The organism is Bradyrhizobium icense, assembly GCF_001693385.1.
Lineage (GTDB): Bacteria > Pseudomonadota > Alphaproteobacteria > Rhizobiales > Xanthobacteraceae > Bradyrhizobium > Bradyrhizobium icense.
Map to the genome: position 1 here is coordinate 4291477 of NZ_CP016428.1, position 56959 is coordinate 4348435.

A 56959-nucleotide genomic window follows, 5' to 3' on the forward strand; every position below is an offset into this window, starting at 1 on the left:
CGTCGTGCAGAAGACGTGCCGCACGCGCCTGGCGGGCGATCTCGCGCCGTGGTTCGTCGTCATCGGCTACAATTTCTTCATCCTGATTGCCGGCACCGGCTATCTGCTCGGCGTCACCCAATCCAAGGAGTATGCCGAGCCGGAATGGTACGCGGATCTGTGGCTGACGATCGTCTGGGTGGTCTATCTGCTCGTCTTCCTGGCGACCATCATCAAGCGGAAAGAGCCGCATATCTTCGTCGCCAACTGGTTCTATCTCGCTTTCATTGTCACCATCGCCGTCCTGCATCTGGGCAACAATCCCGCATTGCCGGTGTCGGTGTTCGGCTCGAAGTCCTATATCGCCTGGGGCGGCGTGCAGGACGCCATGTTCCAGTGGTGGTACGGGCATAACGCGGTCGGCTTCTTCCTGACCGCCGGATTCCTTGCCATCATGTACTACTTCATTCCGAAGCGCGCCGAGCGGCCGGTCTATTCCTATCGGCTGTCGATCATCCACTTCTGGGCGCTAATCTTCCTCTACATCTGGGCCGGCCCGCATCATTTGCACTACACGGCGCTGCCGGACTGGGCGCAGACGCTTGGCATGACGTTCTCGATCATGCTGTGGATGCCGTCCTGGGGCGGCATGATCAACGGTCTGATGACGCTCTCGGGCGCTTGGGACAAGCTTCGCACCGATCCCGTGCTGCGCATGCTGGTGGTGTCGGTCGCCTTCTACGGCATGTCGACCTTCGAAGGACCGATGATGTCGATCAAGGTCGTCAATTCACTCAGCCACTATACCGACTGGACCATCGGCCATGTGCATTCCGGTGCGCTGGGTTGGGTCGGCTTCGTATCCTTCGGCGCGCTGTACTGCCTCGTTCCCTGGCTGTGGGATCGCAAGGGCCTTTACAGCCTGAAGCTCGTCAACTGGCACTTCTGGACCGCCACCATCGGCATCGTGCTCTACATCTCCGCGATGTGGGTGTCGGGAATCCTGCAGGGCTTGATGTGGCGCGCCTACACCTCGCTCGGCTTCCTCGAATACTCCTTCATCGAAACCGTGGAAGCGATGCATCCCTTCTACATCATCCGCGCCGCTGGCGGAGCGCTGTTCCTGATCGGGTCGTTGATCATGGCCTATAATCTCTGGATGACGGTGCGCGTCGGCGAAGCGGAAGTGCAATCGCCCGTCGCTCTTCAGCCGGCGGAATGAGGAGCGCTTCAATGTCTTTCTGGTCACGGCATCAAATCTTCGAAAAGAACTCGATCGTCCTGGTCGCGGGAATCCTCGTCGTTATCGCGATCGGCGGCCTCGTCGAAATCACACCGCTGTTCTATCTCAAGAGCACGATCGAAAAGGTCGACGGCGTCAGGCCATACACACCGCTCGAGCTTGCCGGCCGCAACGTCTATGTTCGCGAGGGCTGCTATCTCTGCCACTCGCAGATGGTCAGGCCGCTTCGCGACGAAATCGAACGTTACGGTCACTATTCGCTCGCCGCCGAGAGTATGTACGACCACCCGTTCCAGTGGGGGTCCAAGCGTACCGGGCCCGATCTGGCGCGGGTCGGCGGCAAGTATTCGGACGAATGGCACGTCACGCATCTGAACAATCCGCGCGCGATCGTGCCGCAATCCGTGATGCCCGGTTACGCCTTCCTGTCGCGGACGGAGGTCGACGAGGCCAGCGTCGCGGCTCATCTTCGCACCAACCGCGCGGTCGGCGTGCCCTATTCCGACGACCAGGTCGCCAATGCCGGTGCCGACCTCAAGGCGCAGGCCGATCCCGATAATGCCGGCGTCGACGCGTTCACCAAGCGCTATCCGAAGGCGGTTGCCCGCAACTTCGACAGCAAGGGCGGCGCGCCGACCGAAATGGACGCGCTGGTCGCGTACCTGCAAATGCTCGGCACGCTGGTCGACTTCAAGCTCTACAACGAAAAAGCAAATCTTCGCTGAGCAAATTTCGCTGAGAAAGTAGAACGATGAAAGCAATTCTCACTGTCCACAACATTGCGTCGGACCTCGTCACGACGTTCTGGACGCCGATCTTCGTCGGAATCTTCATCGCCATTCTGACCTACGCCCTTTGGCCGCGCAACAAAGCTGCTTTCGACGAAGCGGCGAAAATGCCCTTGCGCGAGGAGTGAGCCGATCATGACCGAACACAGCGACATCGATCACGTTTCCGGAACGTCTACCACCGGCCACGAGTGGGACGGCATCAGGGAACTCAACACTCCGCTGCCGCGATGGTGGGTGATCACCTTCTATCTGACCATTGTCTGGGCGATCGGCTACTGGATCGTCTATCCCGCGTGGCCGCTGCTCTGGAGCCACACGACCGGCATCTGGAACTACTCCACCCGTGCCGAGGTCGCCACCGAGCTTGCCAATCTGGAAAAGATCCGGGGCGACAAGATGGTGGCACTTGGTGCCGCCCCGCTCGAGGAGATCGAGAAGAATCCCGCCTTGCTGGCACTCGCGCGCGCGCGCGGCAAGACGGTATTCGGCGACAATTGCGCGCCTTGCCACGGCAGCGGCGGGGCAGGCGCGAAGGGGTATCCCAATCTGAACGACGACGAATGGCTTTGGGGCGGGAGCCTCGACCAGATCATGCAGACGATCCAGTTCGGCGCCCGCTCCGGTCATCAGAAGGCACATGAGGGTGCCATGCTGGCGTTCGGCAAGGAGGGGGTCCTCAAGAAAGACGAAATCGTCACCGTCGCCAATTACGTCAGGTCGCTGTCAGGATTGTCGACGGCTGGGGGTTACAACGCTGCCGCCGGCGCGAAGATCTTCGCCGACAACTGCGCCTCGTGCCATGGCGACAACGGCAAGGGGAACCAGGAGCTCGGCGCGCCCAATCTGACCGACAAGATTTGGCTCTATGGGTCGGACGAGGCGACGCTGGTCGAAACCATCAGCAACGGCCGCGCCGGCGTCATGCCTGCCTGGGTCGGTCGTCTCGATCCTTCCACGATCAAGGCGCTGACGGTCTACGTCCACTCGCTCGGCGGAGGCCAATAGCGGCGGGCGGCGCTGCGTCGCCGCTCCATTTGAGGTGGATCAAACGCGGCTGCGAGGCTGGGTCTAGAGTGAACTCCTGAGGCGAGATCAACCCAGCGATGAATAAGACCGTGAACCCGACCGACTTGCAGCTTGACGACGACGGGCCGCTTTATGCGGCCCGCAAGAAAGTCTATCCGCAGAGCGTCTCCGGAACCTTCCGCCGGACCAAATGGGGGCTGATGGCGTTCTGCCTCGGCGTCTATTACCTGTTGCCGTTCGTGCGCTGGAATCGCGGCTTGGGCGCGCCGGACCAGGCGGTGCTGGTCGATCTGCCGAACAGCCGATTCTATTTCTTCTTCATCGAGCTTTGGCCGCAGGAAGTCTATTACTTCACCGGCCTGTTGATCGTTGCGGCACTGACGCTGTTCCTGATGAACGCGGTCGGCGGCCGAATCTGGTGCGGCTATCTCTGCCCTCAGACGGTCTGGACCGATCTGTTCTATGCCGTCGAGCGGTGGGTCGAAGGCGACCGGCGCGAGCGCATGCGCAAGGACGCGGCCAAGGGCACCATCACGCTCCGGCGTGCCGGCGAAATCGCACTGAAGCATTCGATCTGGCTGATGATCGCCTGGTGGACCGGCGGCGCCTGGGTGCTCTATTTCACCGACGCCCCGACGCTGGTGTGGCAGCTCCTCACGTTCCAGGCGCCGATGATCGCCTATATCTGGATCGGCATCCTTACGGCCACCACCTACGTCTTCGCCGGTTGGATGCGCGAACAAGTCTGCGTCTACATGTGCCCGTGGCCGCGCATTCAGGCTGCATTGACCGACGAATGGGCGCTCAACGTCACCTACAAATACGATCGGGGCGAAGCGCGCACGTCTCTGAAGAAGGCGAGCGAGTTGCGCGCGCTCGGCCAGCCCGTCGGCGATTGCATCGATTGCTATCAATGCGTCGCCGTCTGCCCAACCGGAATCGATATCCGCAACGGACCGCAGCTCGACTGCATCCAGTGCGGCCTCTGCATCGATGCCTGCGACACGGTGATGACCAAGATCGGTCGGGAAACCCGCCTGATCGGCTACGACAACGATATCAACATCCACAGGCGGCAGGAAGGTAAGCCGCCGATCTATCGGATCGTTCGGCCGCGCACGATCACCTATGCCGCCATGATTGTCGCCGTCGGCGCCATCATGCTCTATGCGCTGCTGACGCGTTCGCTGCTCGACGTCAACGTGCTGCATGACCGCAATCCGGTTGCGGTAAAACTCTCCGACGGGTCAATCCGTAATGCCTACACCGTGCGCCTCCTGAACAAGCGCGGATTCGACCGCGTCATCGCGATCGATGTGGATGGTCCTATCAACGCCACGCTCCACGTCGTCGGCGCCGATTCCGTAACGCAGGACCGGCCCATGATCATCCTGGCACGCGATACGACCACGGAACTGCGGCTCCTGGTAACGGCGCCTGCGGAGAACAATCCCGAAAAATCCGTTCCGGTTAACTTCCGCGTCACCGACATCGGGCTCGGCGAGGTCGCCTCCGCCACCGATCATTTCGTGTCGCCATGATGTCCCCAAGGAGCGTTCACATGAGCCGTGCGCAACAACCAAGGCCTATCACCGGGCGCATGGTGCTCTTATTGATGGTGGCGTTCTTCGGCGTCGTGATCGGGGTCAACCTCGTCATGATGCGGCTTGCCATCCAGACCTTGCCCGGCACCGAGGTCGACAGCGCCTACAGCGCCAGCCTCGCCTACCAAAAGGAGATCGCCACCGCGCACGCCCAGAGCGCGCGCAACTGGAAGGTCGATGCCCATGTCGAGCGCAGCGGGCAGGGCGGCGCGACGCTGCGGGTCGAGGCACGCGACAATTTCGGCCGGCCTATGTCCGGAATGAAATTCCAGGGCCGGTTCGAGCGGCCGACCGACCGGCGAGCCGACCTGCCGGTAGATCTCGCCGAAGTGGGGGTTGGCATCTATCGCGGAAGCGCGGAGACAATCGCGCCGGGCCAATGGGATCTGGTGCTCGAAGGCGTCGCATCGGGGCAGCGGCTGTTTTTGTCCAGGAACCGCGTGTTGTTGAACTAGAGCACGATCCGGAGAAGCGGAAACCGGTTTCCGAAAAGATCATGCTCAAACAAGAAGGCCGGATCATGCAGGCGACGCGAGACTTTTCACACTATGTCCGGCATCTCGGCTCGGGGCTGTCGCATATCGATCTGGCGGTGGAGGGCGTCAATTGCGCCGGCTGCATGTCGAAGATCGAGCGCGGCCTTTCCGCGATTCCGGACGTGACGCTGGCGCGTGTCAACCTGACCGACCGCCGTGTCGCATTGGAATGGAAGGAGGGTACGCTCGACCCGGCCCGCTTCATCGACCGGCTGGCCGAACTCGGTTACAAGGCTTATCCGTTCGAGCCGGTCCGCGCCGAAGCGGTGGAAACGGAGCATGCGAGCTTTCTGCTCCGCTGCCTCGGCGTCGCCGCCTTTGCCGCGATGAACATCATGATGCTGTCGATCCCGGTGTGGTCCGGCAACGTCAGCGACATGATCCCGGAACAGCGCGACTTCTTCCACTGGCTGTCGGCGCTGATTGCGTTGCCCGCGGCGGCCTATTCCGGGCAGCCGTTCTTCAGATCCGCCTGGGCCGCTTTACGTGCGCGCCGCACCAACATGGATGTACCGATCTCGATCGGCATCGTGCTGGCGCTCGCAATGTCGGTAGCGGAGACGATCCACCACGCCGAACATGCCTATTTCGATGCGGCTCTGATGCTGCTCGCGTTCCTGCTGGCCGGCCGCTATCTCGACCAGAGCATGCGCCGCAAGACGCGGGCGGTTGCTGGAAACCTTGCCGCGCTGAAGGCGGAAACGGCGACCAAGTTCGTCGGCGCCGACGAAATCAGCGTCGTGCCAATCGCGGCGGTGCGGACTGGCGACATCGTCCTGCTGCGTCCGGGCGAGCGCTCTGCCGTCGATGGTGCCGTGATCGAGGGGCAGTCCAAGATCGACCAGAGTCTGATTACCGGCGAAACCTTGCCCGCCAAGGCGGGGCCGGGCACTGCCGTCTATGCGGGTACGCTCAATCTCTCGGGCGCCTTGCGAGTGCGCGTATCGGCGGCATCCGAAGGAACGCTGCTGGCGGAGATCAGCCGGCTGCTCGACAACGCCGTGCAGGCGCGCTCCCGCTACGTGCAGCTCGCCGACCGTGCGTCCCGGCTCTATGCCCCGGTCGTGCATACCGCCGCGCTCCTCACCATGCTTGGTTGGGTGGCGATCGGCGCCACCTGGCACGACGCCATCGTCATCGCGATCTCGGTTCTCATCATCACCTGCCCCTGTGCGTTGGGGCTGGCAATCCCGGCGGTGCAGACCGTTGTCTCGGGCGCCATGTTCCGCACCGGCGTTCTGCTCAATTCCGGCGATGCCATCGAGCGGCTGGCCGAAGTCGACCGTGTCGTGTTTGACAAGACGGGAACGCTGACCTTGCCGGAGCTCGACGTCACCAATGCCGTCGACGTTCCGAAAGACGTGTTCGAACTCGCCGGGCGGCTGGCGCTCGCCAGCCATCATCCCGTCGCCGCTGCGGTGGCTCGCGCCTCCGGAGCAAGGACGCCGTTGGCCGGGATCGAGGAGGTGGCAGGCCAAGGCGTCCGCGGCTTCGTCAACGGGCTCGAAGTCCGGCTGGGCAGGCCGTCCTTTTGCAGCGCCGACCAGATCGCCAACGAGATCCTGTGCAGGGATCCCGAGGCCTCCGTCGTCGCCTTCCGTCACGGCGAGATGCAGCACGTGTTCGCCGTGCGCCAGCGCCTGCGCCCCGATGCGGCCGCCGCCATTGCCACGCTTCTCAAAACCGGAATCGAAGTCGAGATTCTGTCCGGCGATCGCGAGCCTGCGGTACGTCATGCGGCCGAGCAGCTCGGCATTCATGAATGGCGTGCGGGCGTCACGCCGGCGGACAAGATTGCGCGCATCGAGGAATTGAAGCGACAGGGCGTCAAGGTGCTGATGGTCGGCGATGGCATGAACGACGCGCCGGCGCTCGCAGCCGCGCACGTCTCGATGTCGCCGGTCAGCGCGACTCATCTGAGCCAGGCTACCGCCGATCTGGTGTTCCTCGGCGATCGCCTCGCGCCCGTCGTCGCGGCAATCGGCTTCGCGCGGAAAGCGCTGCGATTGATGCGGCAGAACCTTTGGCTGGCTGCAGGCTATAACGTGCTCGCCGTGCCGCTCGCGATTGTCGGCCTTGCAACGCCGCTGGTCGCGGCCGCCGCCATGTCCGGTTCGTCATTGCTGGTGATCTTGAATGCGCTGCGCGCGCATCGCGGCGCGCGGGAGTTTGGCTGATGGAAGTTCTGGTATTTCTCGTGCCGCTGGCACTCACGCTCGGTGCCATCGGCCTGATGGGTTTCCTCTGGTCGCTCAAGAACGGTCAGTACGACGACCTAGAGGGGGCCGGCTGGCGCGCGATTGCCGATGATGAGCCTGTTTCGGAGGAGAGGGTGCCTTCGAGAGGGAGCGGGCGTCACTAGGGCTCGACAGGCGATGACGAACTCGCCGTGCCCGCTGTCGAGGCTCGTCAAACCAGTCTTCCGGCTGATGCACGAGAAGGCTCTGCAAGAGAAGGCGGGGACGGCGCAATGACTACATCCGTGATGCTGCACCCGCACGTAGACGCCGCTCGACGTGTCGCATTCGTCATCGTTGAGGGGGAGCATAATCTTGGCCTTTCGGAAACGCGGCTCCAAGCGCGGTACGTCTGAATTTGGAAACCGCTCGCCCGGAGCTCGCGGATGCGATCAGGGCCTTTCGAGACGCCTATGATGTTCTGGTGACGGCCGACGCGGCTACAAAGGTGGCTTGGGATCTGTTCGGCGAATGAGAAAAGAAAAACCCGCGCCCTGGGGCGCCCCGCGGATACTGAAAGTGGTCACGACGTCACTACAAGTATATGGACGAAATCGGGTATGAGGCTGCTCACGATGCATGGGCGGCGGCGCGGAAGGTATATCACGACGCCCAAATGCGCGTGGCGGAGGTACGGGCGCTCAACTTCGATGAAATTGCGCTCAAGGCGACGGCCTCGATGGCCTTCGAAGGCGGCTTTGGCGACAAGGACCGCCGCCCGCTTCGCGGTGAAAATCAAATGGTGGCCTTCGGAGCAGCGTGGGACGCAGTTCTGCTAGCTGCGAAAGCCTCTGAAGAGGCTGCCGTTCACTAGGCACTCTGCAAAACACTGGACGGCTTCAGGCCCGCCGGTTCACGCTGGCGGGCCTACAGCGGCCCCAGCAACTGCCAGACGACACGGGCCCCTCAGTAGTCGTAGTAGCGGCGACGCGGCCGTGGATAGTCGTCGTCATAGTAGCGGTCGCCGCGATACCTGCGATATTGGTATTGTCGTGCCGCTTGATCCCGAGGAGATAGGGAGCCGGTCGGATAGCACATGCCGTCTCGAGCACTGAGATCCCAACCATGGCCGCACGGCGGAGGACGCCCATAGGCGCGGTATTGGATCGGCTCGACGGGTGGGGTGCCTTCGAGGACCGGCAGGCCCGTTTGAAGGGCTAGCGCGGTGGCTGCAATGGTCAGAAGCATTTGAATGTCCTCTTCCAGGCTGAACAGCAGAGGTTCAATTCTGATGAGGACAATAGCGTTCCGTGCCCCAACGGCGACTGAACGGCAAATTCATGGGGCATTCACAGCAGAAGCCGCCCGCCGCGGTTCATTCCAGAACATCATATTCGAAGGCAACGCCTTCGGGGTCGTTTTCCTCAAACCATTTTTTCCGCAGCATCCACATTGGCGAACACCTTGATGTGCTCGGCATCGCCGACCTGCTTGCTCGTGTTGATGTAGACAAAGACTGTCATTGGTCTCTCTTCAGCTTGCTAGCTCGGCTACGCCCTAGCCCCGCTCACCTCGGTGGGCTCCTCCTGGCGTCTGAGATCTTGCCGGCGATGAAAATAATTGCGAGCCCGATCATGAAAGCGAGGAAGCAGAGGGCGCCCAAATCATCCGAAATACTTTGTACGTTGGATTGTGCGTAAAAATCCAGAAATCAAAAATCGTCAATGTTTTCAACCGATTGTGGCGGAAGGGGTGGGATTCGAACCCACGGTACCCTTGCAGGCACGCCGGTTTTCAAGACCGGTGCCTTAAACCACTCGGCCACCCTTCCTTGCCTTTACGATCAAGCGCTTAGCCGATGCGAAGGTGAAAACACAAGAGAAATTGGAGTTGTTGAACCGGCAGGGCGGGAAGGACGTCGAGACGACGATCGAGACCAGCGCTTTCATCGAATCCTCCTTGTGCGGTTGCCCACCCCAGGGGGAAGTAACGTGGCTCACTTTCACGTTGTACGAACCACCTCACACGCGCCAGGAAATCGTGGGGGCGATGGGGGCATCTGCCGCAATGCGGGCGCTTGCTAAATCTCACGGGGATCGCATCGTCCCGTCGCCGCAATTGGTCCGGCTACTTGTTTAACCGAACACAACGGCCAGCAGGCTCGAGCACAGCAGCACGAAGCTGGCCGTTGTCAGAGCGAGAAATCCGTTGGAGACAATGTCGTGGTTGCGCATGAGACACCTACCACACCAGATGCTCTTCCGAATCTATTAAAGCTTTCCGAATTCCTAACCGGAACCTATCGCCATTTCTCTGTCTGAAGTCCGGGCGGGCTACCCGAACCCCGGCCGTCAAAACTCAAGCTCTGTAACGATAGCCTTCAAATGCATGGGCCAAGAAAATGCCTGCGCTCACCAGGCCCATCACTGCTGTAACCGTCTCGATCATCGCACAAATCCTTTGCGCCCCTGCGATCCACAGAACGACTCCACCGTTGCACAGTCAAAAAGATTCAGGGGCTGGAATCGCAGATCGGTCGTGAGTGATGATTTGGTGCAACAGATTGTCTGAAAGCGGCACAGGAAGGCTACGACCAAGGCGCATACAGTGTGAATCGAAGCGTTGCGCCCGTGGTTCGATGGGTAAGCAAAGCAACCATTCATTCACCACGCGAGACCAGACCCCATTTCCGCCGTGTTCCGGTTGCGATATCTTCATCGCTTGATGCGGAGGTGGGCTGCATCGTGGGGTAAGGCCGCAACGCTTCGACAAAGGCAGTCGGCCGCTGAAAATGGTAATTGGGGTGATGGGGATTCGACGGCCAAAAACGATCGTTCTGGCGGTTCGTGGTACTGTTGCCGTGGCAACATGCCTTGTCCTTGCCAACTGCGCCTCGTCGGACAAATTCGCCAGGCGCATCGATCCCAAATACGGCGTCTCCTCCAGCCCCCGCGTGGTGGGGTTCGGAGAGCCCGTGCCGAAGGGCGGGGGAACTTACCGCGTCGGCAAGCCCTACACCGTCGCCGGCCGGGTCTATGTGCCGGAAGAGGACCCGAACTATCGTGCCGAGGGAATGGCCTCCTGGTATGGCGACGATTTCCACGGCCGGCTGACCGCCAATGGCGAGGTTTTCGACATGACCTCGCTGACGGCGGCCCATCCGACCCTGCCGATCCCGAGCTATGCCCGCGTCACCAATGTCCGGAATGGCAAGTCGCTGATCGTGCGCGTCAACGATCGCGGCCCGTACCACGGCAACCGCCTCATCGACGTCTCGAACAAGGCCGCAGAACTGCTTGACTTCAAAGCAAATGGCGTCGCTCGGGTGCGGGTTGAGTATGTCGGCCGGGCCCCGCTGGAGGGTTCCGACGACCGCCAGCTCCTGGCGACGCTGCGGACCGGCGAGCCCGCGCCGTCCCCAGCCACCGTTCGGGTCGCTTCGGCCCGCCCGTTCGTTCCCGAGATGCCGTCGTCCGCGGGCCGAATCCGGGGCGAGGTTCCGATGCCGGAGGGGCGGCCCTATAGCCTCGGCAATAGCTCGGCGGACCATGCCTCGATCAACGCGACCGCGGAAATGTCGGCTTCCAGCCGCTCGCGCGGCCGTGTCGCGGACCATCCGCGCGCCGTGTCCTACGAGAACGAGGCCAGCTACGTGGCAGCAAGCCGGGCTTACCTGCCGGTCGATCCACGTGGTCCGAGCGAAGTGCTCAGCGGGCGAGGGCTGTATTAGTCCTTCAGGAAGGCGATCAGGGCGGCGTTGACCTCTTCGGGCCGCTCCTGCTGAATCCAGTGACCGGCCCCATCGAGAATGAGCTTTTGCCGCAAGTTCGGCAGCACGCGCTCCATCTCCTTGACCTGCTTGGCGCCGATCAGCCCGGTAATGACGCCATCCTTCGATCCCGCGATGAACAGCGACGGCTGGTGGATTTGCGCGCCTTGCCAGGGTGCGGTCAGTTCCCAATTGCGGTCGATGTTGCGATACCAATTCAGCCCGCCGCGAAAGCCGGACTCTTGATAGACAGCAGCGAAATAGGCGAGGTCAGCCTCCGTCAGCCAGTTCGGCAGCGGCCGATTCGGATCGGCGCCAGCAAGGAATCCCTTGCCCTCCTGAACAAACTGATGGGCGGCCGGATCGGAGAATCCGCGCCCGGCCAGCACGATTCGCATGGTCGCTGCGACATCGCGCTCGAGTTCGGCCTCGGCCACGCCCGGCCCCTGAAAATACTGCCAGTAGAAATTGGTGATGCCGTTGTTTCGCAAGGTCTCAAGCGGCAGGCCGCGTCCACGGGAGGGGGGCGGAACGCTGAGGCCCGCGACCTTGGTGAAGATATCGGGCCGGAACATCGCCGCGTGCCAGGCAACCGGCGCACCCCAGTCGTGGCCGACGATGACGGCCTGCCTTTCGCCAAGCGCCGCCACCAGCGCGACCATGTCGCCGACATTGTGGAAGATGGTGTAGGCACCAACGTCCGCCGGCGCGCTGGTCCGGCCGAAGCCACGCATGTCGGGGGCAACGACATGGAAACCGGCCCCCGCGATCGCTCCGACCTGGTGCCGCCAGGAGTAGGATAATTCCGGCCAGCCATGGCATAGCAGCACCAGCGGACCCTGGCCCTGTTCGACAACAAAGAACTCGAGCCCGTTGACGGAAATGGTGCGTGAGGCTGGCATCGCGTTTCCGCCCTGTTTTTCGTATGTTGTCGGGAACCTGCAGCATCGGCACGATACGTTTCTTCGTTCGGCGCCGCAATCCGATCGACACGGCGGCAAGCCCAAAACCTGTGTTGTTTGCGATACTTCCAACTGTTAGAACGCACGGATTCAGGACATCGCCGATGGCAGCAGAGACTTCCGTTTCCCGCGAACCCGACAGGGCGGCCATCATTCCATGGCGCGGCCTGATGGCCGCTGTCCTTGCGGTCGCGGTCGGCTGGGGCGGCATCGCGTATGCCGCCAACAACAGCGTGCAGGGCGCGGCGAAGAAGGAAGACGGCGGCTTTGACGGCGATGCGCCGACCGCGATCCTGGTCGAGGCTTCCAGCGGCAGCGTCCTGTTCGAGAAGAACGCCGACGAATTGCGGGCGCCGTCCAGCATGATGAAGCTGATGACGGTCGAGGTGGTGTTCGACGCCATCAAGCAGGGCAAGGTCAAACCGACAGACGAATACCGGATCAGCGAGAACGCCTGGCGCAGGGGCGGCGCGCCGGCTGGCGGCTCGACCATGTTTGCCATTCTCAACAGCAAGGTGTCGGTGGACGACCTGTTGAAGGGCGCGATCATCCAGAGCGGCAATGATTCCTGCATGGCGCTGGCCGAAGGCATGGCCGGCAACGAGCGGATTTTTGCCGCCGACTTCATGACCAAACGGGCGCGCGAACTCGGCCTGACGAAGTCGACATTCGGAAATTCCAGCGGGCTGCCGGACCCCGCAAACAAGATGACGGTGCGCGAATTGGCAAAGCTCGCCCGCCACCTGATCCTGACCTATCCCGACATGTACAAATTGTTCGGCGAGAGGGAATTCACCTGGAACAAGATCCGGCAACAGAACCGCAATCCGCTGCTGAACACGCTCAACGGCGCCGACGGGCTGAAGACCGGCTACACCAAGGAGGGCGGCTACGGCATGGTCGGCTCCGCCGTGCAGAACGACACGCGGCTGATCGTCGTGATCAACGGACTGGAGGATGCCGACGATCGTGCTTCAGAGGCCAAGAAGATGCTGGAATGGGGTTTTCGCAACTTCGAGACGCGCACGCTGTTCGCGGCCAACCAGCAGGTCGGCTATGCCAAGGTGTTTGGCGGCGAAAGCCGCTCGGTGAAGCTTGCCAGCCCCGAGCCGATCAAGGTGATGGTGCCGAAGAACGGCAGCGAGAAACTGATCGCGCGCATAGTCTATAACGGCCCGGTTCGTGCGCCGATCGAGTCCGGCCAACCGGTCGGCCTCGTAAAGGTTTGGCGGGGCCGCAACATCGCCGTGGAGGCGCCGGTCTATGCGGCTGAATCGGTCGGCACCGGCTCGACCGTGCGCCGCGCAATCGACGGCGTCAGCGAGCTCGTCATCGGCATGTTCCGCGCGAGCGCAGAGAAGCTCTGAGCATGACCCAGGTAACGCTGCAGCGGCCTTCCGGACGCGGGAAGTTCATTACGTTTGAAGGCGGCGAGGGCTCGGGCAAGTCCACGCAGATCAATAAGCTGGCCGAACGTCTCGCGGCAGCAAAGCTGCGCGCCATCGCCACCCGCGAGCCCGGCGGGTCGCCCGGCGCTGAAATCATGCGGCATCTCGTGCTGTCGGGAATGGGCAAGCTGCTCGGACCGGACGCCGAGACGTTGCTGTTCGCCGCCGCACGCGACGATCACGTTCGCACCGTCATCCAGCCTGCGCTCAGCCAGGGAACATGGGTGCTGTGCGATCGCTTCTCGGATTCGACCCGCGCCTACCAGGGCAGCCTGGGCCAGGTCTCGCCGATCGTGCTCAACGCCATGCAGCGCGTCACAATCGGCGATCTGAAGCCGGACCTCACGATCATTCTGGACATCCCGGTTGAAGTTGGCTTGCAGCGCGCGGCAGCTCGCCGCGGCAGCGGCGCGCCTGACCGGTTCGAGTCCGAAGACCTGCAATTCCATCAGGACCTGCGCGACGCCTACAGGCAAATCGCCGCGGAAGACCCGCAGCGCTGCGTGCTGATCGACGCCAATGCCGATGCCGACACGGTTGCTGCCCGGGTCTGGACGGCGCTGCGCGACCATGTGTTCGCGATCCCGAGCCAAGCGGGGACGACATGAGCGCGCGCAAGACCGAGCAAGAGACGGCAGTCAGGCATCCCCGCGAAACGGCCGATCTTTTCGGCCACCGCGAGGCCGAGACGGCGTTGCTGAATGCCTATCGCAGCGGCCGCATTCCGCATGCCTGGTTGATCGGCGGCCCGCAGGGCATCGGCAAAGCGACGCTGGCCTATCGCATGGCCCGTTTCGTGCTCGCCCACCCCAATCCGATTTCGCCTTCCGTGCAGTGCGCCGAGACGCTTGCGCTCGATCCGAACGATCCCGTCGCGCGTCAGATCACCGCCGGCGCGCATGGCGGACTGTTGGTGCTGGAACGCGGCCTCAACGATCGCGGCGTGATGCGGACCGTCATCACCGTCGACGAGACGCGGGAGACGATTTCGTTTTTCGGTTCGACGGCGGCGGTCGACGGCTGGCGGGTTTGCATTGTCGACACGGTCGACGAGCTCAATCCGAACGCCGCCAATGCGCTGCTCAAGATCCTCGAGGAGCCGCCGCACCGATCGCTGTTCCTGCTCGTCAGCCATTCGCCGGCGCGGGCCCTGCCGACGATCCTGTCCCGCTGCCGAAAGCTGCCGCTGCGGCCGCTTGCGACGGACGACGTCGTGCGCGCGGCGGCGCGGGCCACCGACATCGCACCCGATGATCCGGCGTTATCGGAAGCTGCCGACGCGTCGGAGGGGAGCGTATCCCGAGCGCTGACACTGCTTGGCGGCGACGCACTGAAGCTGCAGCACCGGACCGCGGCGCTGCTGGGGATGCTGCCGCAGGTCGACCCGCGCGAGCTGCATGCGCTCGGCGATGCGCTGGGCACCAGCGACCGGGTGGCGCTGGCTGCTTTCATCGACGGCATCGATCGCTGGATCAGCGAAAAGCTGCGCGTCGAGGATGCCAACGCGAATCTGCCCCGCCTTGCACGGCTGGCGGAGGTATGGGAAAAGATCGTCCGCGCCGCGCGCGACACCGAATCGTACAATTTAGAGCGAAAACCGCTGGTTTTCTCGGTGTTCGGGATGCTCGCGGATGCGACGCGGTAACCTTCCGCCGGATATCAATCCCGAGAATCTATGAGCAATAAAGGAATTCGTGGTGGCGACGGCTGCAAAGAAAGCTTCGAAAAAGCGCAAGGCGAAGAAGGCTCGCAAGTCGCCGCCTGCCAGCGTCAGCAAGAAGGCGGCGGCGAAAAAGCGTGCGGCCAGGAAAGCTGCGACCAAGAGCAAGCGCGTCGTGAAGAAGGCCAGCAAGGCTTCGAAGAAGGTTTCGAAGAAAGCGGCGAAGAAGTCGACCAAAAAGGTTGCGAAGAAAGCCGTCAAGAAATCGGCGAAGAAATCCGTTACGACAACTCCGTCAAAGAAGCGTGCGGTAACGCCGCAAGAAGCGAGCCCTGCCGTTGAAGCGGCGGCAGAAAGTCCGAAGCCCGCCGCGCCACACGCGAAGCCGGCTGCCGCTGCCAAGCCGGCAGCGGCCGCCGAACGCGACACCTATTTCATCACGACTGCGATCGCCTATCCGAACGGCATTCCGCATATCGGCCACGCCTATGAGGCAATTGCGACCGATGCGCTCGCGCGGTTTCAGCGGCTCAACGGCAAGGACGTGTTCTTCCTCACCGGCACCGACGAGCACGGCCTGAAGATGGTGCAAACCGCTGAAGCCGAAGGAATGGGCGTTGCTGAACTGGCCGCGCGCAATGCCGGCCGGTTCAAGGAGATGGACGAGCGGCTGAAAGTCTCGTTCGACCGCTTCATCCGCACCACGGAGCCTGACCATCATCGCTCGGTTCAGGTGGTCTGGGATCGGATGCAGCAGAATGGCGATATCTATATCGATACCTATTCCGGCTGGTATTCGGTGCGCGACGAAGCCTATTACGCCGAGGAGGAAACCGTCCTCGGCGACGACAATGTGCGCCGTGGCCCACAGGGCTCGCCGGTCGAGTGGGTCGAGGAGAAGAGCTACTTCTTCAAGCTATCCGCCTATCAGGACCGTTTGCTGCAGCTCTACGAAAGCCAGCCGGATTTCATCGGCCCGGATTCGCGCCGCAACGAGGTCATCAGTTTCGTAAAGAGCGGTCTGAAGGATCTGTCGATTTCGCGCACGACGTTCGATTGGGGCGTCAAGGTGCCAAACGACCCCGAACACGTGATGTATGTCTGGGTCGATGCCCTGACCAACTACATCACCGGCGTCGGCTTTCCCGACGAGAGCGATCCGAACTGGCGCTACTGGCCGGCGGACGTCCACGTCATCGGCAAAGACATTATTCGCTTTCACGCGGTGTACTGGCCGGCGTTCCTGATGTCGGCCGGCATTCCCGTGCAGAAGCGGGTTTACGCGCACGGCTTCCTGTTCAGCAGAGGCGAGAAGATGTCGAAGTCGGTCGGCAACGTCGTCGATCCCTTCAATCTGGCCGATCAATATGGGGTCGACCAGATGCGCTATTTCTTCCTGCGCGAGGTGCCGTTCGGACAGGACGGCAACTACAGCCATGAAGCCATCGTCGCGCGCATCAACGCCGACCTCGCCAACGATCTCGGCAATCTGGCGCAGCGTTCGCTGTCGATGATCGCAAAGCAACTCGGCGGCGTGCTGCCGGAGCCCGGCGAATTCACCGACAACGACAAGGCGATCCTGACGCTGGCCGACGCCATGCTGGAAACCTCGCGAACCGCGATGGGGACCCAGCAGATTCATCTATGGCTGAACGCGGTATGGGCCGTGGTCGCAGAAGCCAACCGCTATTTCGCGGGCGAGGCGCCGTGGGCGCTAGCCAAGACCGATCCCGACAGGCAGAAAACCGTGCTCTATGTGACCGCAGAGGTCGTACGTCAGGTCGCCATCCTGACGCAGCCGGTGATGCCGGATGCGTCCAGCAAGCTGCTGGATAGTCTAGGCATCCCCGATGACAAGGAAGCGCGCAACTTTGCGGCGCTCGCCGCGCGGATCAAGGCCGGAACGACATTGCCGCCGCCGGTCGGCGTATTTCCGCGCTACGTCGAACCAAAGCCAGATTAGGCCGTTTGCAAGCCATGCTCGTCGACAGCCACTGCCATCTGGACTTTCCGGATTTTGCCGAGGACCTCGACGCCATCGTCGCGCGCGCCGAGGCCGCCGGCATCGGCCGTATCGTCACCATTTCGACGCGGGTCAGGCGTCTCGACGGACTGCTCGCCATCGCCGAGCGGTTCCCCAACGTCTATTGCTCGGTAGGCACCCATCCGCATAACGCCGACGAAGAGGACGGCATTTCCGCGAGCGAACTTATCGAGCTGACCAAGCACCCGAAGGTAGTGGCACTGGGGGAGGCGGGGCTGGATTACTTTTACGAGCACGGCTCTCGCGAGGTGCAGGAGCGCGGCTTTCGCGCGCATATCGCGGCAGCACGGGCGACGGGTCTGCCGCTCGTCATTCATACGCGCGAAGCGGATGACGACTGCGGCCGCATCCTCGAAGATGAAGTGGCCAAAGGGCCGTTCAGCGCGGTGCTGCATTGCTACACCGGCGGACGCGAACTGGCGATGAAGGCGATTGGTCTTGGCCTTTCGATTTCGTTCACGGGTATCCTGACCTTCAAGAAGTCCGAGGCATTGCGCGAACTCGCCGCTGAACTGCCGGCCGACCGCATCATGGTGGAGACCGACTCGCCGTATCTGGCGCCCGGCAAATTTCGCGGCAAGCGCAACGAGCCGTCTCACGTGGTCGAAGTAGCCAAAGTGCTGGCGGAAACGCGCGGCGTCTCGCTGGAAGAGATTTCGCGGCAGACGACCGAAAACTTCTTCCGCCTGTTCTCGAAGGCGCCGAAGGTTGCGGCATGATGCTGACGCTGACGATCCTCGGCTGCGGCTCCTCGGCCGGTGTGCCCCGCCCGGCGCTCGGCTGGGGTGCCTGCGATCCCAACAATCCGAAGAACCGTCGTCGCCGCTGCTCGCTCCTGGTCGAGCGCAATGGCGCCCACGGCACCACGCGGATCGTGATCGACACCTCACCCGACCTGCGCGAGCAGTTGATCGACGCCGAGGTCGATCACATCGACGCGGTGTTCCTGACGCATGAGCACGCCGACCAGACTCACGGTATCGACGATTTGCGTTCGGTCGTGCTGCACCAGCGCCGCCGCATTCCCGTCTACTTCAACCAGTCGACCGCCAAAGACATCATGGCGCGCTTCTCCTATTGCTTCATCGCGCCGGAGGGCAGCGACTATCCGCCGATCCTGACGCGCCACTCGATCGAAGCCGGCGAGAGCCACACCACGGAGGGGAAGGGCGGTCCGCTGAAACTCTCTGCGTTCCTGGTTCACCACGGCAAGATTCCCGCGCTCGGTTTCCGCATCGGGGCCGCCGCCTACACGCCCGACCTCCACGACATTCCCGAAGAGAGCTGGCCGGCCCTGCAAAACCTCGATCTCTGGATCGTCGACGGGCTGCGCTATGCCGGGCATCCCAGCCATTTCAGCGTCAATGACGCGCTGTCCTGGATCGAGCGCTTCAAGCCGAAGCAGGCCGTCGTCACCAACATGCATTCCGATCTCGACTACGAGGTATTGCGCCAGAGCCTGCCGCCGGGAGTGATCCCGGCCTATGATGGCTTGCGGCTGACGCTGAACAGCGCAGGCTGAGCCTGCGGCGCGAGCCTTTCTCGCCGGACGCGGAGGTACGTCTATGATTGGTCTGTTCTTTGAAGTCCAGACAAGGCCCGGGCACCGCGATCAATATCTCGATCTTGCCGCCTCGCTGAAGCCCGAGCTTGAAGCAATGGGCGGCTGCCTCTTCATCGATCGCTTCAGGAGTTTGACACGGGAGAACCTGCTGTTGTCCTACCAGATCTGGCAGGACGAGGGGGCCTTAACGGCCTGGCGGGCCCATGCTCGTCATCATGCTGTCCAGACGGTCGGCCGCGAGCGGGTCTTTTCGGACTATCGCATCCGGGTCGCCCAGGTGATCCACGAAGCAAGACCAGGGCAACCTGTCTGGCAGCCCGAGCGGCGCACGCCTTACAACGATCCCGCAAGGCGCAAGCCGACTTATGTGCTGGTGGCTGAATCGAAGAACGCCACGCTTCCGGCAGAAACGGGATGGCGCCGTGACGCTTTCGCAAGCGTCTATCGCGAGGGGCGCTTCGCGCATTTGATCGATCTGCCTGACGATCAATCCGGCATCGAATTCGGCCCCCGCCTGTTCGCCGATCCGACAACCGAGTATTTCCGCGTGTTCGAGGTCATGCGCGATTACGGCATGTTCGAGCGCACTGAGGCGCCGCAATACTACCCGCCGATCAAGAGAGAACACGCGTAGCGGCGGACTACGCCGATATCGCCTTCGCCGAGTCCACCTGATTGCGCAGCATGAATTTCTGGATCTTACCCGTGGACGTCTTCGGGATCGGGCCAAACACGACGGCCTTCGGCGTCTTGAAGCCAGACATGTGACTGCGGCAGAAGGCGATGATCTCGGCCTCCGTCGCCTTGGCGCCTTCCTTCAGCTCGACGAAGGCGCAGGGCACTTCGCCCCATTTGGAATCGGGCTTTGCGACTACGGCCGCAAACAGCACGGCAGGATGCTTGTAGAGGACGTCCTCGACCTCGACGGAGGAGATATTCTCGCCACCGGAGATGATGATGTCCTTGGAGCGATCCTTGATGATGACGTAGCCATGCTGGTCGAGCACGCCGAGATCACCGGTGTGAAACCAGCCGCCGGCGAAGGCTTCCTGCGTCGCCTTCTCGTTCTTGAGGTACCCCTTCATCACGATATTGCCGCGGAACATCACCTCACCGATAGTTTCGCCATCGCGCGGCACCTCCTGCATGGTCTGGGGGTCGAGCACTGTTACGGCTTCTTCCAGCGGGTAGGGTACGCCCTGCCGGCGCTTCATCTGCGCGCGCTGATCGGCGGGCAGTTCGTCCCAGCCCGGCTGCTCGGCGCAGACGGAGGCGGGGCCATAGACTTCGGTCAGGCCGTAGACATGCGTCAGCTTGATGCCGATGCTCTCAGCGCCCTCGAGCACCGCTACCGGCGGTGCTGCGCCGGCGATCAACCCGACCACGCTGCGCGCCTTGTCGCCCTTGGGCGCACCGGGCGCGTTGATCAGCGTGTTGTAGACGATCGGCGCGCCGCACATGTGGGTGACGCCGTGCTTTGGAATCAGCTCGAAGATTTTTGCCGGATCGACCTTGCGCAGACAGACATTGATGCCCGCAGAGGCCGCCACCGTCCAAGAAAAGCACCAGCCGTTGCAGTGGAACATCGGCAGCGTCCACAGATAGACCGGATGCTGGCCGAGATTCCCGGCGAGGATGTTACTGACGGCGTTGAGATAGGCGCCGCGGTGATGGGTCACGACCCCCTTGGGGTTGCCCGTGGTGCCCGAGGTATAGCTGAGCGCAATTGCATCCCATTCGTCGGCCGGAAGCCTTGCGACGAAGCCGGGATCGCCCGCTGCGACCGCCGCCTCATACTCGAGTTCGCCGATCCGCTTGCCACCGGCAAAGGCCGCGTCGTCGACATCGACCACAAACGGTTTCGGTCCCTTCATTAGCGTCAGCGCTTCAGAAATTACGCCTGAAAACTCCGGATCGACGAGAATGATTTTCGCGCCGCCATGATCGAGCTGGAAAGCGATCGAGGGCGCATCGAGCCGGATGTTCAGCGCGTTCAGGACGGCACCGGCCATCGGCACGGCAAAGTGCAGCTCGTTCATGGCCGGGACATTCGGCAGCATCGCCGCGACCGTGTCGCCGACGCCAATGCCGCGACCGGCGAGCCAGGACGCAAAGCGCCGGCAGCGTTCATAGGTCTCGGCCCAGGTAAAGCTGCGGCCTTCATAGACCGTGCTGAGATGATCGGGATAGACGGCGGCGCTGCGGGCGAGGAAACTCAGCGGCGTCAGCGGCACGTAATTCGCCGGGGTCTTGTCCAACCCGATGGAATACTGGTTCTGGGCTGCGCTCATTGGCTATGTCCCATCTACAAAAGTTTGACCTTACAAGAACCCGATGGAAATCCACGGGAAGATCGCCACGATAATCAGGCCGACCATCAGCGCCAACAGGTAACCCCAGATCGGCCGGATACCCTCGGCCGGGTCGACGCGCCCGATGGCGCAGGCCGCATAATAGCCCACTCCGAAGGGCGGCGCGAATAGCCCGATACCCATCGCGAGAATAACGATCATCGCATAATGGACCTCGTGCACGCCGACGGCCCGTGCAATCGGAAACAATAACGGCCCGAACAGCACGATCGCCGGAATCCCCTCGAGCACACTGCCCAGGATCACGAAGGCCACGATCGAGACGGCGATGAACGTCGCCGAGCCACCGGGCAGACCGGTCATGGCGGCCGCCAGCGTCCGCGAAAAGCCGGACTGTGTGAGGCCCCAGGCCATGCCGGTGGCGCAGCCGATGATCAGCAAGATCGCGCCCGACAGGCACGCGGTCTCGATCAACATTGGCACAATCCGGCGCCAGTCGAAATTGCGGTAGATCAAGAGGCCGTAAATCAGAAATCCGACGATGAAGGCATAGACGATGCCAATGGTGGAGACCTCGGTGGCGGTCGCAATGCCCTCGACTACGGCGTAGCGGATCACGAACGGCAGCGCGATGGCGGGCAGGGCGATGGCAAACGCGCGGACGATCTCGGTGACACTCGCCCGCGTGATGTGCCGCAGGTCCTCGCCCCGGTAGCGCCACCACACCAGTGCCGACAGCGTGATCGCCAGCACCAGACCGGGCAGCAGGCCGCCGGTGAACAGCGCCGCGATGGAGACGCCGGTGACCGAGCCGATGGTGATCAGCACGAGGCTCGGCGGAATGGTTTCGGTCTGCGCGCCCGTGGCAGAGAGGAGGGCGACCAGATCGCCCGGCCTGGCGCCTCGCGCTTTCATTTCCGGAAATAGCACCGGCGCCACGGCAGCCATGTCGGCGGCCTTGGAGCCTGAGATACCCGATACCAGATACATCGCCCCGACCAGCACGTAATGCAGCCCGCCACGGACATGGCCGAGCAAGCTTGCGAGGAAAGCCACCATGGCACGCGCCATGCCCGTCATTTCAATCAGCAGGCCCAGGAACACGAAAAGCGGCACCGAAAGCAGGATGAGGTGGCTCATGCCCTCGTCCATGCGGCCGACCAGCACCATCAGCGGCGTGCCCGTGGTCAGCGCCAGATAGCCATAGGTCGCGAGCCCAAAGCCGAATGCGATCGGCACGCCGGCAAACACGCAGAAGCCGGCGATGCCAACAAAGAAGATGATCAGATTGAGGTTGCCGAGCGGCTTGAGCGAGCCCCTGAGCAGCCAGAATATCCCGATGACAAGCGCGACCGACAGCACCGCGCCGAGTACCGTGCGAACCTTGCTGGCGCGGGCGAGCCGCAGGAACGCGAACAGCGCCATCAGGGCAATGCCGACCGGTAGCGCCGCGGCACGCCAACTGTTGAGGATCTGCAGCGCCGGCGTGGTGATGTAGCTTTCCTCGTAGGCGTATTCGTAGGCCGGCCAGGCGATCAGGATCAGAAACGCCAGCGCGGCCGAGGTCGCCACCAGATCGAGATAGGCGCGCATGGCGGGCTTCGCGTTGGCGACGAGCGCCGTCATGCGCATGTGCTCGGCGCGTCGGAACGCAACGGCAGCACCCAGCATGGCGAGCCACAGGAACAGAATTGAAGCGAGCTCGTCCGACCAGATCAGCGGCCGGTGCAGCGCGTAGCGCGCCACCACGCCAGCGAATAGGATGACGATTTCGGCAACCACCAGAAGCGCTGCCGGAATCTCGACCAGCATTCCCAGGACATGCTCGATCGATGCCAGCAACGAACGGCGGCGAGGGGGCTGAGCCACCTCACCGCCAATCACTTCACTCAGTTCGGCATGAGCCACGACGGCCCCTCGCGTGCGCTTAGGACAGCTTGCCGACGGACTTTTCGAGCAGCTCCCACGCCTGGTCGCCGTATTTACCTTTCCATTCCGCATAGAAACCCGCAGCGCGGAGCTTGTCACGGAACGGTGTCACGTTGGGCTGGTTGAACGTGACGCCCTTGCCGGCCAGTTCCTGCTGCAGCCCGGCATTCAGCTTGGCAACGTCCTCGCGCTCCTTGATCGCCGCCGCATTGACGTTCTTGGCGACGATGGTCCTGACATCCGCAGGCAGCTTTTCCCAGGCGCGGCGGTTCGCCAGGAACCAGAAGCCGTCCCACATGTGGTTGGTCAGCGAGCAGAACTTCTGCACTTCGTACAGTTTTGCAGTCGAGATGATCGCCAGCGGGTTTTCCTGGCCCTCGACGATCCTGAGAGTTATTGTTCTTGAGGTCCCGAGATACGGACCTGCGGTCCACGGGATCATCAGCGATCGCCGCATTCGCGCGCTTATTGCAGCGTCAGCAAGTATCGGCAATAGGAATGGCCGGGACGCTGCAGATCTGGACTATCATGGCCAGCCAAGAGCAAGCCATTTCGACGCCAGAGCTAACTGGGTTTGCCAGCATATCCGACTAAATATCTGATTTAATTGTAGATATAGATATTCCATAATATACCTTATGCGAATTCAGCGTGTCTGACTCCGTCCGCTCGATCGCCTCTGTTGGGTTTCATGCTCTGTCTCCGGACCAGCCGTGGAGAACACGGAGTGATCGGCCATGGGCTGCTCGACGGGCTGCGATCCGGTTGTTAAGCCCGCCTCCCTTTAGGGAGACGTTGAGTCGAGACATGACCATTGCGATCGATATGGGACACACGACGGCAGGCGCCCCCGCGACTCTGGACCTTGAGGAACTGCTTGCGACCCGCTTGCTGGTCCAAGGCAATTCAGGCTCCGGCAAATCCCATCTGCTGCGCCGGCTGCTGGAACAGAGTGCCCCTTGGGTACAGCAAACCATCATCGACCCCGAAGGCGACTTCGTGGCGCTTTGCGACCGTTTCGGCCACCTCCTGATCGATGCCGAGGACCACACCGAGCGGGGTCTGCAGGTCGCCGGCGAGCGAGCGCGCATCCATCGCGTCTCCACGGTGCTCAATCTCGAGGGGCTCGACGCCGAGAACCAGATGCGGCGCGCCGCCGGCTTCCTCAGCGGGCTTTTCGAAGTCGCCCGCGACCACTGGTACCCGATGCTGGTGGTGGTGGATGAGGCGCAGCTCTTCGCACCGGCAGTTGCCGGCGAGGTTTCGGACGAAGCGCGCAAACTCTCGCTCGGCGCCATGACGAACCTTATGTGCCGTGGCCGCAAACGCGGGCTTGCGGGAGTTATCGCCACGCAGCGACTGGCGAAGCTCGCCAAGAACGTCGCGGCCGAGGCGTCCAATTTCCTCATGGGTCGAACTTTTCTGGATATCGACATGGCGCGCGCCGCCGACCTTCTTGGCATGGAACGGCGACAGGCAGAGGCTTTCCGGGATCTGGAGCGCGGGCAATTCATGGCGCTGGGACCGGCCCTCTCCCGCCGTCCGCTCGGGCTTCGCATTGGTCCAACCGATACCGCGCCGCGAAACGCGACCCCGCGCCTGATGCCTCTGCCGGAAAAGACACTGGACGCACGCGCCATCATTCTGGCAGCGCCGCCGCCCGAGAATAATCGGCCCCAGCGCCGGTCGTCGCCAGACCTCCTCGCCCAGCTCATGGCGGCGAAAACCGCGGCGCAGGAGATCCGTCCCGAAGCCGTGGAGCAGCCACTCGACGCTGAGGAACTGGCGGAGCGGCGTGAACGAGTGGACCGTATTCTGCGCGCCATCATGGCGGAACCCGAGGCCGGATTCCGGGCAATCGGCGTGCTCTATCAGGAGTTCGTGGTCCGCTGCCGAATAGAGGGCCTCGGTTCGGCCGTGCCGGACCTGGGTGACTTCCGTCGCATGCTGACGCGCGCCCGCGCCGGGCTCGGCTCCGATATGGCAGAGGATGACGGGTGGCAGGACGTCTCGGTGCGCGCCTCCCTTCTGCCGGAGGATATGCAAGGCGTCTTCATGATGATCGCCCGCGCCGCAAAGGAAGGTTGGCCCTGCCCGGGCGATGCAGCGATTGCGCGCGCCTATGGCTCACATTCGTTGCGCCGTGCACGGCGTCTGCTGACCTACATCGAGGAACAGGGCCTCATTGTTTGCCAGCTTGACGGTGCCGGTCGGCGGATCGTGACGCTCGTCGAACTGGCCTGGGCGACGGCGCCGGGTGACCCCAATGCCGAGGAACTGCCGGCCGAGCATGGCTGCAGCAGTTCGGCTCTATGATGCGATGATCGAGCGCGTAGTCAGACAATACCCCACCTCAGCCCCGTGGGTGTCTGCAACAGGTGTCCGCCGACCCCTCCGCCGAATTTGAGCGTTCGTCAATCTGCATTGGAGCGTGCCGATGTCATCGCTGGTACGAACCCCCGCTTCCCCACCCACAATGCGGTTTCCGAGCGAAACACAATGCCCGGAGGCCGGTTGGTTCAAACCAGCCGCAACGGAGGTCTCATCATGCAAGAACGCGTCAGCCGTCCGACCGAATCTCGCGCCATTCCATTCGATACCGCCAAGCTCGATTCTTTGATGGAAGCGGCTGGACTCGACATCCTGGTCGCGACCTCCAAGCACAATGTCCAGTACCTGCTCGACGCCGAGCGAGCGATCTTCTTCGATTACATGGACGCGCTCGGCGTCAGCCGTTACTTGCCCGTCCTGATCTACCCGAAGGGCGCACCCGACAAGGCGGCCTATATCGGGCACCGGCTGGAAACCCATCAGCGGGCCGTGGCGCCGCTATGGGTTCCGCAGGTCCGAACCGAGGGCAACGGTTCGGTCGACGCCATTTCGCTCGCGGCACGCCTGATCAAGGAGGCAGGTATGCCAACGAAGCGGATCGGGGTCGAGATGCCGTTCCTGCCGATGGATGCCGGCAGGGCCCTTTCGGACGCCCTGCCCGATAGCGAGATCAAGGATGCGCTGCTGGTGCTGGAGCGCCTGCGTGCCGTGAAATCGCCGACGGAACTGGGCAGGCTGAAGAAAGCCTCCGAACTGGTCATCGAATCCATGAACGAGGTGATCGCAAACCACGGCCCGGGCACCACCAAGCAGCAACTTTTCGACGCACTGAGGATCGCAGAGGTCAAGCGCGGATTGACTTTCGAATATTGCCTGCTGGCTTGCGGCGCCAGCCACAACCGGGCGCCTTCCGCCGACCGCTGGGAAACCGGTGACGTGCTGTCGCTGGATTCCGGTGGCAACTACCGCGGCTATATCGGCGACCTCGCGCGCATGGCCGTGCTGGGCGAACCGGACAGTGAATTGAAGGACCTGCTGGCCGAAATCGAAGCCGTCCAGCGGGCTGCGTTCGCCGCGGTGCGGCCGGGCACGATGGGTGGCGAAATCTATGCCGCGGCGGAAATGCGGCTCGCGCAGTCCAGCCGGCGCGACTGCACCGACTTCCTGGCGCATGGCATGGGGCTGGTCAGCCACGAGGCCCCTCGCCTGACGGCCAAGGGCCCTATTCCCTACGATGACCCGGACGCGCGCCGGCCCTTGGAGCCCGGCATGGTGGTGTCGATCGAAACGACGATGAAGCACCCGCGCCGTGGCTTCATTAAGCTGGAGGACACGGTTGCAGTGACCGCAACCGGCTACGAGATCTTCGGCGAAGGCAGCCGCGGCTGGAATATCGGCGGCAGCGCATTGGCGCAGTGAGGCCTCAAGACCATTTGGCTGGAGGCGACAGCGGTCGCAACGCGCTATCGCCTCAGCCTTTTTCTACCTCTCCGCCCGCGTCCAGCCAGCCCTTGAAGCCGCCGAGATTGCGCACGTTGGTGTAACCCATTTCCTTGAGCGTCTTGCCAACGAGCGCCGAACGTCCACCCGAAGCGCAATACGCGATCACCGTTTTGGCCCGGTCAAAGGCCGCATCGTGCATCGCCGAGCCAGGATCGGCGCGGAATTCCACGAGACCTCGCGGCACGGCAAGGGCGCCCGGCACCTTGCCCGACGTTGCCACCTCCGCTGGCTCTCGGACGTCGAGAAACAGCACGTCAACCCTACCCAGCAATCCCTTGGCCTCGTCCGGACTGATACGCGGCACTTCGGCCTCAGCTTCAGCCAGCATCGCTTGGACTGTTTTCATTAGGTCTTCTCCTGTGGCTCGCCACGAGCGGTGGTCGTTGATCTAATCACTGGCAAAGGCCAGACAATGTCACCGACACTGCAGGTTCATCGCAATGCGCAGCAGCACGCTATAGCCCGCGTGGTTTGATGTCGATCATGCGATCGCAGGACAATCGGGGTCGATTGAGCGCCAGGGGGAGCGCCCGCCGGGATCGTTTTGGCGCGCGGCCTCGCGCGAATCTACCGCCCCTTGAACCGCGGCTTGCGGCGACCGAGGAACGCCTCAACACCTTCCTTGTGGTCTTCGGTCATGCTCGCCAGCGCAAACTGGTCGACGTCCATATGGCTGGCGAGATCATCGAGCGCATGCGCCAGGCGATTGACCGTCAGCTTGGTCATGGCGACCGACAGCGGTGGCTGGGCGGCGATTTTGGCGGCGAGCGCCATCGCCGCGTCGAACGCCTTGCCCGGTTCTGCCACCTCCTCCACCAGGCGCCATTCGTAGGCCTCGGCTGCCGAGATACGCTGGTCGGCCAGGATCACGGCCTGCTTGGTGCGGGCTGGTCCCATGAGGTGCAGCATCCGCGGCACGCTCTGCCAGCTCATGTTCATGCCGAGGCCGATCTCGGGCACGCGCATGTGGGCGTCGCGCGCCATCACCCGAAAGTCCAGCGCAACCGCCAGCGCCACGCCGCCGCCCACGCAAAAGCCCTCGATGGCGCCGATGGTGATCTGCTCCATGTCCTGCCAGGCCCGGGTCAGCCGCGGCCCGAGCTTTAAGTGCCGGCGCAAGGCGCCGAGATCCATGGTCTTGCGCGAGCGGCCTTCGGGGTCCTTCAGATCAAAGCCGGCGCTGAACGATTTTGCGCCGCCGGTCAGCACCACGACCGAGGTATCGCCATCGTCCTCAAAGCTGCGGGCGGCGTCGGTAAGCTGACGCAGCGCTTCCGGCGACAACGCATTGATGCCGTCGCCGCGATCGAAGCGCACCACTGCGATACGGCCCTCCGGCCCGAGGCCGTTTTCAATCGTCACAAACCCGGTCAATGCATCGCTCCCTATCAGTCTTTTTCGAAAGTTTAGACCAGAAAGAATTCCGGCGAACCTGAATCCTTCGTCGGTTCCTGTTCGTCTTGTTCGCGAAACCATCGCATCTGCTGGGCGCGGATCGGGGCCCCGGCCTCGACATAGCCCGGATTTTGCGCCTATCCTCACGGCATGAGCGACCATGATCACGACCACGACCACCACGGCCATCACCACCACGACCACTCCGAACTCTCGGAGACCGAGCTGCGCGTCCGCGCGCTGGAATCGATCCTGACCGAGAAAGGCTATGTCGATCCGGCCTCCCTCGACCTCCTGATCGATCTCTATGAAACGAAAATCGGACCGCGCAACGGCGTTCGCGTGGTGGCCAAGGCGTGGAGCGATCCCGCTTATCGCGAACGCCTGCTAAAGGACGCGAGCGCGGCAATTGCCGAACTCGATTATTCCGGCCGCCAGGGCGAGCACATGGTCGTCGTGGAGAACTCGCCCGAGCAGCACAACATGGTAGTGTGCACGCTGTGCTCCTGCTACCCGCATCCCGTGCTTGGGCTGCCGCCGGTCTGGTACAAATCCGCGCCCTATCGCTCGCGCGCTGTGTCCGACCCGCGCGGCGTGCTCAGGGATTTCGGCGTGACGCTGCCGGACACCACCAAAATCCGGGTCTGGGATTCCACGGCCGAAATCCGCTACCTCGTACTGCCGATGCGCCCTGAGGGTACCGAGGGCTGGAGCGCCGAACAGCTCGCCGAGCTCGTCACCCGCGACAGCATGATCGGCACCGGTTTGCCCAAACAGCCCGGTGAGGCCGCCTGATGGACGGCGCGCATGACATGGGCGGTGCCAAGGGCTTTGGGCCGGTCGTACCCGAGCCGAACGAGCCGGTCTTTCACGGCGACTGGGAGCGCCGCGCCTTTGCCCTGACGGTCGCCATGGCGCGTCCGGGCGGTTGGAACATCGATATGTCGCGGTTTGCGCGCGAGAACCGTCCGCCCGAGGATTACCTCAGCAAGAGCTATTTCGAGATCTGGCTGGCCGGGCTGGAAACGCTGATGATCGAGCGCGGGCTGGTGACGCGCGAGGAAATCGAGGCCGGCAAGGTGTTGTCGCCGCCCAAGCCTGGCGTCAAGCCGATCGCTCCAAATGAAGTCACGCCGGCAATCCGCCGCGGCGGCCCAACCGAACGCGAGGCGAAAGCACCCGCGATGTTTGCAATCGGCGACATTGTGCGGATGAAAGACATCCATCCGGTGACGCATACGCGGCTGCCGCAATATGTCCGTGGCCGTCTCGGCACCATCGAGCTCAATCACGGCTGCCACGTCTTCCCCGACACCAACTCGCTCGGCCAGGGCGAAGACCCGCAATGGCTCTACACCGTGCGGTTCGACGGACCGGAACTGTGGGGCAAGGACGGCGACCCGACGCTCAGAGTCTCCGTCGACGCCTGGGAATCCTATCTGGAGCGCGTGTGATGGACTTGACCCCGCAACAGGCCATGCGCGCCGCGGTCGCCGTTCCCGGCGTGCCACGCGACGAAGACGGCCCGGTGTTTCGGGAGCCATGGGAGGCGCGCGCCTTTGCCATGGCGCTGGCGTTGCATGAGGCCGGCGTGTTCACCTGGAAGGAATGGGCGGAGACGCTGGGGGCGCAAATCAAGCGCGCGCAGGCCGAAGGCGATCCCGATACGGGCGAGACGTATTACCGGCATTGGCTGGCGACGCTGGAGACACTGGTCGCCGCCAAGGGCGTTGCGACGTCCGACCTCCTGCATCGCTACCGTGACGCCTGGGATCACGCCGCCGACCGCACCCCGCACGGCGCGCCGATCGAGTTGAGGGCGGAGGATTTCGGCCGCTAGGACAGCGCCGCATATTCCCGCCAGCCCTTCGCTCGCAATGTGCAGGCCGGGCATTCGCCGCAGCCATAGCCCCAATCGTGCTGCGCGCCGCGCTCGCCGAGATAGCAGGTGTGGGACTGCTCGCGGATAAGATCGACCAGCCCTGCCCCACCAAGCTCATGCGCGAGCTTCCAGGTGGCAGCCTTGTCGAGCCACATCAGCGGCGTATGCAGCTCAAAATTTTTGGCCATGCCGAGATTGAGCGCGGACTGCAGCGCCTTGATGGTGTGGTCTCGGCAATCCGGATAGCCGGAGTAATCCGTCTCGCACATGCCGCCGACGATGTGACCGATGCCGCGCCGGTACGCCAGCGCCGCGGCGAAGGTGAGAAACACCAGATTGCGGCCGGGAACGAAGGTATTGGGCAGGCCGTCAGCGCCCATGGCAATAGCCACATCGCGCGTCAGAGCGGTATCCGAAATTTCCGCCAGTGTCGGGATTTCCAGCGTGTGGCTCTCGCCGAGCTTTGCCGCCCAATCCGGTCGCAACGATTTGATACCCGCCAGCAGGCGGTCGCGGCATTCCAGCTCGATCGCGTGGCGCTGGCCGTAGCTGAAGCCGAGCATTTCGACGCGCGCAAAGCGCCGCAAGGCCCAGGCCAGGCAGGTGGTGGAATCCTGCCCGCCGGAGAACAGCACCAGCGCGGTTTCGGACGATGATCGGTCGCTCATGACGGGCAATTAGCACTCCCTCGCCTCAAGGCCAACCGGTGGAAATTGCCTCGATTTCGGCGCGTTCCGCTGGGATCGGTCGACCGCTTGCGGCATAAAGCGGCCTGTCTCCCCCAAGCGACGGAAATCCCATGACCCCTTCCCGCGATATTTCCCGCCTCATCGAGATCATGGCGGCGCTGCGCACGCCGGTCACGGGCTGTCCATGGGACCTCGAACAGAATTTTTCGACCATCGCGCCCTACACCATCGAAGAAGCCTATGAGGTGGCCGACGCGATCACACGCGGCGATTTCGACGATCTGCGCGAGGAACTCGGCGATCTCCTGCTGCAGGTCGTCTATCACGCGCGCATGGCGGAAGAGCAAAGCGCGTTTGCCTTCGGCGACGTGGTCGAGGCGATCACAGGCAAGTTGATACGCCGTCATCCGCACGTGTTCGCCGACAAGGACGGCAATATCGCTCCCGCCGGCGTCAAGAGCGCCTGGGAGCGTATCAAGGCCGAGGAAAAGGCCGAGCGCGCGGCGCGGCGGCCGCCGGAAGAGACCACGCACAAATCACTGCTTGCAACCGTCAAGGCCGGCCAGCCGGCGTTGACGCGCGCGATGGAATTGCAGCGCAAGGCCTCCACCGTCGGCTTCGATTGGAACGATCCCCGTGCAGTGCTCAGCAAGATTCGCGAAGAGGCCGACGAAATCGAAGCAGCGCTCGACCGCAAGAATGTCGAAGAGCTTGCGGAAGAAACCGGTGACCTCCTGTTTGCCCTGGTCAATCTGGCCCGCCATGTTGGCGCCGATCCGGAATCTGCGCTACGGGGCACCAATGCCAAATTCGAACGCCGCTTTGCCTACATCGAGCGCGTGCTGGCGGCCAAAGGCCGCTCGCTTGAGGACGCAACACTCGCCGAAATGGATGCGTTGTGGAACGAGGCCAAGGGAGCCGAACAGCCGGCCGCATCAGCCGCAGCGCGGAGCGATCGGAGATAAAACGCAGGTTTGCGCGATAATCACGCCACGCGCGGTACGGCATCAAAGCGCGACACCACGATGTCGCGCTTGGTCTCGTCGACCCGCACCGTCATGTCGAAGCGCCCGTCGCGAAGCTCCTTGTTGAGCACTTCGGCATTGCGATGCAGCCAACTGATTCCGGCACCGTCGGAAGCGTCGATGGAGAGGTCGAGCGTCGTGCGCGTCGCCGCCAAGCGATCCTCAATCGCGGTCAGCAACGCATCGATCCCCTCGCCCGACGCGGCGGAGACCAGGAAGCATGGCCGTTCCGGCGGACGGCGCGCGGCGATGTTGCGCAGGTTCTCGCGTTCCTCGGGATCGAAGCAATCGATCTTGTTCCAGACCTCGAGGATACGTGCACCGGCATCCGGATCGATGCCGAGCTGACGCAGCACGGCGTCAACGTCACGCTCCTGCGCCTCCGCATCTTCATGCGAGATGTCGCGAACGTGGAGAATGATATCGGCCTCCAGCACCTCTTCCAGCGTGGCTCGGAAGGCGGCCACGAGCTGCGTCGGCAGGTTGGAGATGAAGCCGACGGTATCGGAGAGCATCGCCTTGCCGCCATGCGGCAGGCTCAGCGCGCGCAAGGTTGGGTCCAGTGTCGCAAACAGCATATCGGCCGCCTGCACCTCGGCACGCGTGAGCCGGTTGAACAGCGTCGACTTGCCGGCATTGGTGTAGCCTACCAGCGCGACCACGCGATACGGCACCCGCTGCCGGCCGGCACGATGGAGCCGCCGCGTCGCCTGCACCTTCTTCAGTTCGTTTTCCAACCGCGTGATGCGGTCGCCGATCAGACGACGGTCGGCCTCGATCTGGGTTTCGCCGGGGCCGCCCATGAATCCGAAACCGCCGCGCTGGCGCTCCAGATGGGTCCAGGATCGCACCAGGCGGCTGCGTTGATAATTGAGATGCGCGAGCTCGACCTGCAGCGCACCTTCCTTGGTCTTGGCGCGACGTCCGAAGATTTCCAGGATCAGTCCGGTGCGGTCGAGCACCTTGGTGTTCCAGGCCTTCTCGAGGTTGCGCTGCTGGATCGGCGACAGCGCGCAATCCATCACCACCAGTTCAATGTCATGGCCCGCGATCAGGCCGGTGATCTCCTCGACCTTGCCCTTGCCGAGATAGGTCGCAGGCCTGATCTGGCTGACGGGCGCAATCAGCGCGTCGGCGATCGTGAGATCGATGGCGCGCGCCAGCCCCGTCGCTTCCTCGAGCCGGGCCTCGGAGTCGCGCGCAGCCTCGTTCGTCTGCGCATCGGCATCGCCGCGGCGCATACGCAAATAGGGCCCGATGACGATCACCCGCCCGCTTTGTTTGGCCCCCGCCGACCGCGGACGGTCGGCGCTCCCTTCACGGTCGAAGGGTTCCAATCAGTTCACTCTCAAGCCGGAGCATCCTCGCCGCCCTCGAACAACTGGATCGGAGCGCCGGGCATGATGGTCGAGATCGCATGCTTGTAGACTAGCTGCGAGTGACCGTCGCGCCGAAGCAGCAAGCAGAAATTGTCGAACCAGGTGACTATCCCCTGCAGCTTTACTCCGTTGACCAGAAAGATCGTCAGTGGCGTTTTTGTCTTACGAACGTGATTTAGGAAGGTGTCTTGTAGATTTTGTGCGCGGTCTGCCGCCATTGTTTTTATCCCGCCGTCTTGTGCTTCTTTTTATTAAGCCGGTTGTTGCTCTCTCACGGAGCCCGCCCCGACCTGCCGGCCTGCCCTGAGATCCCCCTCCGGCAAGTTCGGCAATGACGATTAGAGGGTACGCGCGGTTTTTAGGCAAGCCGCTTCAGGCGCCACCGGTGCGGAACCCAGTGGCCATTCTCCGCAAGTGTCCGGAAAGAGATAAATATTCCCAAGCAGATGCATGGATCGGAGAGACCCCATTGGGTTGGCCGCGCGTTCGATTCGTATCGCTTGAGCGATTCAATCAGCTTTAGCCAACGCCGAGCGCCTTCAGCTTGCGATGCAAGGCCGAACGCTCCATGCCGACGAATTCGGCCGTACGCGAAATGTTGCCCGAGAACCGGCTGATCTGCGCGATCAGGTAGTCACGCTCGAACACTTCCCGCGCCTCGCGCAGCGGCAGCCCCATGATGTGCTCGCCATTGTTGCTGGTCGGCATCGCCGGCACCATCGAGCCGACATCCTGAGGCAGCATATCGGCTGTGATGATCGCTTCCGGACCGCCACCCGCCAGAATCATCACGCGCTCGACGTTGTTACGGAGCTGTCGGACGTTGCCCGGCCAGACATGGGACTGCAATACCGCCATTGCGTCCTGGCCGATCTGCCGCTTCGGCAAGCCGGTCGCCGCCGATATCTGATCCATGAAATAGTCGATCAGTTCGGGGATGTCCTCGCGGCGTTCCGACAACGGGGGAACGCGGATCGGCACCACTGACAGTCGATGGTAGAGGTCTTCCCGGAATCGCCCTTCCGCGATCTCTTCCTCCAGGTTGCGCGCGGTCGAGGAGATGATTCGGACGTCGACATGAATCTTGGCGGTGCCGCCCGAGCGCTGAAAGGTCTGATCGACCAGCACGCGCAGGATCTTGTTCTGGGTTTCGCGCGGCATGTCGGCGATTTCGTCGATGAATAGCGTGCCGCCGTGTGCCTCTTCCAACGCGCCGGGCTTGCGCGGCTGCTCGCCGTTGGTCTGCTCGATGCCGAACAGCTCGACTTCCATCCGCTCCGGGGTGATCGCCGCGGCGTTGATGACGACGAACGGGCCCTCTGCCCGGCTCGATGCATTGTGCAGCGTGCGCGCTGCCAGCTCCTTGCCCGAACCGGAAGGGCCGACGATGAGGATACGGCTATTGGCCTTGGCCGCGCGATCGATGGTCTGGCGCAGCTGGTTCATGCAGGCTGAGCGCCCGGTCAGGACGCTGGCTGTGGGAGCCAGTTGCTTGAGTTCCTTCACTTCACGTTTGAGACGCGAGGTCTCCAGCGCCCTTGTCGCCACCAGAATCAGCCGGTCCGATTTGAACGGCTTTTCGATGAAGTCATAGGCGCCGCGCTTGATGGCCGCGACCGCGGTCTCGATGTTGCCGTGGCCGGAGATCATCACGATGGGGACGTCGGCGTGATCCTTCTTGATCTGCTCGAGCAATTGCAGGCCATCGAGCTTGGAGCCCTGCAGCCAGATATCGAGAAACACCAGATGCGGGCGGCGGTTGGCGATCTCGGCCAACGCCGAATCGCTGTCGCGCGCAGTACGGGTATTGAAACCTTCGTCTTCCAGAATGCCCGCAACGAGGTCACGAATATCGGCTTCGTCGTCGACAATCAGAATGTCACTGGCCATGGGTTACACCTGTCTTGTCATTGCGGCTTCGGTTTTTGCTTGGTCATTGGTCGCGGACGCGGCCTCATTGGTTTCGCCGGGCGGCGCTTTTGTTTGATCGCCCTGCTGTTTTTCTTCCGGAGACGGCCCCCTCGCGTCCGCTTTCGACGCATGGCCGCTGACGGCGAACCGCAACCTCATCCAGGCGCCACGCTGCCCGGGCCGGAAATCCGAGGCATCCTTGAGTTCGATGCGGCCGCCATGGTCTTCGAGCACGCGTCCGACGATGGCGAGCCCGAGCCCGGTGCCCTTCTGGCGCGTCGTCACATAGGGCTCCAGCAAACGGGCGCGGCTCACTTTTGGCAGGCCAATACCATTGTCGATCACGTCGATCACGATGTCGTCGTGTTCGCGCGCGGCGATCACGTCAATGCGGCCCCTGCCGAGTTCTTCCGGCGGGACCTGCTCGATCGCTTCAGTCGCGTTCTTGATGATGTTGGTCAGCGCCTGCGAGATCAGCCGGCGGTCGAACTGCGCCCGCATCGGATCCTGCTTGATATCGGCTTCGATATCGAGATCGGGATGGCCGACCTTCATCAGGAATACCGCCTGGCGCACGGTGTCGGCGACGTCCTCGCCTTCCATGACCGGCTTGGGCATCCGCGCAAAACGGGAGAATTCATCGACCATCCGTCTGATGTCGTCGACCTGTCGCACGATGGTATCGGTACACTGTTCGAAGATGTTCCTGTCTTCGGTGATGACCTTGCCGAATTTGCGGCGGATGCGTTCGGCCGAAAGCTGGATCGGCGTCAGCGGATTCTTGATCTCATGGGCGATGCGGCGCGCCACGTCGCCCCATGCCGAGGTACGTTGCGCGGAGACCAGATCCGTGATGTCGTCGAGCGTGATGATGTAGCTGTCGCGCGACTGGCTGGTCTGCTCGGCACTGACGCGAACCGACAGATTGCGCTCATGCCCATCGCGGGTAATCGTGATCTGGCCCTGCACCAGGCGTTGCGTGCCCTCGCGGGCCGTCTTCATCATGTCGTCGAGCTCGGGCAGCACGTCCGAAAGCGGATGGTCCAGCGTCTCGGATTCGGCATGGCCGATAAGTTTCTCGGCCGAGCGGTTCAGAATGCCGACGCTGCCGGAGGCATCGACGCCGATGATGCCGGCGCTGGCCGACGACAGCACGGCCTCGATGAATCGACGGCGGCTGTCGATCAGGTCTGAAGCGTTGACCAGTTCGTCACGCTGGGTACGCAATTCGGCCGTCATCTTGTTGAAGGTCTCGCCCAATTGTGCGAGGTCGCCTTCAGACTTGTGCACCGGCACCTGGACGTGCAGATCGCCCGTCGAAACGATGTTGGCCGCACTCATCAGGTTGCGGATCGGCGCCACCAGCCAATTGGCAAAATTCAGCCCGATCAGCACCGATGCCATCAGAATTGTGAGCGCGATCACCGCGAACATCAAAGCGAAAGCGACCTGGATGCCGAGCCGGCGGGCTTCGATCTGGGCATATTCGGCGACACTCGCTTCGGTCTGCTTGAGCTGCGCGACCACGCGAGGGTCGAGCAGCCGCGCCACGTAAAGGAACGTGTCATTGAAGGTGCGCAGCCGGATCACCGCGGCCACATAATTCGCTTCAGGGAAGACCGCGATCTGCGGTTCCTCTTCATTGACGTTGCTGAGAAAATCCTGTGGCGGCGTCGTGAATTCCCGTTTGATGCCGGTCTGAGCTTCCGCCAGGACGTTGCGATCCTTGTCGATCAGCATGGCCCCCGGCAAATTGCGGGAGGCGGCGCTGGCCGTCAGCAGTTCGCGAAACGACTGCCGGTCCTGTTCGAACAACGGCCGGGCGCGCGCAATGTCGTTGGCCATGCCCAGGATGTCGCCACGGATGAGTTGCGCGTGTTCGTAGGTGTAGGCCCGGGCGACGATCAGCGAGTTCTCCATCACCTCGCGCGTCGGGCCCGAGAACAGTCGGTCGAGGCCGCGGTCGATGGTCACGTTGGCGACGACCGCTACCAGCACCGCCGGCAAGACGGCGATGACGGAGAAAAGGCTGACAATCTGGACATGCAGCCGTGCCGCCGCCCTGCCGCGTCGCCGGGCCTGAATCACCAGCCAGACTTCGCGGATGATGATCCCGACCAGCAGCAGGATGGTTGCCGCGTTGATCAGCAGGAACGAATAGACGACCTGGCGGGTGGGCTCGATCGGCGTCAGGCCACTGAGCACCACGAAGGTCAGGAATGCCGACAGCAGCGCGATCCCGACCGCAAACGGAGCCACCCACTTCCGCAGGATTCCCCCTGTGGATTCGGTATGCGACGGGTCGAACGGTGGTGCCGAGGTCTCTGCGGTGGTCATTCCGGCAATCGGTGAGCTGAAAGGCTGTTGCCCGCCTTCCGCGGACTGATGCATTCATATCACAATGTTGCCGAAATGCGGCATCACTAAGATGCTCGTGTTATCAACAGCTTACGAGTATTCTTTTCAGGTAAGTGGTAAAATTACCAAAACGCCGAATCACGAATGCGGTCCTCGCGAAGCCATTAGCCGCAACGCGACGGGCAACCATCGGGGAAGCTGCCATCGGCAAGCTTTGTCGCAGAATCGGACAAGGCATGGGGGATTCGGGAAAGACGCCCAAGCTGTCCTGGGCCAGAAACGTGCACCAACGTTCGAACCCGAGGTCCCATCCTGCCCAAGTTCCCGCGCGGCCCTGCCAGCCCCGCATCCATCGTCGCCGCTATGAAGAGGGTTGCCGGTCTTCCGCCAAAGGCACGTGCCAGCTTTGCCAGAGGTCGATGTGTTCGCGGCACCTATGCCCCATCCGATCAGGCAAAGGAGATCACGAAATCCTGCAGCTTCACCAAGCCATCGCGCGTGCTGGCGCGTTTCTCGGTGGAAGGCGGCCTCGACACCAACGACACGTTGCTGCGCGGCTTCAGCTTCCGGCTCGGTAGCGATCGCCAGCGCTCAGAAGTTTGCACACAGAGCGCCCCGGTTCATTTCGCGAGGACGCTTGACCAGATGTTGGCCTTCCTCCGAGCGCGCATTCCAGGATCCGACGGTAAGCCGGACGTGGAAAAGGTCGAGGCATTCTCACTTGCCAATCCCGAGACACTGCATCAGGCAAGCTACATGGCCGCGCATCCGCCGCCCGCGAGCTTTGCTTGCACAACCTATTGGGGCGTGCACGCTTTTCCCGCGACGAATTCAAAGGGCGAGACCAGGTTCATCAAGTTCAAGGTCACGCCAGTTGGCGAACAGGCGACCGAGCCCAAGGTCAAGGTAAAGCCTGCCGAGTTGCTGCACGACGACCTCGAAACCCGGATCGCGGCTCGCGATATCAGGTTCAGCGTAATGGCGCTGCTGGATCGTCCCGGTGACCCCGTCATGGACGTGACCGTCCGATGGCCCGATGAGGACGGACGCGAGGCGGTCCGGCTGGGAACGATCGTGATCACCGGTATTGAAGCAAGCGATGCGTGCGACGAGCCCGTCTTCAATCCGGCAACTCTGGCCGAAGGCATCGGTCATCCGCCGGACGAGATGTTTGCGGCCCGCCGCGCCGCCTACACTATCTCACAGACAAGGCGTCGCTGAGCGGACGAGGCTGCTGCCGTGCTCCGATCACGTTTCACTTTCCGGCGCGCCCTGCATTTCGCGACGCCACACTCCCGGGCTGACGCCGATCACGGAGGTAAACACCCGCGTAAAGTGGCTCTGATTGGCGAACCCCGCCGCCACCGCAATTTCCGCCAGCGGCAGGTCGCGAACGGTCATAAGCTGCCTGGCCGCCTTCACGCGCTGGCGAAGCAGCCACTGGTGTGGCGGCAGGCCGGTGGAGATGCGAAAGGCGCGCGAGAAGTGGCTGACAGAGAGATCGAATTCTGCCGCGATCTGTTGCAACGAAAGTGTCCCGCCGAGGTCGGCCTCCAGTCTTTCACACGCGCGCTTGACCTGCCAGGGCGCAAGGCCGCCGCGGGCCAGTTCGGTATTGCGCCGCAGTCCGCCATAGGTCTGAGCAACGTGCGCGGTGAGCGCGAGCATCATGTGATCGATGAAAAGCTGGTTGGCCTCGGACGGCCGCCGCAATCCTTCCAGGAACGAGGCGCCGATATGACGGACGACCGTGTCGTCGTGGCCGACGCCGAGCTCACACGCAAGATCGCCAATGCGCGGTGCGCCTGACTGTTCAGCGATGCCGTCGAGTGCCGAGCGTGGAAGATGGAAGAACAGCGAATGAAATGGCTTGTCGATCACATAGCGCGGATCGCACTTGAGATCGTACAGATAGGTTGCGCCGGCCCGGACATCCCTCTTCATGATGCACTTGCCGCGCTCCCAAAGCTCGCAGTCCGGATAATCGTGAAGCTTCAGGCTGACGAGAAAGGCGTCCTCCGGTGTCAGCGCGCCGGAAAGGCCGGGTATCGGATTATCATCGCGCGTTTCGGTGACCGCTAGTTCAACGCCGCGCAGCGAACGTGTGACCAGCGACGGCGGCGCATCTTTCAGGTGCAGGAATCGCCCGAGCCTCGCTCCGAAGGCGCCCGCCTGTGCCATATGCGTTATCTCGCTTTTGAAGTTGGAAGGGCTGGTCATCGCGCGTCAGCGAAATGAATGCATAGTATCTGCTTTCCGAGCGCGGCCGTCTACTCTGTTTGGCCGAGGCCGCCATCTCATCAGTTTTGTGACACAAGGCGTGGCAGCTTGCTTTGGAACGGCAGCGCTGTTGTCCGTTTGCAACACAAGCACACGCAGTGGTAGCAGCCCCTTCCCTCATGCGATGGCAGAGGCCGCCCCCTGCGCAACCGCTGAGCGACTTTGGTCACAAACGCTTGATGACCGCTTGCAGCAAGATCAGGCAAAGCACCGCCGCTTTGGGAAAGACCCTGCAGTTCTGCGCGCCTAGAACGCGCACCGAGCTCTCGACGCTTGGCGGCATCAGTACGGGCAGACAGGAAGCAACAGCTTCGCGTCAGCACGGCGAGTCAGGCCTGGCGGCGCGAGCGAAAGGCCCCCTTCAAGCGAGCAACTGCCATGAGCAAGCCAATCCTGCGCAATTCTTCGCAAGTGAATTCCCACACCGCGTCGGATGCGGATGCTTCGCCGAGCGCCGAGTCCCGTGCTGCCGATGCGGAGATGGCACGCGTGCTCCACACCAAACCACTCCGCATGGCCTTGGACACCTCCGGGGCCGGGATTGCCCACTGGAAGCACGACCCATTGCACGACGTCGTCGAACCCATGACCCACCACGTTATCATGGCTTACAATGGCTCGGTTCAGCGCATGGAGCGGCGGTCAGGAAGATCGGTTGCCATTGGAACGTTTCGTCCCGGGGTTCTGATAATCATTCCGGAAGGATCAAGCTCCCGATGGGATATTCCGAAACCTGTTGATGTCGTACAGCTCTATCTTCCTCACACAACGCTGAAGCGGGTTGCCAACGAAGCCTACATCGCCGCATCGACCAATCTCGTGGAGCGAACGGCGCATCCCGACCCCATTACATCCCGATTGCTCCTGAGCGCCTCGGATGTCCTGGAGGGCAATGAGGCCTTGGATACGCTCTTCAGGCAGCAACTGACGGACCTCCTGGCCACGCGTCTGCTGGCTGCGCACACCGGCGCGCCAACCACGATCCAGCCGGTCATGGGCGGATTGTCGCCGAGGGTGCTCGGCCGCGCTATCGAGCGTTTGCGTTCGGATGCCGACGCGGATGTCTCGCTCGCGGCGCTCGCTTCCGATGCTGGCTTGTCGCGCTTCCATTTCTGCCGCGCCTTCAGGGAAAGTACGGGGCTTTCGCCGCATGCCTGGCTACGCCAGCACCAACTCGAGCAGGCCATGAACATGCTGCGGGACACGGACGCGTCGGTCGCCTCGGTCGCAGCCGCGCTTGGCTATTCCTCCCAGACCGCCTTCGCTGCGGCGTTCAGGAAGCTGACCGGAGAGACACCGAGCGATTGGCGGCGACGCATTCGGTAACAGCAATCGCTCTACAGGTACGGCAATCGCTCTGGGGCAGTCGCAAAGCTAATTCGCTAAATCAACGTTACGCCCAACGCCAACACCGGATGGAGACAAACGATGGCCTGGATGAACGTCGTTAACCCCTTTGCAATCGCACCGCGGCGGAGAGTCGTCGCGACCGCACTCATGTACGGACTTTCGTTGAGCGTTCGCTTCACCTCGGCAGCGGGCGAGGAAACGGAAGTTCCGGCACATGCCGTCCAAACCGCCAACCCTGTCAGTTCCATCATCTTCTACAAGGACTGGCCCGCGAAGCCCGCTCCGTTGATGGCCTTTCAACGCGGCTCGCTCTTGGGATCCGGAGGCTGCCGAGCGGCATGTGAACGCCCCATGCCAATGTCGCTCATGCTGGACTGCCCCGCACCGTAACGGCCGGGATTCGTTTCACATCATCTTAGGCGTCATCGATGGCAAGAGGTTTACCGCCAATGCAGAGCGGCGGCGATGACGCGCGTACGTCCGAGAGAATCTAACCAGAGGAGAAAACTATGCGACTTGTCATCCTAGGCGCCGGCTTCGCCGGCATGTATGCCGCCCTTTCCGCTGCCCGCCTGCGCGACATCCAGGGCGTTTCGCCTGACGAGCTCGAGATCGCACTCGTTGCACCAGAGCCGACGCTGGTCGTCCGCCCGCGGCTCTACGAACCGAAGCCCGAAACCCTGACGGCGCCTCTGCTGCACGTGCTCAAGGCCATCGACGTCGTCTACGTGCAAGGCAGCGCCGAGACGATCGACACCAAGTCCCGCATGGTGCAGATCGCAACGGCCAAAGGCACGCGAAAGACGCTCTCCTACGACCGCCTGGTCGTCGCCACCGGCAGCCGGCTGTTCCGTCCGAATATTCCGGGCCTCGCCGAGCACGGCTTCAGCGTCGACCAGCTCGATGACGCGATCGCGCTCGATAAGCATCTGCATGCCCTCGCCGACCGGCCGGCAATGAATGGGCGCGACACGGTTGTCGTCGCCGGCGGCGGCTTCACCGGCATCGAGGCGGCAACCGAAATGCCGGCGCGGCTGCGCGAGATCCTCGGCAAGAAAGCCAAGCCGCGCGTCATCATCGTCGACCGCAACCCCGCGATCGCTCCCGATATGGGCGAAGGCCCCCGTCCTGTCATCGAGGACGCGCTGCGCAAGCTCGGCGTTGAGACCCGGCTCGGTGCCGGCGTCGCGTCGCTCGACAAATCCGGCGTCACGCTTTCCGATGGCGAACGCATTGAAGCCGAGACCGTGATCTGGGCGGCGGGCATTCGTGCCGCCCCGTTGACCCAGCAGATTCCCGCCGAGCGCGACAATTTCGGCCGGCTGCTTGTCGACCGGGATTTGCGCGTGCCGTCGGTGGATGGCGTCTTTGCCACCGGTGACGCCGCTCGCGCAGCATGTGACGATATCGGCAACTACGCGCTGATGTCGTGCCAGCACGCCACGCGGATGGGTGCCTTTGCCGGCAACAACGCTGCGGCAGAACTGTTGGGCGTTCCGACCAAGCCCTACCACCAGAAGGGCTACGTCACCTGCCTGGATCTCGGCGAGGCCGGTGCGCTGTTCACGACCGGCTGGGAGCGCAAGGTGGCGATGGTCGGCGACGTCGGCAAGAAGACCAAGCAGGAAATCAACACTGTCTGGATCTATCCGCCGCGTGCCGAGCGCGCTGCCGCGCTGGCCTCTGCCGATCCGGAGCGTGTGACTGACGTGAGTGGCTTCTTTTAGATCCTTCACGCGAAACGGGCCGCGCTTCTCGCTGGCTGCGCGGCCTGCTCAACCGAGACCAGCCAGTAATCTTGAACATGAAACAGGAGACGAACATGGACGTAGACACGAGCCTAGCCAACACCTCACATCCCGGTGGACCGGGGTCCAACGAATTGGTTCCATCGCGCTACGCGGTGCAGGTCGGCGACATTGACGTGCTGGTGGTCAGCGATGGCGTGCTACCGCTCCCAACGGCAATGTTGGCACACAACATCGATCCGGCCGTCCGGGCGACCTGGCTGAAAGACATGTTCCTGCCGCCGGACGCTTACGATTGGGCGCTGAACGTGGTCGTGGTGCGTAGCGGCGACCGGACCATACTCGTCGATGCTGGGCTTGGTCTCGACCCGGACTTGCACTTGCCGCGCGCCGGGCAATTGATCAAGCGACTGGAGGCCGCCGGCATCGATCTTGCGTCCGTGACCGACGTGGTGCTGACCCACATGCACATGGACCACATTGGCGGGCTGCTCGTCGAAGGGGTCAAGGAACGGCTACGTCCGGACCTGCGGATCCACGTGGCGGCCGCCGAGGTCAAGTTCTGGGAGGCGCCCGATTTCTCCCACGTCTCCATGCCGCCGGGGTTTCCGGACGCGCTTCGATCGACCGCCAAGCGGTTCGTGAAAGAGTACCGCAGCCAGCTGCGGCCGTTCGAGGAGGAGTACGAGGTGGCACCGGGAGTGGTCGTTACTCGCACCGGCGGCCACACCCCCGGGCACAGCGTGGTCCGCGTGGCGTCCGGCGGCGACCGGCTGACGTTCGCCGGAGACCTCGTGTTCGCGGTCGGGTTCGAGCACCCCGAGTGGTACAACGGCTTCGAACACGACCCCGAGGAGTCGGCCCGCGTTCGTATCAGTCTTTTGCGGGAATTGGCTGAGACCGGTGGGCTGCTGGTGGCCACTCACCTGCCGTTCCCATCCGTCGGCCATGTGGCAGTCGACGGCGACGCCTTTCGCTGGGTGCCGGTCTTCTGGGACTACTGACCGCACGAACGAGAGGCGCCTCGTAAGCGCTTCATTCGATACGGGCCGCGTTACCAGCGCCGGAGCGCGGCCCGCTCACCCAAAATCCTTTTGGAGCTCGACCTCGATGAAACACGAGACCGTGCGCGCCTCGCAGCTCAACGGCTGCGTCTTCTGCGTGAACATGCATGTCAAGGAAGCCACCCTCCACGGCGAGTGCGCGCTCCCGCTGATGACCCGGGCGCTACCTGAGTGTCCGCGCAAAGATGCTGCTGGCTTCACCGACCAAACCACTCCGCACGGCGATCACGCTTCGAAGCCGCGCGATGGGAGGGTGTGATGAACGTCGTTGTCTTTGGTCCAACAGGGTCGACAGGACGGCTCGTCGTTGAGTCCGCCTTGTCCGCGGGTCACGTCGTCACTGCCTTTGTCCGTGACCCAAAGCGCATGCCCTTGACGCATCCGAATCTCAGGATCGTCAAGGGCGATGCAATGGATGCAGCCTCGGTGGCATCTGCGGTCCAAGGTGCGGATGCGGTGATCTGCACGTTGGGGATGGTACCTCAGGCTAAAGAAGATTTGGGTCGACGCCAGCCCGGTGTCCCGGTTTGCTCGGTGGGAACCAAGAACATTCTGGCCGCCATGCCTCTAGGCCGACTCATCGTTGAGAGTTCGGTGAGTGTCGGTGAGAGCTACCACACCGGGAGTTTCGGCGCAGGCTTCATGGTCAAGCTCGCACTAAAGGAGGTGATGGCAGACAAGGAGGAGCAGGAGGCAGCTATTCGGGAGAGTGACTGCGATTGGACGATCGTTCGACCGGCGACGCTGACATTCAAGCGTGCTCGCGGAAACCTGAAGGCCGGGACCGATCTGCGCTGGAATATCACCTCAACAGCCACCCGCGCGGACGTGGCCGAGTATATGGTCAAGATCCTCGATGACCCGGCGACATACAAGAAGGCCATAACGGTGCGCAACTAGGTTTGGCGGCGAACTGCGGTGAAACCGCAATTTCCGTCGATTCCGGCTGGACCGCACGGTAACGCGAGTGAATGGGCGTTGGTGTCAGCGACAATAACCGCTTTAGGAGGGCGTTATGGCGCATCTCAACAAGAAAAAGATGATCGGCTTACTACTGTGCCTCGGCGCGGTCGTGGTCGTGGCTGGCGGATGGGTCTATGCCCACTCAAACGAGACCTTCACCGACAACGCCTATATTCGCGGGGACATGACCTCGCTCGCGCCAAAGGTTGCAGGCTATGTCACGGCCGTGGAGGTTCAGGATAACCAGGCCGTTCGTGCAGGCGACGTCCTATTCCGGATCGACGATCGGGACTACCGCGCACGCCTTGCGCAAGCCGAGGCCAATGTCGAAGCCGCCCAAGCCCGCCTCCGCAATGTCGATGCGGAGACCCAACTCCAGCACGCCCTGATACGGCAGGCCGAAGCTCAAAGACTTGCGAGCGTGGCCGAGATGAATCTGGCTCGCAAGGCCTCCGATCGCCGCCGTGAGCTGATCCGCACCAACGCCGTCAGCCAGGCACAGGTCGATGAAAGCGATGCGGCGCTATCGAGAACCGAGGCGGGCGTGTCGGCGGCGTCGGCAACTGTGGAGGCCCAGCGGCAACGCATCGCCGTCCTTGCCAGCCAGCGCGAAGCTGCGGTTGCTGCCGTGGCGCAGGCGCACGCCGCTCGCGATCTCGCCCAGGTCGATCTCGACCACACCGTGGTGCATGCGCCGGTCGACGGCGTCGTCGGCAATCGCCAGGTCCGCGTCGGCCGGCTTGTTGCGCCGGGTACCTCCTTGCTCGACATCGTTCCGGTCAAGGACGTGTGGGTGGTCGCGAACTTCAAGGAAAGCCAGATCGAACATATCCGACCCGGACAGCGCGCACGCATCACCGTGGACGGCTATCCGAACCAGACGATTGAGGGCGTGGTGGACAGCTTTGCGCCCGGCAGCGGGTCTGCGTTCACCCTGCTCCCGACTGACAATGCGACGGGGAACTTCATTCGTGTCGTTCAACGCGTGCCTGTGAAAATCCGCTTCGCCAGAAATCCATTGCCCGGCCGCGTCGTGCCCGGCCTGTCCGCGCGTGTCGAGATAGATCGAGAAAGCGGCACATGACCGTGATCGCCGACGACACACCAAGCTATGACAGGCGCGCGGCAGGAAGTATTCTTGTCGCAGGCATCGTGCTCGCCACTCTGACGGAGGCGATCGCAAGCACCGTCCTGTCGCTCGGACGCAGCGACATCATTGGCGACACCCATGCGACTCCCGACGAGTTCGCCTGGCTGGACATCGGATACACTGCAACGAAGCTGATCGGGTTCATGGCCACGTCCTGGCTCATGACGCGCACCAGTCCGCGCCGCCTGATCATCGGTTCGACGCTGGTCATGGGCACGGCCTGCGCCATCGCCGCCATCACAGATCGGTTGGACCTGCTGGTCGCACTCCGCATGATACAGGGCTTCTCCGGCGGCGTTTTGCTTGTCGCCGGGCAGTCGATCATTTTTCTCGCCTATCCGCGATCCTGCCAGCCGATCCTGCAGGCGCTGTTTGCGATGGGATCCGTCGTCGCTCCTGCGACCATTGCCCCGGCACTGCAGGGATGGTTGATCGACAGCCAGTCGTGGGCATGGATTTTCTTCGGCGTTGTTCCGGTGGCCCTCGCCGCCATCGGACTTCTGTTGATAACGGAGGGCCCGAGGCAGTTTACGACCGCGCGATTTCCGTGCGACTGGGTTGGCTTCTTGCTGATCTCAGTCGCATTTTTCTGCCTCACCTATGTCTTGAATCAGGGCAGCCGATGGCGATGGTTCGAGGAACCTCGCATCGTGTGGCTGACCCTGATCGGCGCAGCCGCTCTGCTGGCGTTTCTCGGCCAACAGATGATGGCAAAAAGGCAAGGCCTTCTCGATCTCACGCTGTTCCGGTCGAGCGATTTTTCCTTCGCTTTCATCGTCAGCTTCGTTGCCGGTGCCGCGTTGTTCGGGAGCGCGTTCCTGATCCCGTCATTTGCCGTGTCCGTCCTCGGGTTCACGCCTACCGATGCCGGCCAGCTCTTGTTGCCAAGCGGCGCGCTTTTCGTCGGCTCGCTCCTCATTGCTGCCTTTCTCATGCAGGTCAGAGGCGTTCCCCCTATCGCCACGGTGCCGTTCGGAATCCTGATGATCATGGCCGCGATGTGGATGCTGTCCGGCTCGACCAGCGAAAGTGGCGCCGACGACATGATGGCCGCCATCCTGCTACGCGGATTTGGACTTGGCTTCCTCTTCCTGTCGATCACCCTTATCGCTTTCAGCGACCTCAACAACCGCAATCGAGCGTCCGGCATCGGTCTTTTCAACGCGGGGCGCCAACTTGGTGGTCTCATGGGAGTCGCCGGGCTCCAGACAATGATCGACCACAATGTCACTGCCAATGCCACGGTGCTCGGCGCCAGTGTCACCGCAGGCCTTCCTGCGGTCAGCGAGCGGCTGACGACGATGAGTGCCATGCTCGCGGCACGAGGGATGGACAGCGTGGCCGCCGGCCGGGCTGCGATGGGTCTGTTGGGTCGAGCCCTCACTGGTCAATCCACGGTGATCGCTTTCGACACCGCGTTCGCTGCAGTCGCTCTTCTTTTCGTCATCGCTGCGCCCGTGCTGGTGACCATCAAGATCGCGTTCGCCCTGCAAGCGAAGATGCGCGTAGCGCAGTTACCTCAGACAGAGGAGCCGTACATGAGACAACCCACGCCAAATCCCGTTCGACAAGACAATGCTGCATCGAAGCCAGGCGCTCGCACGGACATCGTGCTGGCGATCAGCGAGGCTCTCGCTGATCCGAGTGGCACGCCTGCTGATCTCAATAGTATCTTGGATCGAAGTGGATACTCGAGGAAGGATGTTCTATCGGCGTTCGAGAGCATCGACGATCTCATCGTCGCGATCGCCGAACATAAAGCCTTCCTCATATCTCAGCCATTGGTAAGGAGAGCGCGCCCTGGCACCGCAGACGATGCCCGCGAAACCCTCATCGCGTTCGGACGCGTTGCCTGGAAGGAATATTCGACCACCCTGGTCGGGTTCATTCGGATGATGATGACCGAAGGTGCACGCAATCCTGCACTCAAGAAGCGAGTGTACGAGGCGGGACAGGCGACTGTCACACTGAAGCTGCGGGAGTTTCTGGCGGCAGCAAATGAAAGAGGACTCCTTTCGATATCGGACGCTCAGCTATACGCGGAGCAATTGCTAGGACTGTTGAGGGAGCCGCTCTACCAGGCGCTTATGCTGAGCCCTGCACCGAGCCAGGAGGGAGCAGCCGCCGACCGCGTCAGAGCCAGCATCGAAAGGTTCGCCCATGGATGCGCGAGCGCGAGGAACATTACCCGATGACCGCGGCTAATGAAATTGTCCAATCGAGATGGTTCCGACTGAGGCGAAATTGCGAGAGCCCTTCAGGATTGAAGGTCGTCGGTGATGTCCCGCCGGACCTGGCGAACAGCATCGACGAGCATGGATCGCTGGTGACGGTCGATCCCGCCGACTGGATCGTCTGTTTCGTACCCGGCCTTCGACGGCAATGGTGGCATCGGTTCGTCCATCATAGGCATAAGCACGTCTTTGCCATGCGACCCACGAGCACGGGGAGTTGGCTGCTCGTGGAGCCGTGGTGGACGCGTATGATGGTGACGATCTTGCCGCCAGCCGACGCCGTCAGGTTTCTCCGGTGGGGTGCAACGGGCGATATCCTTCGAATCCGCGAAGCGGTCCCGGGTAAAGCAAGCCAGATTCGTGGCTGGTCCAACTGCGCTGTTCTCTCGGCGTTCTTGCTGGGCCGACCGAGCTGGACATGGACGCCGCACGGTCTCTACCGGCAGCTAATCCGCGAAAGATCAACGCGGCGCGAGAACGTGCAGCAACTTCTCGTCGACCAGTTCACCAAAGTCGTCAGCCATTGCTCGTCCAACGCACTGAGTGTCAGTGCCGACCAACTTTCTTTGCCACTAAGGGAACTGCTCATCATCATTGGACGCAATCTTCTCGAGACGATGATGACACCGTCGTTGCTGGAGGTCTGTTACACAGCCATCCTCGAAGCGGACCGCTACCCCGATGCGACACGGGCCTACGCGCAACATGGCCCTACGCCGGCCATCGCGGTCCTTACGAAGATTCTTGAAAGAGCGAAGCAGGCCGGTGAAGTCGACCTCGCGGATTGCGAAGCCGGCGCTCGCCAATTTCTCGGGATGCTCCATGGAGACGTTCATCTGGAAGCTGTGCTTCAGCTCCGCGAGATACCAACGCTTTCCGAGATCGATTTGCGCGCCCGCAACGCGGTGAAAGTCTTTCTCGACGGCGCCGAGCCTGACGAGGCATCAATCCTCGCACGAGGAGCCTTAACGGCGTGAGAATCATCGCGCAATGAACATGCCGCGCGACACTGACGCACCGGTCGCGACGGCGCTTGGTATGCCTCGCAGAGCCTTCACCACGGCGTCCAGGCGGCTGACCGGCGAAACCCCGCAATTGACGACGGTGCGCGCTAGCTAGCCGGCCGATGCAATCCTATCCGCCACTCCGGTAGACCTGGATGTCGAGATCCCTGATCTTCTTGCGCAGCGTATTGCGGTTGAGGCCGAGCAGGTCGGCCGCACGGATCTGGTTGCCGCGCGTGGCCGCCAGCGCCGCAGTGAGCAGCGGTACCTCGATTTCCTTGAGGATGCGGTGGTAGAGGCCCGGCGGCGGCACGCCGTTCGGAAAGCCCGAGAAATGCGAGGACAGGTAGGCCTCGACCGCACCCCCGAGGTTTTCCACGCCAATCGGGGCGTTGCCGCCCGAGGTGACTGCCGGCGGCGCCAGCTCGCCATCGATCACCGAGGCTGTAATGACGTCCTGCGGGTAAAGCGCCGCCAGCCGGCGCGCGAGGTTTTCGAGCTCGCGCACGTTGCCGGGCCAACGGTGCTGCTTGAGCCGTTCCAGCGCCAGCGTGTCGAGCTTCTTCGGCGGCAAACCGTCCTTTTCGGCGAGCGAAAAGAAGTGCCGGATAAGATCGGGCAGATCCTCGATCCGCTCACGCAACGGCGGCAGGCGCAGAGGCACTACGTTCAGGCGGAAGAACAAGTCTTCCCGGAACAGGCCCTGCTGGATCAGGATGCGCAAATCCTTATTGCTGGCCGCGACAATCCGCACATCGGTCTTGATCGGGGTACGGCCGCCGACAGTGGTGTACTCGCCCTGCTGCAGCACGCGCAGCAGCCGCGTCTGGGCCTCCATCGGCATGTCGCCGATTTCGTCGAGGAACAGCGTGCCGCCCTCGGCCTGTTCGAAGCGGCCGGAAGCGCGGGTATTGGCGCCGGTGAACGCACCGCGTTCGTGGCCGAACAATTCGGATTCGATGAGGTCGCGCGGGATCGCCGCCATGTTGACGGCGACGAACGGACCGTTGCGGCGCTTGCCGTAGTCGTGCAGCGCGCGGGCGACCAGTTCCTTGCCGGTGCCGGACTCGCCGGAGATCATCACCGTCAGGTCGGTCTGCATCAGCCGCGCCAGCACCCGGTAGATTTCCTGCATCGCCGGCGAACGGCCGACCAGGGGGATCGAATCGAATTCACCCTCGTCCGCCGCGCTCGCCACCCGCTCCTTCGGCTCGGCCAGCGCGCGGCCGACGATGGTGATGAGTTCCTTGAGGTCGAACGGCTTCGGCAGATACTCATAGGCACCGCGTTCCGAGGCTCGGATCGCCGTCATGAAGGTGTTTTGGGCACTCATGACGATGACGGGAAGGTTCGGCCGCATCTTCTTGATACGTGGCAGGAGGTCGAACGCGTTCTCGTCCGGCATCACCACATCGGTGATGACGAGATCGCCCTCGCCCTGACTCACCCAGCGCCACAGCGTTGCGGCGTTCCCGGTCAGGCGTACTTCATATCCGGCGCGCGAAAGAGCCTGGTTCAGAACCGTGCGGATGGCGGTGTCGTCATCGGCAACGAGTATGCTACCTGCGGGCATTGGTATTCCTCATCTTGCGTCCTGTGAGGCAGGCGGCAGCGTACCCGGAACGCCGTCGCGGTTGCTTTGGTCGAACTGTTTGGTTGGATTGAACATCGGCATCAGCACGCGGAACGTGGTCTTCCGCGGCTGCGATTCGCATTCGATGATGCCGCCATGATCGCCGACGATCTTGGCAACCAGCGCGAGGCCCAGCCCGCTCCCGGTCTGCTTGGTCGTCACGAAGGGATCGAACAGATTCGGCAACAGGTCTTCCGGCACGCCGGAACCGTTGTCCTTGACGCAGAATTCCAGCGGCAGCGACACCCGCGATTTCTTCCCCGGCACCGATAAGCGGACGCCCGGGCGGAACGCGGTGGTAAGTTGGATTTCCGCATCGCTGCCGAGATCGGCAACCGCTTCGGCGGCGTTCTTCACGAGGTTGAGGAAGACCTGAATGAGCTGGTCCTGATTGGCCAGCACTGGCGGCAATGACGGATCGTATTCCTCGATGAAGCGGATGTTGCGAGCGAAGCCGGATTGCGCCAGCCGCTTCACGTGATCGAGCACGGAATGGATGTTGACCGCCCCGCGCGCCACCGGGCGGTCGTCGCCGAACACTTCCATGCGGTCGACCAGGGTGACGATTCGGTCGGCTTCATCGCAGATCAGCCGCGTCAGCATGCGGTCCTCGGATGAGGCCTGCTGCTCCAGCAATTGTGCCGCGCCGCGGATGCCGGACAACGGGTTCTTGATTTCGTGCGCCAGCATCGCGGCCAGCGCGATTACCGAGCGCGCTGCGCTCCGATGCGTCAATTGTCGGTCCATCTTGTCGGCGATGGTGCGCTCCTGCAGCATCACGACGATATGGCCGGGCCGTTCGGTGAGCGGGGCGACGTGCAGATCGACCTGGCGATCGCCGCCGATGCGAGGCGTGCCGAGATCGACCTTGTACTCGTTGACGGGCGAGCCGCTCGATCGCACCTGGTCGATAAGCGCCAGCAACGGACTGCCGAATGGCACCAGCTCTTTCAGGGATTGCCGACGCAGGAACTGCGTCGAAATCTCGAAGAAGGATTCGGCGGCGATGTTGGCGTCGACGATGCGGCCGTCCGGCGCCACCAGCAGCACCGGGTTGGGCAGCGCGTTGAGGATGGCTTCGCTCTCGGAGGGCACGGGGCGGCGATGTTCTGCAACCGAATTCATGCAGCAGCACTCCATGCGAAATCGTCGAACGCGTCCTGCAGAGATTGGTGCACGCGGTACGGATCCTCCGACGTCAGAATCCTTTGCCGCCAGCCCTTCAGCGTCTCCGCCGGGGCGCGGCTGCATTGCGCCGCGACCTCCAGCGCCCAGCCGAGATGCTTGCGTGCGTGCTTGAGCCCGATGCGCAGCCCGTAATGGCTACAGACTTCATCGTAGAGTGCGCGCATATGCGCGAGTTGTTCGGCCAGCGACGGCATCGCCTCCGCCTTCCCGGTTTCGAGCCGACGTCCGATTTGGCCCGGCAGCCAGGGTTGACCCTGCGCGCCGCGCCCGATCATCACGGCGTCCGCCCCTGATGCATCCAACGCCTGCACCGCTTTGTCGAATGAGGTGATGTCGCCGTTGACGACGAGCGGCACGGAAACCGCGTGCCTGACCGCGCGCACGGCGGCCCAATCGGCGACGCCCTTGTAAAACTGGCAACGCGTGCGCCCATGCACGGTGATCATCTGCACCCCGGCGGCTTCCGCGCGGTGCGCCAGCTCGGGCGCATTGAGCGAGCGGTCGTCCCAGCCGAGCCGCATCTTCAGCGTCACCGGCACCTTGACCGCCGCGATCGTGGCCTCGATCAGCTTGAGCGCATGATCGAGATCGCGCATCAGCGCCGAGCCGGACTGGCCGCCGGTGACATGACGCGCCGGGCAGCCCATGTTGATATCGATGATGTCGGCGCCCGCCGCTTCGGCAACCCTTGCCCCCTCCGCCATCCAGTGCGCCTCGCAGCCCGCGAGCTGAACGACGTGCGGCCCGACGCCGGCCGTCTCGCAGCGCAGAAGCGACATCGGCCTGCCGTGCACGAGTTCGTCGCTGGCGGTCATCTCGGAGACGACCAGTCCGGCGCCGAGATTGGCGGCAAGGCGTCGAAAGGGGGCATCGGTGACGCCGGACATCGGCGCCAGGAGAACCCGGTTGGCGACAGCAATTTCGCCTATTTTCAACGGCTTAGAACGTGAACTTTCCGGGCCGGTCACGGCGTTCTCATGGTTGGGGCGGCGGCTTCATTGCAACCGTCGACGCATATTGTGAGCACAAATCTTGGGCAGTCAAGCTTCTTGCCTACACTTTAGACAGAACTATCATTTGTGCAAGTGCACTGCAACAAAAACTGCTTTTCCCACAGCTAGCGGGAATCGCTCTGTTTTTCCCTATTCAGCGTGGTAAGGGCTGTGCGCCAGCGCACCCGCCCCTCACCACCCCGATTCATTCGTATTTGAGTCCAGATGCCCAGACCCGAGCGCACCGCAGCCATTCTCGTCGCAGCCGGACGCGGGCTTCGCGCCGGCGCCGGGGGTCCAAAGCAATATCGCGAGATCGGTGGGCAGACGGTGATCTTCCGCGCCATGCAAGCGTTCAGCAAGCATCCAGATATCTTCGCCGTGCAACCGGTGGTGAATCCCGATGACGCCGCCGTTTTCAGTGAAGCCGTCGCGGGACTGCGCCATCAACCTCCAACGAATGGCGGCGCGACACGTCAGGCCTCGGTGCATGCCGGACTCGAGGCGCTGGCTGCGGAGAAGCCCGACATCGTTCTGATCCACGATGCCGCGCGGCCCTTCGTGACCTCGGCGGTAATTTCGCGCGCGATCGATGCTGCGGGTCGGACGGGCGCCGCTGTTCCGACAATTCCCGTTACCGACACGATCAAGCAGGTCGGTGATGCCGGTCACGTCGAGGCGACGCCCGAACGCGCATGGTTGCGTATCGCGCAAACGCCGCAAGCGTTTCGCTTCGATGTCATTCTCGATGCCCATCGCCGCGCCGCGCGCGATGGCCGCAGCGATTTCACCGACGATGCGGCGCTCGCGGAGTGGGCGGGATTGACGGTGGCGACCTTTGAAGGCGATCCTGCAAACATGAAACTGACGACGCCAGAAGATTTCATCCGCGAGGAAGCCCGCCTCGCCGCCCAGCTCGGCGACATCAGGACCGGCACAGGCTACGACGTGCACGCCTTCGGCGACGGCGATCATCTTATGCTCTGCGGCGTTCGCGTGCCGCACACCCGCGGCTTTCTCGCCCATTCCGATGGCGACGTCGGCCTGCATGCTCTGGTCGACGCCATCCTCGGCGCGCTGGCCGACGGCGATATCGGCTCGCACTTTCCACCGAGCGACCCGCAGTGGAAGGGTGCTGCGTCGGACAAATTCCTCAAATATGCCGTCGAGCGCGTCGCCGCGCGCGGCGGACGAATCGCCAATCTCGAGGTCACGATGATCTGCGAGCGCCCGAAGATCGGGCCGCTGCGCGATACCATGCGCGCCCGCATTGCCGAGATCACCGGGCTCAATATTTCCCGCGTTGCGGTGAAGGCGACCACCAGCGAACGGCTCGGCTTTACCGGCCGCGAGGAAGGCATCGCCGCGACCGCGAGCGCCACCATCCGCCTGCCTTGGGACGATAAGGGTTGGAGCGAGTAAGATGAGCGGCAGCGACGCCCGCGCCCTCGCCCGCTCGCTGCTTGATTTGTGCCGGATGCGCAAGCTGACGATTGCCACCGCAGAATCCTGCACGGGCGGCCTGGTCGCCGGTGCGCTGACCGATATTCCGGGCTCTTCGGACGTGATCGACCGCGGTTTCGTCACCTATTCCAATGAAGCCAAGCGCGCGATGCTCGGCGTCAAAGCCTCGACGCTGACAACCTTCGGCGCAGTCAGCAAGGAAACCGCGACTGCAATGGCGGTCGGCGCGCTGGAAAAGGCCGGCGTGGATCTCGCGGTATCCATCACCGGCATTGCAGGTCCGGGCGGAGCCACACCGGGCAAGCCGGTCGGCCTCGTGCATTTCGCCGTTGCGTCACGCGATGGCAAGATCCTGCACCGCGAATTCCGTTTTGGCGCCATTGGCCGCACCACCGTGCGCCAGCGCTCGGTCGTGGAAGCGCTGCGTATGCTGATGGAATTGGCGCGCGGACCGCAGCCGCCTGCCAAGTCGCGCCGGGAAGCCGTGAGCCGGTTACGGCCGCGGGTGGCGCGCAGCCCGCGCCGGAGCGCCGTCAAGCGGCGCCGGCCGCCGCGGACTTAATCAGATCAGGCCAGCGCAGCCAACGCCTTGGCGCGCGTCTCGCTCAGCGAGCTTGTCGGCGTCAAAGCTTCCGGGCTGATCGAAAGCTCGATGATGGCCGGCAGTCCGCTTGCCACCGCTTCGTCGAAAGCGCTGGCAAAGTCCTCAGTGCGCTCAACGTGGGCGCCAAATCCGCCACAAGCGCGGGCCAGCGCCGCGAAATCGGGATTGGCCAGATCAGTGCCGGAGACACGGCCGGGATAGGTCCGCTCCTGGTGCATGCGGATCGTTCCATACATGCCGTTGTTGCAAACGATCACGATCAGCGGCAGCCGGTGTTCGACCGCCGTCATGAACTCCAGCCCGGTCATCTGGAAGCAGCCGTCGCCGGCAAATGCAATGACGGTGCGCTCGGGATGCATCAGCTTGGCGGCCACGGCCGCGGGCAGGCCATATCCCATCGATCCCGACGTCGGCGCCAGTTCGGTGCGAAATTGCCGATAGCGCCAGAAGCGGTGCACCCAGACGGCATAGTTGCCGGCGCCATTGCAGATGATGGTGTCATGGGGCAAGCGATCGCTCAAACTGCGCACGATCTGCGAGAGCTGCACGTCGCCGGGCGACCGCGTCGGCTCGGTGAAGGCGAGATAGTCGGCATGCGCCGCCTTGAGATAGTCGGCGCGCGATTGATGTTTCGGCTCCAGCCGCTTGATCGCAACTGCAAAGGCCGCGCCGCTCGCGACCACGCCGAGCGTCGGCGAATAGACGCGTCCGATCTCTTCCGGGTCGGGATAGATATGAACCAGCGGCTGCTTCGGTTTCGGAACATCGAACAACGTATAGCCGGATGTGGTGGCCTCCCCCAGCCTCGCGCCAAGCGCGATCACCAGATCGCTGGTTCGGATCCGGTCGGCGATTTTTGCGTCGAGACCGATGCCGACATGGCCGCCATAGGCCGGATGCAGATTGTCGAAATAGTCCTGGCATCGGAACGAAACGCCGACTGGAACCTCGTGCGCAGCGGCAAACGTTTCGAGATCGCGACGAGCCTGATCGCTCCATCCGCCGCCGCCGACGATCAGGAACGGCCTCTTCGCCTCCGACAGCAGCGCATGGAATTGCCGCAAGGCGCCGTCATCGGGCGCGACCGGAATCGGATTGTAGGGCGGCGCATCCGCCACCTCGGCGGTGTCGGTGAGCATGTCCTCGGGCAGCGCCAGCACGACCGGACCGGGACGGCCCGATGTCGCGGTGAAGAAGGCGCGCGAAATGAACTCGGGAATCCGCCGCGCATCGTCGATCTGGGCGACCCATTTCGCCATCGGCCCGAACATCTGGCGATAATCGATTTCCTGGAACGCCTCGCGTTCCATCATGTCGCGTCCAACCTGGCCAAGCAGCAGGATCAGCGGCGTCGAGTCCTGGAACGCGACATGGACGCCGGAGGAAGCATTGGTGGCGCCGGGGCCGCGGGTGGCGAACACGATGCCGGGCCGTCCCGTCAGCTTGCCATAGGCCTCCGCCATCATGGCAGCGCCCCCCTCCTGCCGCGCGTTGATGAAACGCACGCGCTGGCTCTGGTACATGCCGTCGAGAGCTGCCAGGAAGCTTTCCCCGGGCACGCCGAACACGGTGTCGGCGCCGTGCAAGGCCAGTTGCTCGATGAGAATATGGCCACCGGTTCGAAGATTTGCGTCCATCGGCTCGTCCCTCAGTTGCCTTGTTGTTGCTCTTTCGGTCCTACCCGCGCGGCCACGCCCGTCACGGCCTCGTAGGCCTTGATGACGGCAGTGCAGGATTCGCCGTCGTGCCCGAGCAGCGCCGCCTGCCG

52 protein-coding genes, 1 tRNA gene and 2 pseudogenes (2 of these 55 running past the window's edge) are annotated in these 56959 nt (G+C 63.0%); 36 read left to right on the forward strand and 19 right to left on the reverse strand.

Features of this window, described 5'->3' with window-relative positions; genetic code table 11:
- From ccoN to LMTR13_RS20285, 9 genes are all read left to right on the forward strand, one after another.
- Positions 1-1201: the 3' portion of a cytochrome-c oxidase, cbb3-type subunit I gene (ccoN, locus tag LMTR13_RS20245; protein ID WP_065729365.1), read on the forward strand. It extends 449 nt beyond the left edge of the window; 1201 of the gene's 1650 nt are visible here — the last part of the coding sequence; its start codon lies off the left edge, out of view; the stop codon is at positions 1199-1201.
- Positions 1202-1212: 11 nt separating this feature from the next.
- The gene (gene ccoO / locus LMTR13_RS20250) at positions 1213-1947 is read left to right on the forward strand and encodes a cytochrome-c oxidase, cbb3-type subunit II (RefSeq protein ID WP_065729366.1); all 735 of its coding nucleotides are present in this window, start codon (positions 1213-1215) and stop codon (positions 1945-1947) included.
- A 26-nt stretch (positions 1948-1973) separates the two neighbouring features.
- Positions 1974-2138 (forward strand): cbb3-type cytochrome c oxidase subunit 3, encoded by a 165-nt coding sequence (locus tag LMTR13_RS20255; RefSeq protein ID WP_065729367.1) that lies wholly within the window; start codon positions 1974-1976, stop codon positions 2136-2138.
- 7 nt (positions 2139-2145) lie between these two features.
- Positions 2146-3018, forward strand: a complete 873-nt coding sequence (gene ccoP / locus LMTR13_RS20260; RefSeq protein ID WP_065729368.1) for a cytochrome-c oxidase, cbb3-type subunit III — start codon at positions 2146-2148, stop codon at positions 3016-3018.
- Between the two features lie 98 nt (positions 3019-3116).
- The gene (ccoG, locus tag LMTR13_RS20265) at positions 3117-4580 is read left to right on the forward strand and encodes a cytochrome c oxidase accessory protein CcoG (protein WP_065729369.1); all 1464 of its coding nucleotides are present in this window, start codon (positions 3117-3119) and stop codon (positions 4578-4580) included.
- A gap of 20 nt (positions 4581-4600) precedes the next feature.
- Positions 4601-5098: a FixH family protein gene (locus LMTR13_RS20270; RefSeq protein ID WP_065729370.1), complete on the forward strand. Its 498-nt coding sequence runs from the start codon at positions 4601-4603 to the stop codon at positions 5096-5098.
- A gap of 65 nt (positions 5099-5163) precedes the next feature.
- Positions 5164-7356, forward strand: a complete 2193-nt coding sequence (locus LMTR13_RS20275; RefSeq protein WP_065732835.1) for a heavy metal translocating P-type ATPase — start codon at positions 5164-5166, stop codon at positions 7354-7356.
- Positions 7356-7541, forward strand: a complete 186-nt coding sequence (gene ccoS / locus LMTR13_RS20280) for a cbb3-type cytochrome oxidase assembly protein CcoS (protein WP_065729371.1) — start codon at positions 7356-7358, stop codon at positions 7539-7541. Before LMTR13_RS20275 ends, ccoS begins: the two co-directional genes overlap by 1 nt.
- Before the next feature lie 419 nt (positions 7542-7960).
- Positions 7961-8230 carry a hypothetical protein gene (locus LMTR13_RS20285; protein WP_065729372.1) on the forward strand — a complete coding sequence of 90 codons (270 nt, stop codon included), beginning with the start codon at positions 7961-7963 and terminating at the stop codon, positions 8228-8230.
- Positions 8231-8322: 92 nt separating this feature from the next.
- On the opposite strand, the gene LMTR13_RS40880 is transcribed toward LMTR13_RS20285, so the two are convergent.
- Both LMTR13_RS40880 and LMTR13_RS20290 read right to left on the reverse strand, forming a co-directional pair.
- Positions 8323-8604, reverse strand: coding sequence for a hypothetical protein (locus LMTR13_RS40880; RefSeq protein ID WP_156795689.1), 282 nt, complete (start codon positions 8602-8604; stop codon positions 8323-8325).
- A gap of 493 nt (positions 8605-9097) precedes the next feature.
- Positions 9098-9187 (reverse strand) — tRNA-Ser (locus LMTR13_RS20290).
- A 975-nt stretch (positions 9188-10162) separates the two neighbouring features.
- Here LMTR13_RS20290 and LMTR13_RS20295 point away from each other — a divergent pair.
- Positions 10163-11086 carry a septal ring lytic transglycosylase RlpA family protein gene (locus LMTR13_RS20295; RefSeq protein WP_065729373.1) on the forward strand — a complete coding sequence of 308 codons (924 nt, stop codon included), beginning with the start codon at positions 10163-10165 and terminating at the stop codon, positions 11084-11086.
- Here the strand turns inward: LMTR13_RS20295 and LMTR13_RS20300 are convergent.
- Positions 11083-12027: an alpha/beta fold hydrolase gene (locus LMTR13_RS20300; protein ID WP_065729374.1), complete on the reverse strand. Its 945-nt coding sequence runs from the start codon at positions 12025-12027 to the stop codon at positions 11083-11085. The genes LMTR13_RS20295 and LMTR13_RS20300 overlap by 4 nt on opposite strands.
- Before the next feature lie 164 nt (positions 12028-12191).
- Between LMTR13_RS20300 and LMTR13_RS20305 the strand changes: the two genes are divergently transcribed.
- Genes LMTR13_RS20305 through LMTR13_RS20335 form a run of 7 tightly spaced genes read left to right on the forward strand, consistent with a single transcriptional unit; the run spans position 12192 to position 19437 of the window.
- Positions 12192-13454 (forward strand): D-alanyl-D-alanine carboxypeptidase family protein, encoded by a 1263-nt coding sequence (locus tag LMTR13_RS20305; protein ID WP_065729375.1) that lies wholly within the window; start codon positions 12192-12194, stop codon positions 13452-13454.
- 2 nt (positions 13455-13456) lie between these two features.
- Complete coding sequence (gene tmk, locus LMTR13_RS20310) at positions 13457-14143, forward strand: dTMP kinase (RefSeq protein ID WP_065729376.1); 687 nt, start codon at positions 13457-13459, stop codon at positions 14141-14143.
- Positions 14140-15180: a DNA polymerase III subunit delta' gene (locus LMTR13_RS20315; protein ID WP_065729377.1), complete on the forward strand. Its 1041-nt coding sequence runs from the start codon at positions 14140-14142 to the stop codon at positions 15178-15180. Before tmk ends, LMTR13_RS20315 begins: the two co-directional genes overlap by 4 nt.
- 52 nt (positions 15181-15232) lie before the next feature.
- The gene (gene metG / locus LMTR13_RS20320) at positions 15233-17158 is read left to right on the forward strand and encodes a methionine--tRNA ligase (protein WP_083219101.1); all 1926 of its coding nucleotides are present in this window, start codon (positions 15233-15235) and stop codon (positions 17156-17158) included.
- Between the two features lie 14 nt (positions 17159-17172).
- Entirely contained in the window at positions 17173-17958 is a 786-nt protein-coding gene (locus LMTR13_RS20325) for a TatD family hydrolase (RefSeq protein WP_065729378.1), read from the forward strand.
- Positions 17955-18761, forward strand: a complete 807-nt coding sequence (locus tag LMTR13_RS20330; protein WP_065729379.1) for an MBL fold metallo-hydrolase — start codon at positions 17955-17957, stop codon at positions 18759-18761. The genes LMTR13_RS20325 and LMTR13_RS20330 overlap by 4 nt, the downstream gene beginning before the upstream one ends.
- A gap of 43 nt (positions 18762-18804) precedes the next feature.
- Positions 18805-19437 (forward strand): antibiotic biosynthesis monooxygenase family protein, encoded by a 633-nt coding sequence (locus LMTR13_RS20335; RefSeq protein ID WP_065729380.1) that lies wholly within the window; start codon positions 18805-18807, stop codon positions 19435-19437.
- A 7-nt stretch (positions 19438-19444) separates the two neighbouring features.
- On the opposite strand, the gene LMTR13_RS20340 is transcribed toward LMTR13_RS20335, so the two are convergent.
- From LMTR13_RS20340 to LMTR13_RS20350, 3 genes and pseudogenes are all read right to left on the reverse strand, one after another.
- Complete coding sequence (locus LMTR13_RS20340; protein ID WP_065729381.1) at positions 19445-21094, reverse strand: acyl-CoA synthetase; 1650 nt, start codon at positions 21092-21094, stop codon at positions 19445-19447.
- Between the two features lie 30 nt (positions 21095-21124).
- Positions 21125-23023 carry a TRAP transporter large permease gene (locus tag LMTR13_RS20345; RefSeq protein ID WP_065729382.1) on the reverse strand — a complete coding sequence of 633 codons (1899 nt, stop codon included), beginning with the start codon at positions 23021-23023 and terminating at the stop codon, positions 21125-21127.
- Between the two features lie 19 nt (positions 23024-23042).
- A pseudogene (locus tag LMTR13_RS20350) lies at positions 23043-23432 on the reverse strand (TRAP transporter substrate-binding protein); the annotation flags it as partial.
- A gap of 419 nt (positions 23433-23851) precedes the next feature.
- On the opposite strand from LMTR13_RS20350, the gene LMTR13_RS20355 reads away from it, so the two are divergent.
- Both LMTR13_RS20355 and LMTR13_RS20360 read left to right on the forward strand, forming a co-directional pair.
- Positions 23852-25360 carry a helicase HerA domain-containing protein gene (locus LMTR13_RS20355; protein ID WP_065729383.1) on the forward strand — a complete coding sequence of 503 codons (1509 nt, stop codon included), beginning with the start codon at positions 23852-23854 and terminating at the stop codon, positions 25358-25360.
- 231 nt (positions 25361-25591) lie between these two features.
- Positions 25592-26794, forward strand: coding sequence for a M24 family metallopeptidase (locus LMTR13_RS20360; RefSeq protein WP_065732837.1), 1203 nt, complete (start codon positions 25592-25594; stop codon positions 26792-26794).
- A gap of 52 nt (positions 26795-26846) precedes the next feature.
- Here LMTR13_RS20360 and LMTR13_RS20365 read toward each other — a convergent pair whose 3' ends face one another.
- Together LMTR13_RS20365 and LMTR13_RS20370 are read right to left on the reverse strand one after the other, a co-directional pair.
- The gene (locus tag LMTR13_RS20365; protein ID WP_065729384.1) at positions 26847-27224 is read right to left on the reverse strand and encodes a rhodanese-like domain-containing protein; all 378 of its coding nucleotides are present in this window, start codon (positions 27222-27224) and stop codon (positions 26847-26849) included.
- A gap of 221 nt (positions 27225-27445) precedes the next feature.
- Positions 27446-28252, reverse strand: a complete 807-nt coding sequence (locus tag LMTR13_RS20370; RefSeq protein WP_065729385.1) for an enoyl-CoA hydratase/isomerase family protein — start codon at positions 28250-28252, stop codon at positions 27446-27448.
- Positions 28253-28423: 171 nt separating this feature from the next.
- Between LMTR13_RS20370 and nthA the strand changes: the two genes are divergently transcribed.
- Genes nthA through LMTR13_RS20385 form a run of 3 tightly spaced genes read left to right on the forward strand, consistent with a single transcriptional unit; the run spans position 28424 to position 30113 of the window.
- A complete protein-coding gene (nthA, locus tag LMTR13_RS20375) occupies positions 28424-29068 on the forward strand; it encodes a nitrile hydratase subunit alpha (protein WP_065729386.1) in 645 nt (214 codons plus the stop codon).
- The gene (gene nthB / locus LMTR13_RS20380) at positions 29068-29727 is read left to right on the forward strand and encodes a nitrile hydratase subunit beta (protein ID WP_065729387.1); all 660 of its coding nucleotides are present in this window, start codon (positions 29068-29070) and stop codon (positions 29725-29727) included. Before nthA ends, nthB begins: the two co-directional genes overlap by 1 nt.
- Positions 29727-30113, forward strand: coding sequence for a nitrile hydratase accessory protein (locus tag LMTR13_RS20385; protein WP_065729388.1), 387 nt, complete (start codon positions 29727-29729; stop codon positions 30111-30113). The genes nthB and LMTR13_RS20385 overlap by 1 nt, the downstream gene beginning before the upstream one ends.
- Here the strand turns inward: LMTR13_RS20385 and queC are convergent.
- On the reverse strand, positions 30110-30823 hold the full coding sequence (gene queC / locus LMTR13_RS20390; protein ID WP_065729389.1) for a 7-cyano-7-deazaguanine synthase QueC: 714 nt from the start codon (positions 30821-30823) through the stop codon (positions 30110-30112). The genes LMTR13_RS20385 and queC overlap by 4 nt on opposite strands.
- Positions 30824-30954: 131 nt before the next feature.
- On the opposite strand from queC, the gene mazG reads away from it, so the two are divergent.
- A complete protein-coding gene (mazG, locus tag LMTR13_RS20395) occupies positions 30955-31809 on the forward strand; it encodes a nucleoside triphosphate pyrophosphohydrolase (protein WP_065729390.1) in 855 nt (284 codons plus the stop codon).
- A 20-nt stretch (positions 31810-31829) separates the two neighbouring features.
- Here mazG and hflX read toward each other — a convergent pair whose 3' ends face one another.
- From hflX to LMTR13_RS20415, 4 genes are all read right to left on the reverse strand, one after another.
- The gene (hflX, locus tag LMTR13_RS20400) at positions 31830-33206 is read right to left on the reverse strand and encodes a GTPase HflX (RefSeq protein ID WP_065729391.1); all 1377 of its coding nucleotides are present in this window, start codon (positions 33204-33206) and stop codon (positions 31830-31832) included.
- 11 nt (positions 33207-33217) lie between these two features.
- Positions 33218-33466 (reverse strand): RNA chaperone Hfq, encoded by a 249-nt coding sequence (hfq, locus tag LMTR13_RS20405; RefSeq protein WP_006020546.1) that lies wholly within the window; start codon positions 33464-33466, stop codon positions 33218-33220.
- A 301-nt stretch (positions 33467-33767) separates the two neighbouring features.
- Entirely contained in the window at positions 33768-35138 is a 1371-nt protein-coding gene (gene ntrX, locus LMTR13_RS20410; RefSeq protein WP_065729392.1) for a nitrogen assimilation response regulator NtrX, read from the reverse strand.
- Positions 35139-35141: 3 nt separating this feature from the next.
- Complete coding sequence (locus LMTR13_RS20415; RefSeq protein WP_065732838.1) at positions 35142-37496, reverse strand: sensor histidine kinase NtrY-like; 2355 nt, start codon at positions 37494-37496, stop codon at positions 35142-35144.
- Positions 37497-37880: 384 nt separating this feature from the next.
- Between LMTR13_RS20415 and LMTR13_RS20420 the strand changes: the two genes are divergently transcribed.
- Entirely contained in the window at positions 37881-38738 is an 858-nt protein-coding gene (locus LMTR13_RS20420; RefSeq protein WP_083219102.1) for a catalase, read from the forward strand.
- A 27-nt stretch (positions 38739-38765) separates the two neighbouring features.
- On the opposite strand, the gene LMTR13_RS20425 is transcribed toward LMTR13_RS20420, so the two are convergent.
- Positions 38766-39698 (reverse strand): AraC family transcriptional regulator, encoded by a 933-nt coding sequence (locus LMTR13_RS20425; protein ID WP_065732839.1) that lies wholly within the window; start codon positions 39696-39698, stop codon positions 38766-38768.
- A 477-nt stretch (positions 39699-40175) separates the two neighbouring features.
- Here LMTR13_RS20425 and LMTR13_RS20430 point away from each other — a divergent pair, with 477 nt between their 5' ends.
- The 10 genes and pseudogenes from LMTR13_RS20430 (at position 40176) to LMTR13_RS20470 (ending at position 49283) form a co-directional block, all read left to right on the forward strand.
- On the forward strand, positions 40176-41123 hold the full coding sequence (locus tag LMTR13_RS20430; RefSeq protein ID WP_065729394.1) for a helix-turn-helix transcriptional regulator: 948 nt from the start codon (positions 40176-40178) through the stop codon (positions 41121-41123).
- Positions 41124-41225: 102 nt separating this feature from the next.
- Positions 41226-41537, forward strand: coding sequence for a hypothetical protein (locus LMTR13_RS20435; RefSeq protein WP_065729395.1), 312 nt, complete (start codon positions 41226-41228; stop codon positions 41535-41537).
- 119 nt (positions 41538-41656) lie between these two features.
- Positions 41657-42874 (forward strand): NAD(P)/FAD-dependent oxidoreductase, encoded by a 1218-nt coding sequence (locus tag LMTR13_RS20440; protein WP_065729396.1) that lies wholly within the window; start codon positions 41657-41659, stop codon positions 42872-42874.
- Positions 42875-42969: 95 nt separating this feature from the next.
- Positions 42970-43899 (forward strand): MBL fold metallo-hydrolase, encoded by a 930-nt coding sequence (locus LMTR13_RS20445; RefSeq protein ID WP_418219707.1) that lies wholly within the window; start codon positions 42970-42972, stop codon positions 43897-43899.
- A 106-nt stretch (positions 43900-44005) separates the two neighbouring features.
- Positions 44006-44218, forward strand: coding sequence for a carboxymuconolactone decarboxylase family protein (locus LMTR13_RS20450; RefSeq protein WP_065729398.1), 213 nt, complete (start codon positions 44006-44008; stop codon positions 44216-44218).
- Positions 44218-44859 (forward strand): NAD(P)-dependent oxidoreductase, encoded by a 642-nt coding sequence (locus LMTR13_RS20455; protein ID WP_065729399.1) that lies wholly within the window; start codon positions 44218-44220, stop codon positions 44857-44859. Before LMTR13_RS20450 ends, LMTR13_RS20455 begins: the two co-directional genes overlap by 1 nt.
- 115 nt (positions 44860-44974) lie before the next feature.
- Positions 44975-46006, forward strand: coding sequence for an HlyD family secretion protein (locus tag LMTR13_RS20460; protein WP_065729400.1), 1032 nt, complete (start codon positions 44975-44977; stop codon positions 46004-46006).
- A pseudogene (locus LMTR13_RS20465) lies at positions 46003-47577 on the forward strand (DHA2 family efflux MFS transporter permease subunit); the annotation flags it as partial. The gene LMTR13_RS20460 and the pseudogene LMTR13_RS20465, both read left to right, overlap by 4 nt.
- Positions 47578-47970: 393 nt before the next feature.
- Positions 47971-48267 carry a TetR/AcrR family transcriptional regulator C-terminal domain-containing protein gene (locus tag LMTR13_RS42620; RefSeq protein WP_236843481.1) on the forward strand — a complete coding sequence of 99 codons (297 nt, stop codon included), beginning with the start codon at positions 47971-47973 and terminating at the stop codon, positions 48265-48267.
- Positions 48268-48335: 68 nt separating this feature from the next.
- Positions 48336-49283: a TetR/AcrR family transcriptional regulator C-terminal domain-containing protein gene (locus LMTR13_RS20470; protein ID WP_065729401.1), complete on the forward strand. Its 948-nt coding sequence runs from the start codon at positions 48336-48338 to the stop codon at positions 49281-49283.
- 157 nt (positions 49284-49440) lie between these two features.
- On the opposite strand, the gene ntrC is transcribed toward LMTR13_RS20470, so the two are convergent.
- Genes ntrC through dusB form a run of 3 tightly spaced genes read right to left on the reverse strand, consistent with a single transcriptional unit; the run spans position 49441 to position 53066 of the window.
- On the reverse strand, positions 49441-50883 hold the full coding sequence (gene ntrC / locus LMTR13_RS20475) for a nitrogen regulation protein NR(I) (RefSeq protein ID WP_065729402.1): 1443 nt from the start codon (positions 50881-50883) through the stop codon (positions 49441-49443).
- Between the two features lie 9 nt (positions 50884-50892).
- Entirely contained in the window at positions 50893-52068 is a 1176-nt protein-coding gene (locus LMTR13_RS20480) for a two-component system sensor histidine kinase NtrB (protein ID WP_065729403.1), read from the reverse strand.
- Entirely contained in the window at positions 52065-53066 is a 1002-nt protein-coding gene (gene dusB / locus LMTR13_RS20485; RefSeq protein ID WP_083219104.1) for a tRNA dihydrouridine synthase DusB, read from the reverse strand. Before dusB ends, LMTR13_RS20480 begins: the two co-directional genes overlap by 4 nt.
- A 282-nt stretch (positions 53067-53348) precedes the next feature.
- Here dusB and LMTR13_RS20490 point away from each other — a divergent pair, with 282 nt between their 5' ends.
- Together LMTR13_RS20490 and LMTR13_RS20495 are read left to right on the forward strand one after the other, a co-directional pair.
- Positions 53349-54545: a bifunctional 2-C-methyl-D-erythritol 4-phosphate cytidylyltransferase/2-C-methyl-D-erythritol 2,4-cyclodiphosphate synthase gene (locus LMTR13_RS20490; protein ID WP_065729405.1), complete on the forward strand. Its 1197-nt coding sequence runs from the start codon at positions 53349-53351 to the stop codon at positions 54543-54545.
- A gap of 1 nt (position 54546) precedes the next feature.
- Positions 54547-55149 carry a CinA family protein gene (locus LMTR13_RS20495; protein ID WP_065729406.1) on the forward strand — a complete coding sequence of 201 codons (603 nt, stop codon included), beginning with the start codon at positions 54547-54549 and terminating at the stop codon, positions 55147-55149.
- A gap of 5 nt (positions 55150-55154) precedes the next feature.
- Here the strand turns inward: LMTR13_RS20495 and LMTR13_RS20500 are convergent, their stop codons facing one another.
- Both LMTR13_RS20500 and LMTR13_RS20505 read right to left on the reverse strand, forming a co-directional pair.
- Positions 55155-56828 carry a thiamine pyrophosphate-binding protein gene (locus LMTR13_RS20500; protein ID WP_065729407.1) on the reverse strand — a complete coding sequence of 558 codons (1674 nt, stop codon included), beginning with the start codon at positions 56826-56828 and terminating at the stop codon, positions 55155-55157.
- A gap of 11 nt (positions 56829-56839) precedes the next feature.
- On the reverse strand, positions 56840-56959 hold the final stretch of the coding sequence (locus LMTR13_RS20505) for an NAD(P)-dependent oxidoreductase (protein ID WP_065729408.1). The gene runs 804 nt beyond the window's last position; the window shows 120 of its 924 coding nt (coding positions 805-924); the start codon falls outside the window, past its right edge; it ends in the stop codon at positions 56840-56842.

Coding starts and splice junctions, on each gene's coding strand:
- LMTR13_RS20450 (WP_065729398.1), top strand. CDS start 44,006: ATGAAACACGAGACCGTGCGCGCCTCGCAGCTCAACGGCTGCGTCTTC.
- LMTR13_RS20455 (WP_065729399.1), top strand. CDS start 44,218: ATGAACGTCGTTGTCTTTGGTCCAACAGGGTCGACAGGACGGCTCGTC.
- LMTR13_RS20270 (WP_065729370.1), top strand. CDS start 4,601: ATGAGCCGTGCGCAACAACCAAGGCCTATCACCGGGCGCATGGTGCTC.
- tmk (WP_065729376.1), top strand. CDS start 13,457: ATGACCCAGGTAACGCTGCAGCGGCCTTCCGGACGCGGGAAGTTCATT.
- LMTR13_RS20340 (WP_065729381.1), bottom strand. CDS start 21,094: ATGAGCGCAGCCCAGAACCAGTATTCCATCGGGTTGGACAAGACCCCG.
- nthA (WP_065729386.1), top strand. CDS start 28,424: ATGAGCGACCATGATCACGACCACGACCACCACGGCCATCACCACCAC.
- LMTR13_RS40880 (WP_156795689.1), bottom strand. CDS start 8,604: ATGCTTCTGACCATTGCAGCCACCGCGCTAGCCCTTCAAACGGGCCTG.
- LMTR13_RS20285 (WP_065729372.1), top strand. CDS start 7,961: ATGGACGAAATCGGGTATGAGGCTGCTCACGATGCATGGGCGGCGGCG.
- LMTR13_RS20495 (WP_065729406.1), top strand. CDS start 54,547: ATGAGCGGCAGCGACGCCCGCGCCCTCGCCCGCTCGCTGCTTGATTTG.
- LMTR13_RS20300 (WP_065729374.1), bottom strand. CDS start 12,027: ATGCCAGCCTCACGCACCATTTCCGTCAACGGGCTCGAGTTCTTTGTT.
- nthB (WP_065729387.1), top strand. CDS start 29,068: ATGGACGGCGCGCATGACATGGGCGGTGCCAAGGGCTTTGGGCCGGTC.
- LMTR13_RS20480 (WP_065729403.1), bottom strand. CDS start 52,068: ATGAATTCGGTTGCAGAACATCGCCGCCCCGTGCCCTCCGAGAGCGAA.
- ntrX (WP_065729392.1), bottom strand. CDS start 35,138: ATGGCCAGTGACATTCTGATTGTCGACGACGAAGCCGATATTCGTGAC.
- ccoO (WP_065729366.1), top strand. CDS start 1,213: ATGTCTTTCTGGTCACGGCATCAAATCTTCGAAAAGAACTCGATCGTC.
- LMTR13_RS20365 (WP_065729384.1), bottom strand. CDS start 27,224: ATGAAAACAGTCCAAGCGATGCTGGCTGAAGCTGAGGCCGAAGTGCCG.
- LMTR13_RS20435 (WP_065729395.1), top strand. CDS start 41,226: ATGGCCTGGATGAACGTCGTTAACCCCTTTGCAATCGCACCGCGGCGG.
- LMTR13_RS20420 (WP_083219102.1), top strand. CDS start 37,881: ATGAAGAGGGTTGCCGGTCTTCCGCCAAAGGCACGTGCCAGCTTTGCC.
- LMTR13_RS20385 (WP_065729388.1), top strand. CDS start 29,727: ATGGACTTGACCCCGCAACAGGCCATGCGCGCCGCGGTCGCCGTTCCC.
- LMTR13_RS20255 (WP_065729367.1), top strand. CDS start 1,974: ATGAAAGCAATTCTCACTGTCCACAACATTGCGTCGGACCTCGTCACG.
- LMTR13_RS20315 (WP_065729377.1), top strand. CDS start 14,140: ATGAGCGCGCGCAAGACCGAGCAAGAGACGGCAGTCAGGCATCCCCGC.
- LMTR13_RS20440 (WP_065729396.1), top strand. CDS start 41,657: ATGCGACTTGTCATCCTAGGCGCCGGCTTCGCCGGCATGTATGCCGCC.
- LMTR13_RS20325 (WP_065729378.1), top strand. CDS start 17,173: ATGCTCGTCGACAGCCACTGCCATCTGGACTTTCCGGATTTTGCCGAG.
- ccoP (WP_065729368.1), top strand. CDS start 2,146: ATGACCGAACACAGCGACATCGATCACGTTTCCGGAACGTCTACCACC.
- LMTR13_RS20460 (WP_065729400.1), top strand. CDS start 44,975: ATGGCGCATCTCAACAAGAAAAAGATGATCGGCTTACTACTGTGCCTC.
- LMTR13_RS20335 (WP_065729380.1), top strand. CDS start 18,805: ATGATTGGTCTGTTCTTTGAAGTCCAGACAAGGCCCGGGCACCGCGAT.
- LMTR13_RS20415 (WP_065732838.1), bottom strand. CDS start 37,496: ATGACCACCGCAGAGACCTCGGCACCACCGTTCGACCCGTCGCATACC.
- ccoG (WP_065729369.1), top strand. CDS start 3,117: ATGAATAAGACCGTGAACCCGACCGACTTGCAGCTTGACGACGACGGG.
- LMTR13_RS20425 (WP_065732839.1), bottom strand. CDS start 39,698: ATGGCACAGGCGGGCGCCTTCGGAGCGAGGCTCGGGCGATTCCTGCAC.
- LMTR13_RS20355 (WP_065729383.1), top strand. CDS start 23,852: ATGACCATTGCGATCGATATGGGACACACGACGGCAGGCGCCCCCGCG.
- ccoS (WP_065729371.1), top strand. CDS start 7,356: ATGGAAGTTCTGGTATTTCTCGTGCCGCTGGCACTCACGCTCGGTGCC.
- LMTR13_RS20360 (WP_065732837.1), top strand. CDS start 25,592: ATGCAAGAACGCGTCAGCCGTCCGACCGAATCTCGCGCCATTCCATTC.
- LMTR13_RS20305 (WP_065729375.1), top strand. CDS start 12,192: ATGGCAGCAGAGACTTCCGTTTCCCGCGAACCCGACAGGGCGGCCATC.
- LMTR13_RS20330 (WP_065729379.1), top strand. CDS start 17,955: ATGATGCTGACGCTGACGATCCTCGGCTGCGGCTCCTCGGCCGGTGTG.
- LMTR13_RS20500 (WP_065729407.1), bottom strand. CDS start 56,828: ATGGACGCAAATCTTCGAACCGGTGGCCATATTCTCATCGAGCAACTG.
- hfq (WP_006020546.1), bottom strand. CDS start 33,466: ATGGCGGCAGACCGCGCACAAAATCTACAAGACACCTTCCTAAATCAC.
- LMTR13_RS20490 (WP_065729405.1), top strand. CDS start 53,349: ATGCCCAGACCCGAGCGCACCGCAGCCATTCTCGTCGCAGCCGGACGC.
- LMTR13_RS42620 (WP_236843481.1), top strand. CDS start 47,971: ATGACCGAAGGTGCACGCAATCCTGCACTCAAGAAGCGAGTGTACGAG.
- LMTR13_RS20430 (WP_065729394.1), top strand. CDS start 40,176: ATGAGCAAGCCAATCCTGCGCAATTCTTCGCAAGTGAATTCCCACACC.
- LMTR13_RS20275 (WP_065732835.1), top strand. CDS start 5,164: ATGCAGGCGACGCGAGACTTTTCACACTATGTCCGGCATCTCGGCTCG.
- LMTR13_RS20295 (WP_065729373.1), top strand. CDS start 10,163: ATGGGGATTCGACGGCCAAAAACGATCGTTCTGGCGGTTCGTGGTACT.
- queC (WP_065729389.1), bottom strand. CDS start 30,823: ATGAGCGACCGATCATCGTCCGAAACCGCGCTGGTGCTGTTCTCCGGC.
- ntrC (WP_065729402.1), bottom strand. CDS start 50,883: ATGCCCGCAGGTAGCATACTCGTTGCCGATGACGACACCGCCATCCGC.
- LMTR13_RS20445 (WP_418219707.1), top strand. CDS start 42,970: ATGGACGTAGACACGAGCCTAGCCAACACCTCACATCCCGGTGGACCG.
- mazG (WP_065729390.1), top strand. CDS start 30,955: ATGACCCCTTCCCGCGATATTTCCCGCCTCATCGAGATCATGGCGGCG.